The organism is Anabaena sp. CCY 0017, assembly GCF_963920885.1.
In the GTDB taxonomy this organism is placed as follows: domain Bacteria; phylum Cyanobacteriota; class Cyanobacteriia; order Cyanobacteriales; family Nostocaceae; genus Nodularia.
In genome coordinates this window covers 1-54,965 of the sequence record NZ_CAWUDG010000027.1, presented here as the reverse complement: position 1 = coordinate 54,965, position 54,965 = coordinate 1, and the positions used below count along the sequence as shown (strand labels likewise).

40 protein-coding genes and 1 pseudogene are annotated in these 54,965 nt (G+C 40.5%); 20 read left to right on the top strand and 21 right to left on the bottom strand.

Annotated features, from left to right (window positions below):
* Positions 1-490: 490 nt before the first annotated feature.
* Positions 491-844, bottom strand: a complete 354-nt coding sequence (patD, locus tag ACM0OW_RS22085; protein WP_414552391.1) for a heterocyst frequency control protein PatD — start codon at positions 842-844, stop codon at positions 491-493.
* A gap of 289 nt (positions 845-1,133) precedes the next feature.
* On the opposite strand from patD, the gene ACM0OW_RS22080 reads away from it, so the two are divergent.
* Positions 1,134-3,404: a RelA/SpoT family protein gene (locus tag ACM0OW_RS22080; protein WP_414552389.1), complete on the top strand. Its 2,271-nt coding sequence runs from the start codon at positions 1,134-1,136 to the stop codon at positions 3,402-3,404.
* A gap of 96 nt (positions 3,405-3,500) precedes the next feature.
* Here the strand turns inward: ACM0OW_RS22080 and ACM0OW_RS22075 are convergent, their stop codons facing one another.
* Entirely contained in the window at positions 3,501-4,547 is a 1,047-nt protein-coding gene (locus ACM0OW_RS22075; RefSeq protein ID WP_414552386.1) for a hemolysin family protein, read from the bottom strand.
* Positions 4,548-4,851: 304 nt separating this feature from the next.
* On the opposite strand from ACM0OW_RS22075, the gene ACM0OW_RS22070 reads away from it, so the two are divergent.
* Entirely contained in the window at positions 4,852-5,568 is a 717-nt protein-coding gene (locus ACM0OW_RS22070) for a class I SAM-dependent methyltransferase (RefSeq protein ID WP_414552385.1), read from the top strand.
* A 68-nt stretch (positions 5,569-5,636) separates the two neighbouring features.
* Here the strand turns inward: ACM0OW_RS22070 and ACM0OW_RS22065 are convergent, their stop codons facing one another.
* Positions 5,637-6,563, bottom strand: coding sequence for a cobalamin-binding protein (locus ACM0OW_RS22065; RefSeq protein WP_414552383.1), 927 nt, complete (start codon positions 6,561-6,563; stop codon positions 5,637-5,639).
* Between the two features lie 609 nt (positions 6,564-7,172).
* Between ACM0OW_RS22065 and ACM0OW_RS22060 the strand changes: the two are divergent.
* Positions 7,173-8,369: pseudogene (locus ACM0OW_RS22060) on the top strand (sensor histidine kinase); the annotation flags it as partial.
* Positions 8,370-8,396: 27 nt separating this feature from the next.
* On the opposite strand, the gene ACM0OW_RS22055 reads toward ACM0OW_RS22060, so the two are convergent.
* Both ACM0OW_RS22055 and ACM0OW_RS22050 read right to left on the bottom strand, forming a co-directional pair.
* Entirely contained in the window at positions 8,397-8,639 is a 243-nt protein-coding gene (locus tag ACM0OW_RS22055) for a DUF6737 family protein (RefSeq protein WP_414552381.1), read from the bottom strand.
* Between the two features lie 53 nt (positions 8,640-8,692).
* Positions 8,693-9,145 carry a hypothetical protein gene (locus ACM0OW_RS22050; RefSeq protein WP_414552379.1) on the bottom strand — a complete coding sequence of 151 codons (453 nt, stop codon included), beginning with the start codon at positions 9,143-9,145 and terminating at the stop codon, positions 8,693-8,695.
* Positions 9,146-9,558: 413 nt separating this feature from the next.
* Between ACM0OW_RS22050 and ACM0OW_RS22045 the strand changes: the two genes are divergently transcribed.
* Positions 9,559-10,440: a D-Ala-D-Ala carboxypeptidase family metallohydrolase gene (locus ACM0OW_RS22045; protein ID WP_414552377.1), complete on the top strand. Its 882-nt coding sequence runs from the start codon at positions 9,559-9,561 to the stop codon at positions 10,438-10,440.
* On the opposite strand, the gene murG is transcribed toward ACM0OW_RS22045, so the two are convergent.
* Entirely contained in the window at positions 10,434-11,513 is a 1,080-nt protein-coding gene (murG, locus tag ACM0OW_RS22040; RefSeq protein WP_414552375.1) for an undecaprenyldiphospho-muramoylpentapeptide beta-N-acetylglucosaminyltransferase, read from the bottom strand. The genes ACM0OW_RS22045 and murG overlap by 7 nt on opposite strands.
* A gap of 85 nt (positions 11,514-11,598) precedes the next feature.
* On the opposite strand from murG, the gene ACM0OW_RS22035 reads away from it, so the two are divergent.
* On the top strand, positions 11,599-12,531 hold the full coding sequence (locus ACM0OW_RS22035; RefSeq protein WP_414552373.1) for a nuclear transport factor 2 family protein: 933 nt from the start codon (positions 11,599-11,601) through the stop codon (positions 12,529-12,531).
* A gap of 147 nt (positions 12,532-12,678) precedes the next feature.
* The gene (locus ACM0OW_RS22030; RefSeq protein WP_414552371.1) at positions 12,679-13,452 is read left to right on the top strand and encodes an SDR family oxidoreductase; all 774 of its coding nucleotides are present in this window, start codon (positions 12,679-12,681) and stop codon (positions 13,450-13,452) included.
* 253 nt (positions 13,453-13,705) lie between these two features.
* Here ACM0OW_RS22030 and ACM0OW_RS22025 read toward each other — a convergent pair whose 3' ends face one another.
* Entirely contained in the window at positions 13,706-15,328 is a 1,623-nt protein-coding gene (locus ACM0OW_RS22025; protein ID WP_414552369.1) for a mechanosensitive ion channel family protein, read from the bottom strand.
* Between the two features lie 754 nt (positions 15,329-16,082).
* Between ACM0OW_RS22025 and ACM0OW_RS22020 the strand changes: the two genes are divergently transcribed.
* Positions 16,083-17,105: an AI-2E family transporter gene (locus ACM0OW_RS22020; protein ID WP_414552367.1), complete on the top strand. Its 1,023-nt coding sequence runs from the start codon at positions 16,083-16,085 to the stop codon at positions 17,103-17,105.
* 303 nt (positions 17,106-17,408) lie between these two features.
* On the opposite strand, the gene ACM0OW_RS22015 is transcribed toward ACM0OW_RS22020, so the two are convergent.
* Positions 17,409-18,062 (bottom strand): general stress protein, encoded by a 654-nt coding sequence (locus ACM0OW_RS22015; protein WP_414552365.1) that lies wholly within the window; start codon positions 18,060-18,062, stop codon positions 17,409-17,411.
* Between the two features lie 294 nt (positions 18,063-18,356).
* Between ACM0OW_RS22015 and ACM0OW_RS22010 the strand changes: the two genes are divergently transcribed.
* The 4 genes from ACM0OW_RS22010 (at position 18,357) to ACM0OW_RS21995 (ending at position 25,185) form a co-directional block, all read left to right on the top strand.
* A complete protein-coding gene (locus tag ACM0OW_RS22010; protein ID WP_414552363.1) occupies positions 18,357-21,959 on the top strand; it encodes a response regulator in 3,603 nt (1,200 codons plus the stop codon).
* A 68-nt stretch (positions 21,960-22,027) separates the two neighbouring features.
* On the top strand, positions 22,028-22,858 hold the full coding sequence (locus ACM0OW_RS22005; RefSeq protein WP_414552362.1) for a CheR family methyltransferase: 831 nt from the start codon (positions 22,028-22,030) through the stop codon (positions 22,856-22,858).
* The gene (locus ACM0OW_RS22000) at positions 22,858-23,430 is read left to right on the top strand and encodes a chemotaxis protein CheB (RefSeq protein ID WP_414552360.1); all 573 of its coding nucleotides are present in this window, start codon (positions 22,858-22,860) and stop codon (positions 23,428-23,430) included. Before ACM0OW_RS22005 ends, ACM0OW_RS22000 begins: the two co-directional genes overlap by 1 nt.
* Positions 23,431-23,505: 75 nt before the next feature.
* Complete coding sequence (locus ACM0OW_RS21995) at positions 23,506-25,185, top strand: ATP-binding protein (protein ID WP_414552358.1); 1,680 nt, start codon at positions 23,506-23,508, stop codon at positions 25,183-25,185.
* On the opposite strand, the gene ACM0OW_RS21990 is transcribed toward ACM0OW_RS21995, so the two are convergent.
* On the bottom strand, positions 25,182-25,523 hold the full coding sequence (locus ACM0OW_RS21990) for an ArsR/SmtB family transcription factor (RefSeq protein WP_414552356.1): 342 nt from the start codon (positions 25,521-25,523) through the stop codon (positions 25,182-25,184). The two genes, ACM0OW_RS21995 and ACM0OW_RS21990, sit on opposite strands and share 4 nt — an antisense overlap.
* Positions 25,524-25,602: 79 nt before the next feature.
* On the opposite strand from ACM0OW_RS21990, the gene trxA reads away from it, so the two are divergent.
* The 3 genes from trxA to ACM0OW_RS21975 all read left to right on the top strand — a co-directional run bounded on the left by trxA (position 25,603) and on the right by ACM0OW_RS21975 (position 27,393).
* Positions 25,603-25,932, top strand: a complete 330-nt coding sequence (trxA, locus tag ACM0OW_RS21985) for a thioredoxin (protein WP_414552354.1) — start codon at positions 25,603-25,605, stop codon at positions 25,930-25,932.
* A 73-nt stretch (positions 25,933-26,005) separates the two neighbouring features.
* Complete coding sequence (locus ACM0OW_RS21980) at positions 26,006-26,665, top strand: nitroreductase family protein (RefSeq protein WP_414552352.1); 660 nt, start codon at positions 26,006-26,008, stop codon at positions 26,663-26,665.
* Positions 26,666-26,670: 5 nt separating this feature from the next.
* The gene (locus ACM0OW_RS21975; RefSeq protein ID WP_414552351.1) at positions 26,671-27,393 is read left to right on the top strand and encodes a glutathione binding-like protein; all 723 of its coding nucleotides are present in this window, start codon (positions 26,671-26,673) and stop codon (positions 27,391-27,393) included.
* 810 nt (positions 27,394-28,203) lie between these two features.
* On the opposite strand, the gene ACM0OW_RS21970 is transcribed toward ACM0OW_RS21975, so the two are convergent.
* Entirely contained in the window at positions 28,204-29,148 is a 945-nt protein-coding gene (locus ACM0OW_RS21970; protein ID WP_414552350.1) for an alpha/beta fold hydrolase, read from the bottom strand.
* A 78-nt stretch (positions 29,149-29,226) separates the two neighbouring features.
* Between ACM0OW_RS21970 and ACM0OW_RS21965 the strand changes: the two genes are divergently transcribed.
* Positions 29,227-30,105, top strand: a complete 879-nt coding sequence (locus tag ACM0OW_RS21965) for a shikimate dehydrogenase (protein WP_414552348.1) — start codon at positions 29,227-29,229, stop codon at positions 30,103-30,105.
* A 169-nt stretch (positions 30,106-30,274) separates the two neighbouring features.
* Here the strand turns inward: ACM0OW_RS21965 and ACM0OW_RS21960 are convergent, their stop codons facing one another.
* The 3 genes from ACM0OW_RS21960 to ACM0OW_RS21950 form a co-directional block, all read right to left on the bottom strand.
* Positions 30,275-31,876 (bottom strand): ATP-binding protein, encoded by a 1,602-nt coding sequence (locus ACM0OW_RS21960; RefSeq protein ID WP_414552346.1) that lies wholly within the window; start codon positions 31,874-31,876, stop codon positions 30,275-30,277.
* Complete coding sequence (locus ACM0OW_RS21955; RefSeq protein WP_414552344.1) at positions 31,873-36,048, bottom strand: PAS domain-containing protein; 4,176 nt, start codon at positions 36,046-36,048, stop codon at positions 31,873-31,875. The genes ACM0OW_RS21960 and ACM0OW_RS21955 overlap by 4 nt, the downstream gene beginning before the upstream one ends.
* 147 nt (positions 36,049-36,195) lie before the next feature.
* Complete coding sequence (locus ACM0OW_RS21950) at positions 36,196-36,807, bottom strand: hypothetical protein (RefSeq protein ID WP_414552342.1); 612 nt, start codon at positions 36,805-36,807, stop codon at positions 36,196-36,198.
* 284 nt (positions 36,808-37,091) lie between these two features.
* On the opposite strand from ACM0OW_RS21950, the gene ACM0OW_RS21945 reads away from it, so the two are divergent.
* Complete coding sequence (locus tag ACM0OW_RS21945; protein WP_414552393.1) at positions 37,092-37,550, top strand: biotin carboxylase; 459 nt, start codon at positions 37,092-37,094, stop codon at positions 37,548-37,550.
* 357 nt (positions 37,551-37,907) lie between these two features.
* Here ACM0OW_RS21945 and ACM0OW_RS21940 read toward each other — a convergent pair whose 3' ends face one another.
* The 3 genes from ACM0OW_RS21940 to upp form a co-directional block, all read right to left on the bottom strand.
* Complete coding sequence (locus tag ACM0OW_RS21940) at positions 37,908-38,186, bottom strand: YggT family protein (protein ID WP_414552340.1); 279 nt, start codon at positions 38,184-38,186, stop codon at positions 37,908-37,910.
* A gap of 127 nt (positions 38,187-38,313) precedes the next feature.
* Positions 38,314-38,664 carry a hypothetical protein gene (locus tag ACM0OW_RS21935; protein ID WP_414552338.1) on the bottom strand — a complete coding sequence of 117 codons (351 nt, stop codon included), beginning with the start codon at positions 38,662-38,664 and terminating at the stop codon, positions 38,314-38,316.
* 78 nt (positions 38,665-38,742) lie between these two features.
* Positions 38,743-39,393, bottom strand: coding sequence for a uracil phosphoribosyltransferase (gene upp / locus ACM0OW_RS21930; RefSeq protein ID WP_414552337.1), 651 nt, complete (start codon positions 39,391-39,393; stop codon positions 38,743-38,745).
* 550 nt (positions 39,394-39,943) lie between these two features.
* Here upp and crtH point away from each other — a divergent pair.
* Positions 39,944-41,476: a carotenoid isomerase gene (crtH, locus tag ACM0OW_RS21925; protein WP_414552335.1), complete on the top strand. Its 1,533-nt coding sequence runs from the start codon at positions 39,944-39,946 to the stop codon at positions 41,474-41,476.
* Between the two features lie 136 nt (positions 41,477-41,612).
* Here crtH and ACM0OW_RS21920 read toward each other — a convergent pair whose 3' ends face one another.
* The 5 genes from ACM0OW_RS21920 to ACM0OW_RS21900 form a co-directional block, all read right to left on the bottom strand.
* Positions 41,613-42,746 carry a DUF1176 domain-containing protein gene (locus ACM0OW_RS21920; RefSeq protein WP_414552334.1) on the bottom strand — a complete coding sequence of 378 codons (1,134 nt, stop codon included), beginning with the start codon at positions 42,744-42,746 and terminating at the stop codon, positions 41,613-41,615.
* Between the two features lie 17 nt (positions 42,747-42,763).
* Positions 42,764-42,991: a hypothetical protein gene (locus ACM0OW_RS21915; protein ID WP_414552332.1), complete on the bottom strand. Its 228-nt coding sequence runs from the start codon at positions 42,989-42,991 to the stop codon at positions 42,764-42,766.
* Positions 42,992-43,103: 112 nt separating this feature from the next.
* Complete coding sequence (locus tag ACM0OW_RS21910; protein ID WP_414552330.1) at positions 43,104-43,607, bottom strand: hypothetical protein; 504 nt, start codon at positions 43,605-43,607, stop codon at positions 43,104-43,106.
* A gap of 58 nt (positions 43,608-43,665) precedes the next feature.
* Complete coding sequence (purT, locus tag ACM0OW_RS21905) at positions 43,666-44,835, bottom strand: formate-dependent phosphoribosylglycinamide formyltransferase (protein ID WP_414552328.1); 1,170 nt, start codon at positions 44,833-44,835, stop codon at positions 43,666-43,668.
* Positions 44,836-44,891: 56 nt separating this feature from the next.
* Positions 44,892-45,443 (bottom strand): pyridoxamine 5'-phosphate oxidase family protein, encoded by a 552-nt coding sequence (locus ACM0OW_RS21900; protein WP_414552326.1) that lies wholly within the window; start codon positions 45,441-45,443, stop codon positions 44,892-44,894.
* Between the two features lie 108 nt (positions 45,444-45,551).
* Between ACM0OW_RS21900 and ACM0OW_RS21895 the strand changes: the two genes are divergently transcribed.
* The 3 genes from ACM0OW_RS21895 (at position 45,552) to ACM0OW_RS21885 (ending at position 54,474) form a co-directional block, all read left to right on the top strand.
* Positions 45,552-46,472, top strand: a complete 921-nt coding sequence (locus ACM0OW_RS21895; protein ID WP_414552324.1) for a 1-aminocyclopropane-1-carboxylate deaminase/D-cysteine desulfhydrase — start codon at positions 45,552-45,554, stop codon at positions 46,470-46,472.
* A gap of 378 nt (positions 46,473-46,850) precedes the next feature.
* The gene (locus ACM0OW_RS21890; RefSeq protein WP_414552322.1) at positions 46,851-47,519 is read left to right on the top strand and encodes a hypothetical protein; all 669 of its coding nucleotides are present in this window, start codon (positions 46,851-46,853) and stop codon (positions 47,517-47,519) included.
* A gap of 340 nt (positions 47,520-47,859) precedes the next feature.
* Entirely contained in the window at positions 47,860-54,474 is a 6,615-nt protein-coding gene (locus ACM0OW_RS21885) for a CHAT domain-containing protein (RefSeq protein WP_414552321.1), read from the top strand.
* The last annotated feature ends 491 nt before the right edge of the window (positions 54,475-54,965 follow it).

Here is a 54,965-nt window from a genome sequence, read left to right as displayed (position 1 = left end):
CTTGTCCTCCTCTTTATTTATTAAGGGTTTTACGTTAAGTTGACACCAATGAGCAATGCTAAACCCCTACCACACGGGTATATTTAGTATCAACATAATCATTGTTCAAAGCCGGAAATTGGCTATTTTGGTAAGAGCATACCATGATTAAAATGCTGTCTTGGAGGTTCTACCTCCCATACTATAGAAACCATAGAAATCTCTGTATATGCGATCGCTTCGTACCCAGAGTATAAAAACGAGAGAAATTAACAGCTTTGTCTAGATTGTGCTGTTGTGGAAGCATTTTTAACATTTCCCGAACATATCGAAAACCTCGACAATAAGCCTGAAGATCAACAATGCCAGAGCCAGGATTATCTTCACGAAACTGAGCAAGCTTAAATCCGCCCCTACTCACTCCCCATTTCCCAACTTGTTACAAACATAACTGTCAACTGCCAGACAAAAATGAGATGATGTCAGAAGTAGAGCAAAAGGTAAAGAATTGTTAATTTTCCTCCTCCGGTTCTTGTTGGAGAATAGCTTCACAGTATTGAATGAGAGTAGTCAGGCGATCGCTAATCGTCTTCAGCCTCCCTTCAGCAGTGGATGCTTGGCGCGATCCTTGGAAAAACATCACATCAATTTCCAACAAGCGCAACTGCTTACTAATTTCTGTCCGATAGGATTGTACCCGCGAACTGCCATCAGGCAAAGGCACAATCTGCTGCCGAAACATTTGCTGCAAAAAGGATACACCCTTTCGCAGTTCCGATGCAGTGACTTGGGTAGAAGTGGTATCAGAGCGTACTTGGTCTAGCAAATTTGCTAGTTCCTGATATTTCTCAAGGTTTAGAGACATTCAGTGCTAGTTAAGATAGTATTAGTGTCAAGAAAATTATCTTTTACAATAAAATTTCTCAACTTCTTATTAAAAACCATAAACCTCAAATCACGCTTTGAGGTTTTGTTTGCCATAAATCTATTTTTCAACATAAGATTTTTTAATGGCGGTATGGATAATTACCATAGTCCACTAGAAAATCATTCTCATTTCTTTACTGATGCCTTACAGATAGCATTCTCTGTCCACGATGCTATCCATGACGTTCATCTCTGACTATCTACCGATCACCTTTAAACTTTAGTGTATGAGCAGCATACTTATAAATTCCACAACCGATCTCGCCCTTCCGGAATGGCTGACCAAATGTTTACGAGAATCTTCAGCCTATAGGGGAGAACCAGAAGCAAACCGAAAATATACTGATGCAGTCTTAATTGGTCAGGCTTTTGAATTTGCTTATCAACTGCATGAAGGACAGTACCGCAAATCAGGCGAACTGTATATTAGTCATCCCGTTGCTGTGGCTGGATTGCTCCGCGAATTGGGGGGCAGTCCTGCTATGATAGCAGCTGGATTTCTTCATGATGTAGTTGAAGATACAGATGTGACGTGCGACGATATAGAAAAAAACTTTGGCCCAGAAGTGCGGCTATTGGTGGAAGGTGTCACCAAATTGTCTAAAATAAATTTCACCAGCAAAACCGAAAGCCAAGCGGAAAACTTCCGGCGGATGTTTTTGGCTATGGCGCAGGATATTCGGGTAATTGTGGTGAAACTGGCAGACCGTTTGCATAATATGCGAACCTTACAATATATGTCAGAATCCAGCCGTCGCCGTAGCGCCCAAGAAACCAGAGATATTTTTGCCCCCTTAGCAAATCGCTTGGGAATGTGGCGGATAAAATGGGAACTGGAAGATTTGTCGTTTAAGTACCTCGAACCAGAAGCTTTTCGGCAAATGCAGGAACACGTTTCCGAAAAACGGACAGCACGGGAAGAGAAACTGGCTAAAGCTACAGATATGCTGCGGGAACGTTTGCAGCAAGCTGGCATTCACTGTCAAGATATTAGTGGTCGTCCCAAGCACCTTTATAGCATTTATCAAAAAATGCAAAGGCAGCAAAAAGAATTTCATGAAATTTACGATTTGGCCGCCCTGCGGATTATCGTCCAGACTCATGAGGAATGCTATCGGGCTTTGGCAGTAGTTCATGATGCTTTTCGCCCCATACCCTCTAGGTTCAAGGATTACATCGGATTGCCCAAGCCTAACCATTACCAGTCGTTGCATACTGGAGTGATTGGACTGAGTGGCCGTCCTTTGGAGATTCAAATTCGCACTGTAGAAATGCATCATGTTGCTGAGTATGGGATTGCAGCCCATTGGAAGTACAAAGAAACAGGTGGTTCTACTAGCCAATTGACGAACGCAGATGAAAAGTTTACTTGGTTAAGGCATCTGCTGGAATGGCAAAGTGATCTTAAGGACGCTCAAGAATATCTTGATAGTGTCAAAGACAATTTATTTGAAGATGATGTTTATGTCTTCACCCCAAAGGGGGATGTTTTACCTTTAAGCCCTGGTGCAACCTGTATAGATTTTGCCTATCATATTCATACAGAAGTCGGCAACCACTGTGCGGGGGCGCGGGTCAATGGTCGCATGGTTCCCTTGTCAACACGGTTACAAAATGGCGCGATTGTCGAAATTATTACCCAAAAGAACAGCCATCCCAGTTTGGATTGGTTGAACTTTGCTCGGAGTTCGGCGGCGAAGTATCGGATTAAACAATGGTACAAGCGATCGCGCCGTGATGAAAATATAGCTCGTGGGCGAGAATTGTTAGAAAAAGAACTGGGTAAAACTGGTTTCGATAGTTTGCTGAAATCCCAAGCCATGCAGACTGTAGCTGAAAAGTGTAATTACCATAGCGTCGAAGATTTACTCGCCAATTTGGGTTACGGTGAAATTACGCTCAACGTGGTGCTAAATCGCTGGCGAGAAGTAGCTAAAGGACAACAACCTGCTAACGTTATTCCTTTATTTCCCGGTAAAGAACTACCAACGACCTCAAAAACTGTCCGCGATACGCCTCCCCACAGCACACGCCCTTGTGATTCACCTATTATTGGTGTAGAAGGATTGGTATATCACTTAGCGGGGTGTTGTACCCCCATAGCTGGTGAACCAATTATTGGTGTGGTGACAAGGGGTAGAGGAATTACCATCCATCGCCAAGGGTGTAATAATTTAGAGCCAGTCGAGTATGAGCGCTTAGTACCAGTGAGTTGGAACTCAGCCACAGAACAGATTAGCCGTCCCCACAGTTACCCAGTAAATGTGCAAATCGAAGCTCTTGACCGGGTGGGAGTATTGAAGGATATTTTATCGCGGTTGAGTGACCAGGGAATCAATGTGCGTCATGCACAGGTCAACACTTCCATTGGTCAACCAGCGTTAATTGATTTAGGAATAGATATACGCGATCGCCTGCAACTAGAGCAAGTCTTTACTCAAATTAAGAAAATGAGCGACATTTTAAATATCCGTCGCCTTGGTCAGATTGACGAATAGTAGGGAGACAAAAAAACTGGATTGCTTATTTGGTAGCGTGTGTTAGGGATATTATCCTAACGCACCTATATTTTGCTGACCAGGAAAATATCAAATTTAGTTGGGATTGCTGACATTAATCGACTGCAACATTTTTTCTCGCTTCTTCCGGGCAATTTCTTGTAAATCAACTGTTCTATCAGTTTCATCGACAATTTCACCCGTGATTACTTCCAGCACATCTTCCAAAGTCACAACACCAGCTACGCCTCCATATTCATCAACTACCACAGCCAGATGTTCCCGCGCTGCGATAAAATTCTTCATCAGTTTATCGGCTCGAATTATTTCCGGAACGAAGTTAACTTTTCGAGCTAAGTCAGCAATTTTTTCCTGGTTATTGCCTTCAACCATCGCTGTCAGTAAATTCTGTTTTAAAGTAAATCCAATTACTTGATCAATAAACTCATCAACTACAATAATCCGGGTATGTTGAGAAGCAATAATCTCTTTTTTTGCTTCCTCAAGAGTTAGATGACCTCGGATATATGTCAACATAATTCTCGGTGTCATCAAATCTGCGGCTGTGACATCATTTAATCTAAACACCCGTTGGATCATTTCTGCTTCATCACTTTGAATGATTCCCTCTTGTTGACCAATGTTTGCCAGTAGCTTAATTTCAGCCTCATTTGTAGTTGGTCGTTTTTTGGTTTTAAAAAAACGTGCCGTCAGATTTTCGATAATCCAAACTAAGGGTGTGAAAACTATAGAAAGTCCAGTCACAGGTAAAGCCGTTAGCATGGCGATTTGTTCAGAATAGCGCTCTCCAATAGTCTTGGGAATGATTTCAGCAAAGATAATAATCAAGAAGGTAAACATTCCCGAAAATATCCCTAACCAAGTATCTCCTAATACTTGACTAGCAACACTACCTGTAAGAATACTGCCAACAATATTAAAAATATTGTTCATGATCACAATGGTTGCAATCGGTCGGTTCATGTTTTCCCGAATTGCCAAAAGTGCTACTGCTGAAGGGTTATTTGATTGTGCTAATTGTCTAACTCTCAGAGGAGAAACAGAAAACAGTGCTGTTTCTGTACTAGAACAAAGCGCTGAACCTAAAATAACAACAAATACAATTATGACAAGCTGAAACATATAATTTCCCAAGTATGGGAATAAAATTTAGGGGCTAGTACCGCAAGGCGGAAGTCAAAAGTGAGCCAGCGCGGTCTTGGGGGTTTCCCCCATGAGCGACTGGCGAACCCCGAAGGGGTCAAAAGTCAAAAGTCAAAAAAATCTGTTTCAGGGCTGTTTTGCGGTATTTTATGGTGGTTTCTTGCCGCCGTGCTGCATTATTGATAACTAAATATATGATGGCTTTATTTTAACAATATCTGGAAACGACTCGCCAAAGTTATGCTTTAGGAGTGCATCTATATTAATTATCTGTTTAATTCTCATGCAACAAATATTTCCTGGAGAAGTATTCGCCAACACTGCGGATTTTGATCATGGTATTCGCCAACTCTTACCCCGATATGATGAAATGTTGGAGGTAATTACCCGGTGTCTCCCGACCACAACTCGCCGGATTTTAGAACTAGGCTGCGGTACAGGGGAACTGACTCTGAAAGTCTTTCAGCGCTTTCCCGATGCCGAAATCATTGCCTTAGATTACTCACCACGAATGTTAGAATGTGCCGGCGATAAAATCATCTCTGCTGGATATAAAAAACAATGGACTGGGATACAAGCAGATTTTGGCGAATGGGCTGAAAATCCTGCAAAATTGGATATTGGCAGCGAATTTGATGCTTGTGTGTCATCTTTGGCAATTCACCATCTCAATGATCAAATGAAGCTGAAGTTATTTCAACGAATTGCTGCAAGTCTTAGCCAAGGCGGTTATTTTGGCAATGCAGACCCGACATTACCAGAATCACCTGTCCTAGCAGAAGTTTACCAAACAGCAAGAGAGGAATGGGCAGCCCAACAAGGAATTAATTTAACAGAGGTGCGGGCTAAAGTTGGTAGTAGCAGTCAGCAAGGATACTCCAACCAAGACCAACTCGCTACCTTAGATACTCAATTGCAGATGCTGTCTACATCTGGGTTTCAGACCGTAACAATACCTTGGAAATATTACGGTTTAGCTGTTTTTAGTGCTTGGATGTAAAATTCGCACTTGTAGAGACAGAGACGCGATGAATCGCGTCTAAGATTTATCGCGTCTCATTATTTTGTTCAAATAGTATCCCAGCCTGTTCCTTTATAGCCATAATCAAAAATTTCTGGATGCAAAATTTCTGCCAAAATTTCTAGAGAATCTGCCAGTCTTGGCCCTGGACGATTGAAGAAGGCATTACCATCAGTAATATAAACTCTACCACTGTGGACAGCGTGAAGTTTTTGCCAATCAGGACGTTGAGCGAATAAATTGGCTTCTTGACGAGTCCGATTTAAATCAAAGCCACAAGGCATAAAAATGATAATATCTGGATTGCTCTGTAATAATGTTTCCCAAGAGATAGTAGTAGAGGGCTGACCTGTAAGACTAAACTTTGACTGACCTCCAGCTAAGTTCACCAGTTCAGGAATCCAATTCGCCGCCGTCATTAAAGGATCTGTCCACTCAATACAAGCAACTGTAGGTAATTCTGTTAAAGAAAGCCCTTGGAGTTTGCGCTGACAAATTGTGACACGAGCCGCTAAATTTTCTAAAACGTGAACTGAGTCTACGCCAAATATATTACCTACTCTTTCAATATCTTGCCAAACATCTTCCAGAAGATTAGGATTTAAAGAAACAATTTGCGGTGAGCTGTGGACGAGACTAGCAACAGCTTGTTCTACATCCCCAAGGCTGACTGCACAGACATCACACTGATCTTGAGTAATAATGTGAGTGGGCTGTAATTTCTCTAAGATATCTGTTTTGATTTGATAGATACTTAATGCTGATTGTATCAAATTGTTGACATGATCATGAATTTTGCGGCTGGGATCATGAGAGCTTAAACGGGCTTGGGTACAAATAGGAAGATTTTGGATTTCTGGAGGGTAATCACATTCATGCGATCGCCCCACAATTTCATTAGTCAATCCTAGGGTGGCTAAAATCTCGGTTCCACTGGGAATTAAAGAAACAATCCTCACACTGTTATTTGTCATTGAACTACCTCTAATACATCTACTTTTATTTCAATTCTTACAAACTTTAACCATTACGGTATCTTTCTCTAGGTGAATGCGCTATCGCTCTGGTAGTAAGTATTTACATGGTGAAGTAGTGATTATTTATTCTTAAATACAAATTTAATTGTTTAGTGAACCCATTTGAACGCCTGATCTGGGGGAAGAAAGGAGCAATCTGAGCAAATATACTTGTAGTAGTGATGCTAGTCTGCTTGTTTTTGTCTTCAAGACACAGCTAGGTACAGTTGCGGCTGATTAAATTTCGGTAATTACGAGAAGTTGTATGAACTTTGTAGCCTCAATCATCAAGATAGTTTTAAGATTTCATGAATAAAAAGATACTGTTCGATTGTGAAAAGCAGTATGAAGTAATTGTAGTAATAACAGACAGTTGTGATTTGACTGGGGAATGCAACATACATAGTTTCTGAGCAGGGGCAACAAATGCAAATAATGGTGGTTAAAAATATCACAGAAGATCAGCAGGTAGAAGAGACTTTGCAAATTACCGAACATGAGCGCCGCAGACAAAGCCAGGCGCTAGTGAAATTAGCTCGAAGTCAGACATTCCAAGCCGGTAACTTGAATGCAGCGCTTAGAGAAATTACGGAAACTGCGACGCAAACACTCTCAGTGCAACGGGTAGGCGTGTGGTTATATAACGAAGATTGTTCAGCAATTGAATCTATCGATTTATATGATGTCAGCCAAAAAAACCATACTTGTGGCTGGTGTTTTTTAAAAGCGAATTATCCTGCTTATTTCCAAGCTTTGGAACAAGAGCGCACCATAGCAGTCAACGAGGCCATCAGAGATCAAAGAACCCAAGAATTATTTACCTCTTATCTTGGTGTGTTTGGCATTACATCCCTGCTGGCTGCACCGATTTGGCTGGGAGGTCGTTTGCTGGGAGTAGTGTGTTACGAAAACTTGGGCGCGGTTCGCCAGTGGACTTTGGCAGAAGAAAATTTTGCCGGCTTTATAGCAGATTTTGTTTCTATGGCCATAGAAGCAAGCGATCGCGAAAAAAGTGAGGCTAGCGATCGCAAACAAGCAGAGTTAAACCAAAGTGGATCTCAAACAGCCGCAGAAGCTGGTAGTCAGGCTAAAACTGAATTTTTAGCAACCATGAGCCACGAACTGCGAACACCTCTCAATGCCATTATGGGCTTGTCCCAGTTATTACAACAAGAAATGGTTGGTTCCCTAAATGATAAACAGAAGGAGTATGTTACTTGCATATACAACAGTGGAGAACATTTGTTGTCAGTGATTAATGATATTTTGGATTTATCTAAGGTTGAAGCAGGTAAAGAAGAATTATCTCTATTACCTTTGTCGGTACCAGAACTCTGTAATTTTGTTTTATCTACAGTCCGCGATCGCACCTTAGAAAAAGGACTACAATTAATCTGTGAAATTGATTTAAAAGCAGATGTGTGCATTGCTGATGCCCAACGCGTTCAACAAATGCTACTTAATCTTTTACAAAATGCCATTAAATTTACCACCGTCGGCGAGATATCTTTGACAGTTGAGAAAGTACCTAGAGGCATCAATTTTATAGTTTCTGATACTGGTATTGGGATTGATGCCAATCAGTTTCAATTTCTATTTGAACCTTTTCAACAACTAGATAGCCGCTTAAATCGTCAGTATGAAGGGACTGGTCTAGGTTTAGCCTTAACACGCAAGTTGGCGCGTTTGCATGGCGGGGATGTAACCGTGGTATCAACATTAGGTGAAGGCAGTCAATTTACTCTTTTTCTACCAGATAAATAAAATGGTTTTTTAGGTTATGTTTCTGAATTAATCCCGGCTTTTTTCCATATATGAATCCAAAGCGCCACTGCGAATTATTAGTTGCGGCCAAATTAACAGAAAAAACACCATCCATGCTAAAACAGGGATGGAAACAATCACCGTGATCCAAATAGTTTGAAATATTAACCAACTACCGCTAATCAGTGTTACCCCTGTGAGAAGTATAGACCAAGGCTGGCACCACCAAGGTTTGTAGTGCCAAGGACTTAGAGGTTTTTGTTCAGACATTGGTTTGATATTCAAAACTATCCCAACTGTAGCTCAAAATGGCACAATTACTTTTAGCGTTTTAATTGTTCCCGCCATTCGTCCAAAGAGATATATTTGTTATCTATAACATCTAGGACTTCAATGACATCTCCTGTATTCAAGACACGAAACCAATAAATTGTGGTGTCGTGTTTCGGTTCACCGTCAAACACTCTCACTTTGTAGTAGGGGTCATTGGGCGTAGGATAATCATAAACAATTGCCGCCACTTGTATAGTCCCCTGAGAAAGGTATTGAATTTCTTTCGCTTTGCGTTGTACTAGTGGTAACTGCCAAACTAAGTCGAAGGCGGCTTTTTCATCGATTTTGCTCGTCACAGTAGGTTCGTCTAATTCCACAACTGTTTCTGAAGAATTTAACGCCATCTGCATATAGTTTCTGGGTTTTCGGCTAATAGCTAACTGGTCTACATATCCTATAATCACAGCAGAAGCCACAACAGGAAACCAGATTAATTTTGTCATAAAGACACCTCAGCATTGATTGTGTGTCGCAAATCCGTAAGATTTTGTGGTAATAAATTGTACAACAAAATCAGGCGCACATAAAGAACAGTCTCAAAAACTTGTGCCAAATTGCAGAAAAATTAGAAATTTTTCATCCGAATAAAGCTAAATTATCAATGCTAATAGGAATTATTTTTACTTAGCAATTTTAATTATGATCGGTAGTAATTATACAATGTGTTAAAATAAGCCATATCAAGCTTATTTAACGAAAAAACGAAATATATGCACTAGTAGATTTCCTATGCAGGTATAGATTCTTTCTGGTTCCCGCGTCCCGATTGCCCGGTTTAAATTCTCAGGAAAATTGTTGATTTTCCTGAAGGGTAAGGGCATCAAGGACAGGAAAGCGAATCATGGAGAGTTGATTTATGACGATTGATATTCTGCTGCTATTCGCATGGTTTTGCCGCCAATTTTCAGGAATCGTTGCGGACATAACTGAAGTTTTATTTATTCCCAACCTAATTTTAGGAGCTACATCTATGACAAATCCTGCTGCCGAAGAATTTATTAACTTAGGAAAGATTCAGGCTTCTAATATTACAGTCAAACTGACTGAAGTGGAAGCTGAGACTATCAAAGAAATCCAAACTCTGCTAAGTAAAACAGGACTTTATACAGGTAAAGTAGATGGCATCGTTGGCAATTTAACTGAAAAAGCGTTTGCAGACTTCAAAGCGAGCGTTTGGCTAGATTCTCCCGAATTTTTGGGGACAAGCACTGCGGCTGCATTGCTGGAAATTGCCGTAAATCATCAAGTTATTGAAGAACAAACCCAGGAATTAACACCCTTACCTACATCGTCTTTGGGTACGAAAACTGGTAACAGTATGAAGCTAGTAACTGGTGTTACAGTTTACGAGAATGAATTGATTGTTCCTGGGATACCTCTCACTTGGGGAGAAATGACCAAAGGTTGCGATCCTCGAAGAGCGCCGGAGTCAAAAAATGTGATTAATAATATTATTAAAACAGCTCAAGGCTTTGGCAAAATTCGCGATAAATATGGCATTCCCATTGGGATAAATTCTGGTTATCGTCCACGCGCAGTTAATCGCAGCATTGGAGGTGCAAGCCATTCCCAGCATATCCAAGGATTGGCCATTGATATTCGCCCCTCAGATGGTAATTTTACGCGACTAATGGAAATTTGTCGGGCTTCTGATTGCACTGGATTGGGAAGAGGAATGCATAGAGGCTTCATTCATTGTGATTGGCGGCCTGGTGGTCGAGTAGTTTTTAATTATTGAAAAATTTCAACTATCTCGCGCACTAAAGAAGCTAATTTTTCCGCACTATCAGGAATTGCGATCGCTTTAGCATTTTCTGCCATTTTTGCTAACTCTGTTGGTGATTGTAATAAATTTAAAACCTGAGTTTGCAATATCTTGGTTGTTAACTCAGATTGTTTAAAAGTTAACGCTGCGCCAGCTTGAGTAAATACATCTGCATTATAAGTTTGATGGTCTTCGGCAGCAAAGGGGTAGGGAATCAATATAGCTGGCGTTCCACATACCCCTAATTCTGTCAAGCTACCAGCACCAGCCCGACTAATGGCTAAATTGGCTCGTCTTAATAAGGCTGCCATATTGTCGTAAAAGGGTAATGATATATATTGTGAATGCTTGAGGCTTTCAGCTTCGGGATCGCGATCGCCTGTTAAATGTACCACATAAGCACCCGCATCAAACCAAGCCGCAGCTGACTGGCGCACTAGCTGATTCACTGCTACAGCCCCCTGACTGCCGCCAAAGACTACAATTAAAGGCACACCATCAGGAATAGGTAAATCTAGTGATATATCAAGTCCTTGATCTAGGAACTGAGAACGTACCGGAGTACCTACACAGACAGTTTTAGCACGAGGGAGATACTGACTGGCTTCGGCAAATCCTAAAGCCACCGCATTGCACCAAGGGCCAAAAAATCGCGTAACTTTACCTGGTAAGGCGTTAGATTCATGAAAAACCACAGGTAAACCCAAAGAACGCGCTGCAATCACGCTTGGCCCGGCGATATAACCTCCAGTAGTAACGACACCTTGGAATTTGCCTTGTTTGAGGATTCGCCTAACTTCTAGAATCGCCGCCATTAGCTGACCCAAGATGCGGAGTGTGGATAATCCAAATCCTTGCTGAAACCCTTCAACTGCAATAGTATTCAAGGGGTACTGTTTGGGGACAAGTTGAGTTTCCAGACGATTGGGTACACCCAGCCATTCAATTTCATAGTCTGGCAGCTTTTCGGCCAGTGCGATCGCGGGAAACAAATGTCCACCAGTTCCACTGGCAGCTATTAATAATTTTATCGGTGCGTTTACCATCAAAACTCTACCGTTTAGCGCTTAGGTTATCTAAGATAAAACAATTTCCTGACGTTCTTTACTCAAATCAGTAAACTCTTACCAAATGACTAACATTACTGCCTTATTACTGAAACACCAACAGAAATTTCCTCATGGTATTTGGTTAATTTTGTCTCTGTTTATACTTGGTTTTGCGAGTAATGGGCAACCCGTTCAAGCGAAGACACCAGGACAAACGCAACCCGTTTCTGCTGCTGTGAAAGAATCTCAGATGTCATTAAGACAAAGGCTTCGTCAATCCCGAACAGCTAACGGTGTTTCTCAAAGCATCCCCACCGGGGTAACTCTCCCCAGTAATACGCCCACTGAGTTGAGAAATCTGTTAACCCAAATGGATAGAGCAGCTAGTCAAGGCGATATCAAAGGAGTAATGCAATTATACGGCCCTAACTTCACACATGGAGATGGATTAAACGCCCAATCTCTAGAAAAGTCTTTGCTCGCCCTCTGGAAACGATATCCCCAGTTACGATATAGTACACAATTGCAATCTTGGAAAGCTGAAGGCAATGTGATTGTCGCCGAAACCGTGACTAATATAACTGGCTTACCTTCTGCCAATAGTAACAATTTGGCTCTCAATGCTACTATTACTTCACGCCAAAGGATTCAAGGTGGAAAGATAGTTAATCAAACAATTTTGTCAGAACGTAGCTTAATTACCTCTGGTAACAAGCCTCCCCAAATTAATATCAATTTACCACAGCAGGTCAGAGTCGGGCAGGAATATACTTTTGATGCCATTGTTCAGGAACCACTGGGCGATGATTTTCTCTTGGGAACTGCAATTGAAGAACCAGTCGAAGTTAGTAAATATCTCAATCCCACATCTGTAGATTTGGAATTATTGACATCTGGCGGACTGTTTAAAGTGGGACGCGCACCATCTACGCCTGGGAACCGTTGGGTTTCGGCGGTAATTCTTCGGGGTGGTGGGATGACTATGGTGACTCAGCGTCTGCAAGTTGTCAGGTAAAAAATAGGAAATGGGCGGGTTTAAGCAGTGAGTCTGTGGGGAGACCAAATTTTTAATAAACCCGCCCCTACAGGAGTAGGGAGGATTTTTTGTTTGATTGTTTTCTTGGTATTTAGAGTATTTTTGACGTTTAATTTTTAATTAATCATGATTTCTCTACAAGATAAAATTATTCTGATTACTGGGGCGAGTAGTGGTATTGGTACTGCTTGCGCCAGAATTTTTGCTAATGCGGGGGCAAAATTAATTTTAGCGGCGCGACGATGGGAACGCTTGCAAGCATTAGCGGATACAGTGAAAAAAGAGTTTGGGATAGAGACTCATTTATTACATTTGGATGTGCGCGATCGCTCGGCGGTAGAGTCTGCCATTTCCAGCTTACCTCCTGCCTGGTCTGATATTGATATTTTGATTAATAATGCTGGTTTGAGTCGCAGTTTAGACAAGTTGCATGAAGGCGACTATCAAGACTGGGATGAAATGATTGATACCAATATCAAGGGCTTGCTTTACCTCACCCGTTATGTAGTGCCGGGAATGGTGAAACGCGATCGCGGCCATATTGTGAATTTAGGCTCCATTGCTGGGCATCAAACCTATCCCGGTGGTGGCGTTTACTGTGCCACTAAAGCGGCTGTGAAGGCAATTTCGGAAGGTTTAAAACAAGACTTGCTGGGAACCCCTGTGAGGGTGACATCCGTTGACCCTGGGATGGTGGAAACGGAATTTAGCAATGTGCGTTTTCACGGTGATACTACACGCGCTGACAAAGTTTACCAAGGAGTTACCCCTCTGACAGCCGATGATGTCGCTGATGTGATATTTTTCTGCGTCACGCGATCGCCTCATGTTAATATCAACGAATTGATCCTGATGCCTGTGGATCAAGCCAGTGCCACCCTAGTTCATCGACAAATATGAAGAGTGCATAATTATTTATCGCTCAACATGATGAAAAACAAAAAATGTGTGGGCTGATACAATAATTTCTAAATAACTGTTATAGGCTTTGAACACCCTTTACTTATACCCTTATGGCGGATATTTCCGCTAAAGAAGCACCAGAGCGATAGGGAATTACTCTAACAAGTATAATCAACTTGTGAAATTATCTGAGTAATTTCCTCCGCCCTGGTGATTTACTTAATTTTACTGATTTCAAATAAATAGAGTGCTATAAATTTTTACCTTTTTTACTACTACTAGGATTTTGAGATAATTCTCGTAGGGTTGCTTCTAAATCTGGTGATACCTCTAGAGGTAAATTTCCAGAACGGATGTGTAAATCTCGCTGAGGAAAGGGAATTTGGATGTGATATTTCCGGAAAAGTTCTTCAATGCGGAAGTACAAATTACTTTTGACTAAATATTGTTCACTAGGTTTAGCAGTCCAAACCATCAGTACAAAATTTAGGGAACTATCCCCAAACCCGACAAAGAAGATAGTCGGTGTGGGAATCTTCAAAATTCCAGTTTGTTCAAAAGCCGCATCTAATAGTGCTTTCTTGACTGCACTGATATCAGAACCATAAGCAACACCAACCGGAATTCGCAACCGTGAAACTGGGTTTTTATAGCTCCAATTAATGACCTTATCTTCCAGAAAGCGGGAGTTGGGGACAATAATTGAAATTTGATCTAAAGTTCGTAATAGGGTACTACGACCACCAATACGCTCTACTGTACCTTCTATCTCACCAACTTGGACAAAATCGCCCACTTGAATTGGACGCTCAAACAATAAAATTACACCACTACCAAAATTTTTGGCGATATCCTGGAAACCAAAACCAATCCCCACCCCCAAAGCACTTGCCAGAATTGTAAGTGAACTTAAATCTAAACCCCAAACCTGTAATAATACAATTGCGCCAACGATAATAATTGTATATTTAGTGATCACCGCAACGGCTTCTTGAGCGCCTCTATCTATTCCTGTGAATTGTAAAATTCGAGTCCTCAAAAGGTTTGTGGCTGCACCGGCTAAAATCATCAGTCCTAATAACAGAACTATCAAAATTAGCAAATAAATAACTGAATATTGACTTTGACCTAAAGTTAATATAGGAGATGTTAAAGTTTGAATTAATTGATTAGCCAGACGGTAGCTCCAAATCCGGCTGAAAGGTAATAAATTGGTAATGTAGAGAATGACACTTACCCACACCCACATCCGTGCCGCCAGTAGGGTAAAATTAAATAACAAATTCAAAGCTGTGGACGAACTAGAATCTACATCTGCTTCATCAGGAGATGGGGGTAAGCGTTGTAAAACTTCCTGTCGGGAACGTTTCCATAGCCATCCTAAAAACCTGTGACAGGCAAATGCTAAGATTAAAATGCCAGCACTCAGCAGCAAGGCATTACGAATAAAGTCAATACTGCGCTCTTTTTGAGCTTGCTGTAATACTGTATCCAGTTGCATAATCCAAGCTTCTGCTTGTTCCTGCGGTGTGTTATTCTCCACAGCATCTGCCTGGGTAACAGTCAGTAGATATTGTTCATTTACTATAATTGTTGGTGATTCATTCCGTTCTTGAATGACTACCTCCACTGGTTGTTGAGATAAGACAATCTGACGCAAGCGCGAGTTAATCCAATCTGCCCGTTCTCTGGCTGTAAATTGCTCAGTTTTACCAACTTGAAACACCAAACGACCATCAATGCTAACAGGTGATTGTTCTGTTGCTAAAGCAGGCGCAACTATCAAGAACAGACTGAAAAGAGCAGGAATTAAAAATTTGGTAATCCAGGAACTAAATAGGTGGGATTGTGGTCGGATAAGTTTTCGAGTCATTGAATTTATTGGCTGATTACAAATACTTGAGGTGATAGCCCAGTTGTTCAAAAAATAACTGTGACTAACGGTATCACAGGAATTTACAATCAATTTTTAGATTGTTCGGTTCGCACCTATCAAGATTACCCTAATTTACTAAAGCTGGTTTCATTCGGCTGCAAATAAGCTTGATTTCTGTAAGTATAGAGACTTTTAAGTTAAAAATCTTCCCAAAACCTGACTTAATAGACCTTTTATACCATTTCTTAATGAAGATGTGCAGAAATATAGGACTACTATTTGATTATTGAACAAACAAGTAGGGTGTGTATAGCCCAAGGGGCATGGCTACGCTAAAGCGGTAGCGTAACGCACCAAAGCCTTAATAACGGTGCGTTACGGATTTCATCCTAACGCACCCTACAATACTTATTTTTTTCATAAATCAAACCGGATTCCTATATATGAATAACATTCTCGTAAGAGGAGGCGCGGTGCATACAGCCAATGGACAAAAATACACAATAAACTAAATTTGTTGTGATTTTTTACCAGGCAATAGTAAGAGTGCAAATTGATATATTGTGAGTATGATAAAATAAATTTATCGGTAAATTATATTTTTTTGGTCTGCTATATCTATCTAAAGAAAGAGATAATATTTAAATTTAATATCAGTCTGAAAGTGGCTGGTGTCTTAACGAAAAAGTAGTAAGCTTAAAAAATAGTTCAGCACAATTGCTTTGAATATTTAAATAAGGGAGGCAGCATTGTGCGTTTTGGGCAATGCATTAGCTTACTCGCCATCGTTATATCACTTTATATTCTTTGGCAAATTCGGCAAATTATTTTAATTGTATTTGCATCTGTAACTTTAGCAACTGTGTTAAATCAACTAGTAATATTTTTGCAGAGATTTCGGATCAAGCGTAGTATTGCCATTTTTATTTCAATTACTCTTGTAGGATTAATTTTAGGGGGATTTTCGGCTCTAATCTTACCGCGAATTACACAGCAATTACAACAATTTAGTTATTTGATGCCAATGGCATTAGAACGAATACGTTTATGGAATGATTGGTTATTACGGGTGATTCCCAACAATGTTTTAGAAAATATTCGTGATTTAAGATATCTTACCCAAAATTTAGAAGTTTGGTTAAACCAAATATTGAATAACTTTTTCTTTTTACTTACTAGGTCTCTGAATGTTATTTTAGGGTTGCTGTTTTTTGTGGCTTTGACGATCATGTTTATGGCAAATACTTCCTCTTATAGAAGAGGGTTTATCCTGCTATTTCCTGCTTTCTATCGTCAACGTGTGGATGAAATTATGAATAAGTGTGCTTATTCTCTGGTTGGTTGGATAAAAGGCACACTCATAACTATGTTATTTATTGCTGTTGCCAGTTATATTGGTTTAATAATATTCCAAGTACCATTACCACTGGTTAATGCTTTGTTAGCAGGATTTTTAGAGTTTATCCCGAATATTGGTCCCACACTGAGCGCTATTCCACCAGTTATACTTGCTCTAGGTGATGAGCCTTGGAAAGCTGTATTTATAGTATTATGGTATGTGGCTATTCAACAACTAGAAAGCTTTGTTGTTTTACCTTTGGCAATGCGTAGTCAAGTATCTTTGTTGCCAGCAGTTACGTTGTTATCAATTGTGATCTTTGGCAGTATTTTTGGATTCTTAGGTGTGTTTCTGGCTGTACCACTAGTGATTGTTTTACAAGTTTGGATACAAGAAGTTTTAGTGAAAGATGTCCTGAATAAATGGGATAATTAAGAGAAATAAGCATATTTTTACAGATAATATCTAGAATCTGGTTTGATTTATGTTGGCGTAGCCTGCGCTTGGCGCTTAAAGACACGTAGTGGCGTAGCAAGCTTAAAATGATGCAAGAAATTGCAGGTTGGGTTGACCAAAGGAAACCCCACATCATTGGCGGCGTTGGGTTGCGCTGCGCTTAACTCAACCTACGTTTAATGCACTATTTTAGGCTTGTCAGTCCACTACAATACTTCTTTTTTCATAAATCAAATAGGATTCCTATACTTGCAAAATGCTGTATGCCGGGCTGATTATAAACTACTTAATTCGATTACCTCTGTCAACAATGTTCACACCGGGATCAGTAGTCGTTCTGTCCATGTAAGTCTCCGTATTACGATGACCTGTAGGAAGTACATCGGTAGCCGGAATAGAACTATCAGAAATGTTGTGTACTCTCCATTCACGAATACCCAGACTCATCAAAAGAGCAGCCGCACGGTTAATTTTATCCTCTGGTCCGTCTAGGATCACCAAGTAGTCTCCCCGTGATACTCGCTCACTATAAGCTTTGGCTTCTTCTTCGGGAATACCCAAACCAGTCAGCGCTCCGACAATACCACCTGCGGCTGCACCCAGTCCAGCACCGGCTAAAGTTGTAGCGATCGCACCACCTGCCAGAAAAGGCCCAACTCCAGGTATAATCAAAGCCTCAAGACCTACAAGTAAGCCCCCAAGACCTCCTAAGACAGTACCAGTTGTAGCACCAATCCCAGCACCTTCTTGAGCCTCAGTTTCACCTCTATCTGTGACATCAGTTCCAGCAATTTGGTCACTCTCACCTGTGTCTTTGGCTAAAATAGAAACACTATCCATAGAGAAACCTGAGTCTCTAAGTTGATTTAGTGCTGTTTCAGCTTGTTGTCGATTAGGAAATGTCCCAATTGCACGCTTATATCTTTGAGATACCATTTTTCCTCCTGAAAAAATTAGAACTGTGTCCACACAAAAGTAATTTTTGTAGTCATACTTCTCCCAGGTTCTCTGATAACATCAAATTATTCATCAATCCATAGATTTAGTTTGTTATCCATCACAAGAAGGTAGCCGTATTTCAGCCGCAGTCGTGAGGAGGAGTGTGTGTTGAGTTCTGGGTAAAAAACTTTCCTCAAGGATAGGGGCTGGAAGCAGGGTTGTTCTGTGTCATAAATCCCAAATCTAAAATTGTTTAATTTGTTTAAATTAATAGTATAAAAATTATCCTAAATGTTTAATCGTTTGAAAATTGGCACTAAAATTGGCACAGGTTTTGCGGTAAGTTTGACCATTTTGCTGGGTATTGGTCTCATTTCTTACAAAGGCACTCATGAACTGATTGCTGCTTCGCGGAGAGAAAAACATACCTACCAGGTACTAAATCAATTGGAAGCACTTGGCTCTCAATTAGTATATGCAGAAACTGGACAACGGGGTTATATTATTACCGGAGAAAAACGCTATTTGGAACCTTATGATAATGCGGTGAAACTTATCAATAAAACATTTGAGCAATTAGAGACATTAGCGGCAGATAATATTTACCAACAGCGCCGATTTGATAAGTTACGATCACTTATCAATGAGAGAATGACTCTAATGAACAACTTGATTAACCTCCGAGAAAATCAAGGCTTGGAAGCGGCTCAAAAAGTTATCCTTACAGATGAGGGTAAGAATTTAATGGAGCAAATCCAAACAATTATGAAAGAGATATCTAATGAAGAGACTCTTTTTCTACAAGAGCGTTCTAATCAAGCAAGTCAAGCGGCTGAGAGAACTATAAATAGTATTACTTATAGTATTCCTCTGGTGTCTCTGCTTTTAGCTGTAATTGGATTTGGATTAACTAAGCATATATCAGCACCACTAACGAAACTTTCGCAGACGGCGGAAAATATTGCTGATGGCAATTTATCTGTCAGTTTACCACATAGCAATCGCTTGGATGAAATTGGTATTCTGACAAGAACTTTTAATCAGATGATTGCTAATTTGCAAAACATCACGAAAAAAAATGACCAGCAAAATTGGTTTAATTCTAATTTAGCTGATTTTACCCAAATGCTTCAGGGGCAGAGCAGCCTAGAAAGTGTTTCTCGGATGATTTTGTCGAATCTTGCACCATTGCTGGGCGCACAACAAGGGGTTTTTTATTTAATGGATACGGCTGATAACCAGCCTATATTAAAGCTTTTGAGTAGCTATGCTTATCAAGAACGTAAGCATTTAGCCAATCAGTTTCGCTTAGGTGAAGGATTGGTAGGACAATGTGCCTTAGAAAGAAAAAGGATTCTGTTAACTGAAGTACCTAACGACTACATCCGGATTACTTCTGGATTAGGTGCAGCTTTACCATTGAATATTATTGTGCTACCGATACTATTTGAATCTGATGTTACGGCTGTAATTGAACTGGCATCTTTTCAGCCATTTAGCAATCTGCATTTGACATTTCTAGACCAACTGAGTGAAATCATTGGTGTATTTTTGAATAATATTGCCGTCAATACCCAAACTCAATATTTACTGAATGAGTCTCAAATTTTGACAGAAGAGTTACAAGTTCAGCAAGAAGAACTTAAGCAAACTAATCAAAGTTTAGAACAGCAAACACAGGAATTAGAAAAATCACAATTCTTGCTGAAGCAGCAACAGGAGGAGTTAAAGCAGTCTAATGAAGAATTACAGCAGCTAAATGAGGAGTTAGAAGAAAAAGCCGAATTATTAGAGGTACAAAATCGAGAAGTTGCTCGCAAGAATCAGGAAGTTGAAGCAGCGAGAAAATCTTTGGAAGAAAAAGCCGAACAGTTGGCTTTATCTTCTAAATATAAGTCGGAATTTCTGGCAAATATGTCTCATGAATTGCGAACACCATTAAATAGTTTGTTAATTTTAGCTAGATTATTATCAGATAATGCTGAAGGGCATTTGACTGATAAGCAAGTAGAGTACAGCCAGACAATTTACTCTGCGGGAACGGATTTATTGGAATTAATTAATGATATTTTAGATTTAGCTAAAATTGAGTCTGGAAATCTGGCGGTAGATATTGAACAAATTAGCTTTATAGATTTGCAGACATCAATACAGAGAAATTTCTCTCAATTTGCCCAGGATAAAGGGATCAGTTTTGCAGTTGAATTAGAAGACAACTTACCAAATGTAATTTCTAACGACCCTAAACGCTTACAACAAATACTAAAAAATCTCCTAGCTAATGCCTTTAAGTTTACGGAATCAGGAGGCATAAAATTAAAAATTGGCATGGCTGATAATGTTGACAACAGCGACATTCCCATGATTACTTTTGCAGTTAGTGATACAGGTATTGGCATTCCATTAGATAAACAGAAAATTATTTTTGAAGCATTTCAGCAAGCAGACGGTACAACCAGCCGGAAGTATGGGGGAACAGGTTTAGGTTTATCAATTAGTCGTGAACTAGCTCAACTTTTGGGGGGAAGAATTGAATTATATAGCCAACCACAACAGGGTAGTACTTTTACTCTCTACTTACCTCAAACTTATTCAGGTAGTGAGCGAACTCCAAAGGATGAAGTTTTATCTCCATTAAGTTTAGTGACTAATCTATCAGATAATCTGCCGACTAATCAGCCTCCTGAAATTATAGATGATCGTGAACAAATTCGCCCAGGCGATCGCGTGTTGCTAATTATCGAAGATGATGATAAATTTGCCCGCATCTTCCTAGAAATCGCACGTCAACAAGGCTTTAAGGTGATTATAGCTTTAGAAAGTAAAATAGGTCTGGCTTTAGCGCAGCAGTTCAAACCCGATGCTATTACTTTAGATATCCAAATGCCAGATACAGACGGTTGGTCAATATTAGACCGTTTGAAGCGTGATTCCGAAACTAGACACATTCCTGTCCATATTCTTTCTGTAGATGATAGAAAACAACGGGGGTTACAACTAGGAGCAATTACTTATTTACAAAAACCCATATCTCCAGAAGATTTAAATCAAGCATTAACTGAAATTAAGGGTTTTATTGAGCGGAAAGTGCGGAATCTTTTAATTATCGAAGATGACCCCGTACAAGCGCAAAGTATTATAGAATTAATTGGTAATGGCGATGTCCAAAGTACAGCAGTGCATACAGGAAATGAAGCTTTGAATATTTTGGCATCACAGCGATTTGATTGTATGGTGTTGGATTTAGGTTTGCCGGATATGACTGGGTTAGAATTGATTGAAAAAATTAAGCAGCAATCTAGTCTTTTGAAGTTGCCAATTATAGTTTATACAGGGAAAGAATTAACTCGACAAGAAGACATTCAACTGCGACGACTGGCAGAAACAATCATTATTAAAAATGTGCGATCGCCTGAGCGTTTATTAGATGAAACTGCCTTATTTTTACATAGAGTTCAGGCAGATTTACCCCAAACAAAACGGCAAATGTTAGAGCAATTACGTCAAACAGATCCAATTTTAGCTAATCGCAAAATTCTGATTCTGGATGATGATTTGCGAAATATATTTGCTATTACCAGTTTTTTGGAAAGCTATCAGATGGAAGTATTATTTGCCGAAAATGGCAGAGATGGCATAGAAGTATTACAAGCTAATCCTGATATTCATGCTATCTTAATGGATATCATGATGCCAGAAATGGATGGTTATGAGACAACCCTAGCCATTCGCCAGCAACAGCAATTTCGTTCATTACCAATTATCGCTTTAACTGCCAAAGCTATGCCAGGCGATCGCCAAAAGTGCATTGAATCGGGAGCATCTGATTATATCACAAAACCTGTAGATACAGAACAACTACTTTCTTTACTGCGAGTTTGGCTATATCAGTAATTCTGCATAGAAAGATCCCCGACTTCTTGAAGAAGTCTGGGATCTGAGGCCATATAAATAAATTAACTATGAATTTACCTAAACCTTCCTTAGAGGACATTGAGATTAAATTACTATTAGAAGGAATATATCAATACTACGGTTATGACTACCGTAATTATGCTTTATCTTCACTGAAACGGCGGATTAAAAACTTTATGCAGTTGGAGGGTTTAAGTAATATTTCCGCATTACAAGAGCGATTACTACATGAGCCTAACTGTATAGCTAGATTTTTGCTGAGTGTGACAGTAAATGTCACCTCAATGTTTCGTGATCCTGGCTTTTATCTGGCTTTTAGAAATCAAGTTATTCCATTGTTACGCACCTATCCTTTTATTCGCATCTGGCACGCTGGATGTTCAACTGGGGAAGAAGTTTATTCAATGGCGATTTTACTACAAGAAGAGGAACTTTACCACCGTTGCCGCATATATGCCACCGATGCAAATGAACAAGTTCTACTCAGTGCCAAAAATGGAATTTTTCCTTTAAAAAGAATGCAGGAATATACGCAGCTTTACCTGAAAACAGGTGGTAAGCGGTCTTTTTCAGAATACTACACAGCAGCTTATGACAATGCTGTATTTCGAGCATCCCTGAGAGATAATGTAATTTTTGCCCAGCATAATCTGGCTACTGATAGTTCTTTTAATGAATTTAACGTCATTTTTTGCCGCAACGTTTTAATATATTTTAATCAGATTCTGCAAAAACAAGTACACGAATTATTTTATAATAGTCTTTGCACCTTTGGTATCTTAGGTTTAGGTCGCCAAGAATCCCTCAAATTTACTTCTTATGAGCAGTATTATGATGAAATAGCTCAGGGCGAAAAGCTTTATCGGAGGCTAAATTAGTGTCTTTTGAATTGGTGGTTATTGGTACTTCGTTAGGAGGATTATCTGCACTACAAACAATTCTGGGAAATTTACCTGCGGATTTTTTCGTACCAATTGCTATTGTGCAGCATCGGCATAAAAATTCTGGTGGCACATTGCGGGAATTACTACAAGAACACTCATTGTTGCCGATCAAAGAGGTTGAAGATAAAGACGAAGTTTTACCAGGAAAGGTCTATTTGGCTCCAGCAGACTATCATATACTGATTGAAGCAGGCTATTTTGCTCTTTCTACAGATGAGCCGGTTTCTTATGCTAGACCATCTATTGATGTGCTGTTTGAGTCGGCATCTGATATATACGCTGAACAAGTGATTGGTGTTATATTGACAGGGGCAAATGAAGATGGCGCACAAGGGCTGAAAAAAATCAAAGCACGGGGAGGAATGGCTATTGTACAGGAACCAACCACGGCAGAATGCTCAGTTATGCCAGCAGCAGCAATCTCGGCGGTGAAAGTCGATGGAATTTTACAGCTTTCGGAAATTGCTCAACTATTGGTTACACTTTGTCAAAAAAATAAGTGCTGAGGCGCGATGATCGCGTCTAAACAAAGAAGTAGTAAGTAAGAAAACAGTTCATAGACTATTTAACTAGATCAACTCATGCAACCGGATTCCAAAGTAAATATCCTTTTGGTGGATGATAAGCCGGAAAATTTACTGGCACTAGAGGCAATACTGGAAAGACTAGGACAAAACTTAGTCAAAGCCACTTCTGGAGAGGAAGCTTTCAGGTGTCTGTTGCATCAGGATTTTGCCGTCATTTTACTGGATGTGCAAATGCCGGGGATTGATGGCTTTGAAACTGCTACCCTAATTCGTAGTCGCGGGCGATCGCATCACACTCCAATTATCTTTCTGACAGCCTTTAGTACCAGCGATCAAATGCTGTTTAAAGGTTATGCCCTGGGCGCTGTGGATTATCTGCTTAAACCCCTAGATAGAGATATATTGCTCTCTAAAGTTACAGTATTTGTCGAACTTTTTCAGAAAACACAAGCAGTCCAGCAACAAGCAAGGGAACTCACAGCGATTAATGCGGAATTAAGACAAAGTGAAGAACGTTTCCGTTCACTGAGTACCTGTTCCCCCATTGGAGTTTTTGAAGTTGATACAGCAGGAAACTGTAAATATACTAATCCCTGTTATCAAGAAATTTGTGGCTGTAGTTTAGCAGAAAGTTTAGCAAGGCAATGGATCGAATGTGTGCATCCCCAAGACCAAGCACAAGCGATCGCTAGTTGGTCTGCTTATATTCGCGAAGGTCAGGAATATTCGGCAGAATACCGCTTTCAAAAGCCTGATGGTAGTCAGCCTTGGGTTAAGGTTCGCTCTTCACCTATGTTTTCTAGTCAAGGTGAATTACTCGGTTATGTGGGGACTGTGGAAGACATTACTGAACGTAAGCAAGCTGAAGAAGTTCGCGCCCAAATGATTCGAGAACAGACGGCTAGACAAGAAGCAGAAGCCACAAACCGGATGAAAGATGAGTTTTTGGCTGTGCTTTCCCATGAACTCCGCACACCTTTGACTTCAATGTTAGGTTGGTCAAAAATCCTCCGTGCGAAGAAACTGGACGAAAAAGCCACTGCACGGGCTTTGGATGCCATTGAACGCAATGCAATTTCTCAAATGAAATTGATTGAGGATATCTTAGATGTATCACGAATTATTCGTGGTGAGTTACGGTTGCATTTAACTGTTGTGAATTTAATTTCTGTAATTGAGGCGGCTTTAGAATCGGTGCAACCTCTAGCAGAAACAAAGAATATTCAATTAAATCCTATTCTCGATAGTTCTCTTGATTCGGTTTGTGGAGATCCAACTCGTTTGCAGCAAATTGTCTGGAATTTACTGACTAATGCCATTAAGTTTACTCCTGAAGGCGGAAAAGTAGAAGTTTTGGCTCATACTATAGAATCACGGGTGCAAGATAATTTATTTCCCCATGAAGAAATCAAACTCTCCTCTAATTCTGCCCCCTTAAGGTTCTCTAAAACTGCCTATGCTCAAATCCAAGTGATTGATACAGGTATTGGCATTAACCCAGAATTCTTACCTCAAGTTTTTGATCGTTTCCGACAGGCAGATAGTACCACAACGCGATCGCATGGTGGCTTGGGTTTAGGATTGGCTATTGTGCGTCATTTAGTAGAACTCCACGGTGGGATAATTTCCGCAGACAGTTTGGGTCAAGGACAGGGTTCGACTTTTACAGTGAAAATACCCCTGATGCAAGAAAACATCAATCTTAAAACCGTTGAAGAAAATATGTTGAGTTAACGACTGTTCACTGATGATTGTTGATACACCATAAACGGTTGTGCCGACCTTAATACCGCATCCAATAACCCTGGAAACAATGCCTCTAAATCCTCACGCCGTAACCTATTAATGTGTTGTGTGCCTTCTTTATGAGTTAGCACAACTCCCGACTCTCGGAGGATTTTAAAGTGATTGGACATAGTGGATTTGGCGATCGCAAAATCAAACCCTGCACAACACTGTTCTCCCTGAGTGGACAACAATCGCACAATCTCTAGGCGCACGGGATCGCCCAAAGCATACAGTACTCCTGGCAAGGAAATATCTTTTCGGTCTGGATGATATAAAAATTTCATGGTTGCATTATCGCTTTAAATGCCCTATATTTTGTTTATTCGATAAAATCGAACAATTGAATTAAAGCAGGAGGCAATTATGTCATCCGTTATAAATGTCACAGAAGCCACATTTAAACAAGAAGTCTTGGAAAGCGAAATTCCCGTTTTAGTAGACTTTTGGGCCCCTTGGTGTGGTCCTTGTCGGATGGTGACTCCAGTTGTAGATGAGGTTGCTGGCGAATATGCAGGACAGGTAAAGGTGGTAAAATTGAACACAGATCAAAACCCCACTGTTGCTAGCCATTACGGTATTCGGAGCATTCCCACGCTATTGATATTTAAGGGGGGAAGACAGGTTGATATCGTCGTGGGTGCAGTACTAAAAACTACCTTAGCTCAAACTTTAGGGCAGCACATTCAACAATGATAGCGTAGAGTCAGTAGCTGTGCTGAATGTTGAGTGCTGTAAAATCTAATATCGTAATTATCAGGAGAATCGCGTGAATCCTACCACCCAAATTAGACCTTTAGATGTACCTAACGCTATTAACCAGCGTCGTTCTATAAAAACTTTTAAAACAGACCCCATTGCCCCAGAATTGCTTCAGCAACTGGTAGAGTTAACAGTAGCTGCGCCCAGCAGTTTCAATATGCAGGGCTGGCAAATTGTACTTGTCCAAGATGAGGCACAAAAGGCAGAGTTAGCTGCTGCTGCGTGGAATCAACAACAAATTATTCAAGCCCCTGTTACCTTTGTCTTTGCGGCTGACCCCAACGCCGGGGAGGGAGATTTGACCCCAGTTTATGAACAGGCGATCGCCACCGGAGCTTGGAACGAAGGCACGGTAAACTATTTTAAAAGCGCTATTCCCCAATTTCAAGCCGGTTTGGCAGACAAACGCCGGGAATATGCCATTAAAGATGCCATGATTGCTGCTACCCATTTAGTATTAGCCGCAGAAAGTTTAGGGTTGTCCACCTGCTTTATGAATGGCTGGATTGAGGAGCAAGTTAAGTCCATAATTGGCGCAGATGATGATTTAGCAATCGCTGTTTTAGTACCTGTAGGTTATGCAGCAGAAGCACGCTTAAACCCAGGTCGTTTGCCATTATCTCATAATGTGTCTGTAGGTAAAATAGGAAATTCATATCTAGGATAAAACTAATGATTGAACTTTACTATTGGACAACCCCCAATGGACATAAAATTACAATGTTCCTGGAAGAAGTTGGACTACCATACACAATTATTCCGGTAAATATTGGGGTTGGAGAACAATTTCAGCCGGAATTTCTCCAGATTTCTCCTAATAATCGCATTCCAGCAATTGTTGACCATCAACCTGTCACTCAGGATGGATCTATTTCTGTGTTTGAATCTGGGGCAATTTTGCTGTATTTAGCCGAAAAAACCGGAAAATTGATTTCTGAAAATCTGCGCGATGGGCAAAGCCCCGCCTCCGGCGATCGCGTTGAAGTCCTCCAGTGGTTATTCTGGCAAATGGGGGGACTCGGACCAATGGCGGGACAGAACCATCACTTTAACAAATACGCACCCGAAAAGATTGATTACGCCATTAATCGCTATGTTAAAGAAACAGGACGCTTATATGCGGTGCTAAATAAGCGCCTAGCGGATAGAGAATTTGTGGCTGGCGATTATTCCATAGCAGATATTGCTGCTTATCCTTGGATTGTCCACCATGACAGCCAAAGCCAGAAACTAGAGGATTTTCCTCACTTGAAGCGGTGGTTTGAAACAATTCAAGCTCGTCCGGCGACTATTCGCGCTTACGCCAAAGCAGAAGCATTCAAAAATCAGGAACTTGATCTGGAAAAATCACGAGATTTGTTATTTAACCAGTCGGCGAATACAGTAGAGAACTAAGTCTCAACTGTTATTTATTAACGACTGAAACAAAACATTAACTTTAGTAAATTCAGGGTTGCATATTACCAAGTTAGTGATAACTTAATCAATAGGACACAAAAGAAAAACAACTAACCCCCAGGGTAAATGACTGTGTGTCCCCTGTCATCAACCCAAACAAGTATCAGCAAATCAATAGAAGTGGCAAAAACCTAAATTTATGGTCAAAGCCAAATCCTGAAACGGAAACAGTGAAATTGCTGATGTTGTGAGATGCTCTGTAAACCTTAGTTTTGAACTTTCAAATAATTAACAAGTTTAACAATTGCAAAACCGTGAACCTATAAAAACCTGGTCAACCCGTACCAGGTTTTTTGGTTTTGTAGTAATTTCTCAAATCAAAACTTAGCACTCAGCACTCATGTAAGGGCGGGTTTATTAAGGATTTCGACGAACCAAAAACTAACTGCTTAAACCCGCCCCTACCCTGACTTTTCACGGCATCTGGAAAACCCCGCTTCCATTCCTGTCCCCTGCAAGGAGCTACCGTGTACACACAAGTCGGGAAATTCTCTTTTGGGTCATGAAACCCCACCCCTAACCCCTCCCCGCAAGCGAGGAGGGGAACTAGATTTACGCTTAAATCTTATTTTTAGGACTGGAAACTCTCTTTGGTTCAGGATGTGTGTACACCGTAGCCTGCAAGGAGAGAGGCTTTAAATTTTCCCCCTTCCCTAACAGGGAAGGGGGTTAGGGGGTTAGGTTTCGCGTGAGCTTTTCCACATAACGTGAAAAGTCAGGCCCCTACCCACTCAACACTTTCTTCACTCAGCACTTTGCCATAATTGATAAGACCCAATCGCGGAAAAGTGGGTTCACCTGTTCTGGGACTTCATCATGAGGACAATGACCTGCACGCAGAAAATATTCTGTGAGTTCAGGATAATATTGACGAAACTTTTGGGAACGGTCTCTAGCATTCATCCAAGGATCAGCTTCTCCCCATAGTAATAATATAGAACAAGTTAATTGTTTTAATAACACATCAACTTTTTCTCCTTGGGGAGTGCTAAAAACTGAAACAAATACATCCAAAGCCCCAGGGTCATCAGCCGGACGGGCAATTTCTGTGATTAATTGGTCTGTAATGGCACTTTTATCCAGATAAACTTTTTCTAGGGTTTGGCGTATTACCCAACGTTGTTTGACGTATTGAAATAACAGAAATTGGCTGAAAGGTTGTTGAAAAATCCACTTCACAGAATCACCCAGAAGTTTTTGTAAAGCGGAGGGTTGTTTAGGGGGCTGAATTTGTGCTTGTAATGCTTCAGGTTCAGAAGTTGATTGGTTTTGGCTAAAGGGGCCAGCACTATTGAGTAAGACTAAACCAGCCGCAGCATCGGGACATTGTGCAGCTACACACAAACAAGCATAGCCACCGAGAGAGTTACCTGCTAAGACGGTTTTTTGACCAATAACTTCACTGATAAAATCAGAAAGTTGGTCACGCCACAAATCACCACCATATTGCAATTTTGGTTTTGCTGAACGGCCAAATCCTAACAGGTCGATGGCAAATACTTCAAAATCTTGGCATAGTCCTGTGATATTCTTACGCCAATGGTCTGTGGATGCGCCAAAACCATGCACTAACAGCAGGGGTGGACGTTGGGGTTGTTTTTCTCCCGCCTTGACATAGTAGATATTATGACCCCGCCACTGCCAATATTGACCAGGAATTGGAGTGGTGGAGGAAGCTGTGGTTACTTGCATGATATAAAGAAATATTAAGTGGCTTTTAATAATTGTAATTGTATCTGTTGTACTCCAATGACTAATGACTATTAACTCATGACTAAACCATTGATTACAGGTAAAACTCAACTTTTGGGCGTAATTGGGCATCCAGTGGAACATTCTTTATCGCCAGTGATGCATAATGCCGCAATTGCTCAATTAGGATTAGATTATATTTATCTACCTTTGCCGATTAAACCAGAAAATTTGGAGGTAGCGATCGCAGGTTTGGCCGCGATAAATGTTGTGGGTTTTAGTGTGACAATTCCTCACAAACAGGCAATTATGCCGTTATTATCCGAAATTACTCCCGTTGCTCAAGCTATAGGCGCAGTCAATACCGTTAGCCGCCAAAATAATCAATGGGTAGGCACAAACACAGATATAGAAGGATTTATTGCTCCTTTGCAGACAACATATCAGCAAGACTGGAGTCAAAAGGTAGCGGTAATTTTAGGACATGGTGGCGCAGCTAGGGCAGTTGTAGCAGGTTGTCAGCAGCTAGGATTTGCCCAAATTCATGTTGTGGGACGCAATATGCAAAAGTTAGCAGCATTTGGTAATAGTTGGGGAAATTCACCCCTCGCTGAGAATTTACAAGTTCATATATGGGATGATTTAGCACAACTGATTCCCCAGGCCAATTTGCTGGTAAATACTACCCCAGTGGGGATGTATCCCCACGTCAACGAGTCGCCTGTGAGTATAGCAGATATGCAGAAATTATCCCCAGGTGCGATCGCTTATGATTTAATCTATATTCCTCACCCGACACAATTTCTACAACAAGCCCAAAAACAAGGTGCAATTACCATTGATGGCTTAGAAATGCTCGTTCAACAAGGAGTAGCCGCTTTAAAAATTTGGTTACAACGGGAAACTGTACCTGTAGATGTCATGCGCCAAGCATTGCGACAGCATCTTTGCTTATAGGTCAACAACCATCTATATATTCCAATACAGTTCAGTTAAGCCTAAAAGTCAACGTCTACGTAGGTTGGGTTAAGCGCAGCGCAACCCAACAAAGTCATGGAAATGTTGGGTTTCACTTCGTTCTACCCAACCTACAATTTTCTTAACTGAGCCGTATTGCTATATATTCTCATTCAAGTGGATGTTGCGTAGATATTAACGGTAATTTGACGATAAAGCTGGTTAAACCGTGAGTGCTGGTGACAGTAATTGTACCTTTGAGATACTGGACTAACTTTTGCACCAATGCTAAACCCAATCCAGTGCCGCCATGTTGCCAGCGATCGCTTTGAGGAATACGGTAAAATGCATCAAAGATCCGAGATTGTTCTTGGATGGGAATTTTGACCCCAGAATTGGTAACTGTGATTTCAAACAAGGGAATCTCAGCATCTGTGTTGTTCACGAGTTGGGCATTGACTGTAATATCTTCTTCAACAGGAGTATATTTGCAAGCATTGTTAATTAACTCTGAGACAATTCTGGTTAAGAGCGACATATCTAAAAGGACAGGCGGCAAATCTGCGGCCACGGTAACTTGTAAAGTTTGTTGTTTTTCTTGAGTGTGTTGTTGAAAAGCTTCAGCCAGGTGAGGTAGCCAGTCTTGGAGTTTAATAGTAGTTAATTCCAAGGGATAAAAATCTGCATCAATTATCCGCATATATAGCAAATCATCAACTAAATCTAGCTCTTGTTCACACTGCTCACGGAGGATATTTAAATAACGGTTTACCGACCAAGATGCCGAAGTTGGTACTGTTTGTAAAACTCCTTGTTTATCTAAAATATGTTCTAACATACAGATAGCCATTTTGATGTTTGATAATGGCGTTCGCATTTCATGAGATGTAGTTGCCAAAAAATCCTCTTTCAACTGATTTAATCTTTGCAGTTCTATTAATCGAATTTCTAGTTGTTTGGCTCGTTCATCAGCAAGATTGCGTTGGGCGGTTAGCCTGCGTTGAGTGTCATCTCGAAATACTAAAACCGCACCTGTAATTACACCATTTTTATCTCTTAAAGGTGTAGCGCTATCAGCTATAGGAATAGTTCTGCCATCTCTAGAAATCAGTACGGCAAGACTATCTACATAGATAGTGGTTTCTTGTTGGAGGGCAGCAATGATGGGATTTTCTATAGGTAGTTGAGTTTCTTCGTCAACTAGTTGCACAACTTCGGTCAATAACTGGGCTTTAGCTTGATCCCAAGTCCATCCTGTTAGGGCTTCAGCGACTTGATTAATATATGTAATGTGCATTTGAGGATCAACTACAATCACCCCATCTCCCATACCCCGGAGAACAGAACTCAAAAACTGCTCGCGTTCATAGCGGTTGATTGCTGTTTGAATGGCAACATAAAGTTCTTGTTCTTTGATGGGTTTGAGAATATAGCCAAATGGAGATGTTAAAGTTGCCCGTTCTACGGTGCTTCTATCAGAATGCCCGGTAACATAAATCACGGGAATTTGTAGCGTGTTCCAGATTTGCTCTGCTGCGTGGATACCATCCTGTTCTCCACGCAAGCGGATATCCATCAGAATTAAGTTTGGGCGCAGTTCATTGGCTTTAGTAATTGCGGCGGCTGCGGAATCTACAATATCTACAACAGTGTATTTCAGAGACTCTAAACTTTCTTGTAAATTGATGGCAAGAATATATTCATCTTCCACAATCAGAATTTTTACTGCTGTTACTGTCTGGTTATCAGATGGGATGCTGATCATGTTCATATCTGGTTAGTTATAAAAGAAATTTTAAATTCTGTTCCTTGCTCAGAGTTAATCTCTAGAGTTCCCCTGATCTGTTTAACTAATCCCTGAACTAGCGTCAGTCCTAATGTTGTCAACTTTTGGGTATCAAAGTCTTGAGGTAATCCTACACCATTATCTCGCAAAATCAGTGTTAAATTTTGTCTATATTCCTGATAAAACTTGACATTAATTTCTCCTGAACGATGATCAGGAAAGGCATATTTTAAAGCATTAGAAACTAGTTCGTTAATAATTAAACCACAAGGAATTGCGGTTTCGATATCCAAGCTAGCATGAGTAACTTGAATATTCAGGTGAATGCGGTTAGAACTGACATTATAGGAATCGAATAAATGAGTAATTAAATCGGGAATATATTGAGCAAAATCAATATCGCCAAGTTGTTCAGAACCGTAAAGTTTTTCATGCACCAGGGCGATAGAAGCGATGCGGTTTTGGCTATCTCTTAAAATTGTCTGTGCTTGAGAATCTTCTGTGCGTCTGCACTGCATTTGCAGCAAACCACTGACAATTCCTAAATTATTTTTAACGCGATGGTGGACTTCTTGAAGTAATACTTCTTTTTCTCTCAAAGATGCTCGGATTTTTTCATCGGCTTGCTTTTTCTCGGTGATGTCTTGGTGAACAGCCACAAAAACTTGGTCATACTCAGGATGCTTAAAAATCGACGCGGTTCCATGACACCAAAATGGAGTACCATCTTTCTTGACATTGTGGACTTCATAAGTGGATTCAGTATATTTGAAAATCTTGCCTACAATCTCTTGATAAACTGCTTCAGATGTAGTGTGTTGATCTTCATAGTTAACAATGCGAATATTCTCACCGATTAATTCACCAGACTCATAACCATACATCTGCTCAAATTTAGGGTTGGTATAGACAATAGTGCCATCGCTGGGTTTTATTAAACAAATGCCTTCAGCCATGTTCCGGGTTATGACTGCTTGCAGTTCTAACATTTGTTCAGCAAGTTTGCGATCGCTGATATCTATGACAATACCTAGCATTCGGATGGCATTACCTGCTTGGTTATAAATTCCACGCGCTCTGGCACTTAACCAGTGAATTGTGCTATCAGGATGAATTACCCGATATTCCTCGTCATAGTTGGTATGTTCTGCCAAAGCATGAAATACAGCCTGTTCAACTCGTTCCACATCTTCTGGATGAATAGCTTCTCTCCATAGATGATAAGCAGGCACTGTTGTTTTTGGCTCTAATCCTAATAAGTGATAATGGTTTTTGTTCCAAATCACTTCACCAATGAGAATATTCCAATCCCAAGTACCGATGTAGGTAAATTCTAAGGTGAGTCGGAGTTGTTCTTCACTTTTAGCTAAGGCTGCTTCTGCTAATTGGCGATCGCGCTGTGCAATCTCTTGTGCGGTAATGTCTTGCAGGGTTCCATAAAGACGAACTACCTGCCCTTTTAGGTTACATCCGGCTTCTCCAATACCCTGAAAATACCAATATGAGCCATCCGGTTGAGGCACACGGAGAATTAATTTATAAGATTCACCAGTAGCGAGGGCTTGCTCTACAGCTTGGTGAAGTTTAGCAGCATCTTCTGGGTGATAAAGTTGCAAATTTTCGAGATAAGTTGGTTCTGCTTGTGCTGGATCTCGCCCAAAAAGGCGAAAAAGCTGCTTTGACCATTTAATCTGACCTGTAGCTACATCATAATTCCAATTACCAAGACGAGCGATTTTTTGTGATTCTTCTAGCCGAATTTCATGATTTTTCAAGTCTGTGACATCAACCACCAATCCATCCCAAGCTACCCTACCATCATGTAAATGACGTGGACTGGAACGAAAATGCAACCATTTCATCTGACCACTGGGCGTGTGTATTCGCAGTTGGATATCAAAAGTAGAAAGATGACTGTAAGACTGAGCAATGGCTGCTTGTAGGTGCTGAAAGTCCTGTTCTATAAACTGGCTATATAGCAAACTGGGGTTTTGGAGTACATCTTCGGCTGTGACTTCCATGAGTCTTTCTACCCCAGCACTCAAATAAGAGAAGCGATCGCTTCCATCCAGTTCGCGAATTATTTGATACACTACGCCATTGTGCAGGTTATCCCCAATTCCCCGCAACATCGCTTCTCGTTCTTGTAATGCTAGTTCTGCTTGTTTACGTTCACTAATATCTGTAACTCTGACTAAATGTAGAATCTGACTAGCAACGTTGATTTTTTTAACTGCTAAGTTTCCCCAAAAGAAATTACCCTGCTTGGTAAAGTATTCAATTTCTCGACTCCAAAATCCTTTGGTGTTAATTTGTTCAACGATGGCTGCTACAACTTCAGAGGTAAATGGTTCTTTTTGCAGGCTTTGTCCATCAATCCCAATTAGCTCATCCTTGCTTGTGGCTTCAAATAGTTCTACGGCTCGATCATTGCAGTCTATGGTAAAGTATTTTTCTGTATCCACGAGAAACAAAGCATCAGTAGATTTGTTAAAGACAGCTTCTCTGAGGTCTCTGCTGTGTATGAGTTCTAATTCAGCTTGTTTGCGCTTGGTAATGTCCCCCAGTGAACCAACTAATCGCACGGGATTGCCTTGCTCATCCCAAACTGCTTTGGCTCGTGATTGAAACCACCGATAACTGCCATCCTCACACCGGAGCCGATACTCGACTTGATAATCTGGGACTTGTCGGCATAAATAAGCCTGTTGAACTGTGATTACGCGTTCATAGTCATCAGGATGAATGCGACTGTTCCATTCATCGCTACTATTTCCCACTTCATAACGTTGATATCCCAACATTTCATACCAACGATCAGAACGGAAGGAGATATTTGTGCGGATGTCCCTATCCCAAATAGCCTCATTTGTACCTGTAATCGCTAATTGCCAACGTTCTTCACTGTACCGGAGGGCATTTTCAGCTTTTTGGCGATCGCGTAGTGCGGCTTGCTGTTCGGTAATATCTCGCCCTTCGGCAATCAATCGCACGACCTTACCTGTATCGTCTTTGATAGGTTTGAGGGAAAAGTCAATGGTGGCGATGTTCTCTCCCATCCCCAAGACATCGACCTGATAACGGACAAATTCACCCGCCGCAGCTTGAGCGATCGCAATTTTTAACTGTTCCTGAGTATCTGAAGAAATTGTCCACCATCGAGCTTCCCAAAATGGTCGATTAACCACATCCGAGTGTTGTAATCCCGCAAAATTGAGCGCAGTCTGATTGGCCTCCAGAATTACACCTTCGGGTGTCAGTAGCCCCACAAATTGAAAGGTGAGATCAAAAATGACACGATAGCGTTCTTCACTGTGTCGCAGTGCTTCTTCTGTACGCTTGCGTTCGCGTAGCGCAGCTTGCTGTTCGCTCACATCCTGCACTACACCATGCCAAACTAAATCTCCATTATTCCGCAGCTCTGGCATAGAATTGCCTTGCAACCATTTAAGTTTTCCCGATGGGGTGATGATGCGCCATTCATGGGTAAATGGTTCTAAGTTCTGGGAACTTTGCCTAACTGCAATTTCATAGCCGGGAATATCATCGGGATGCATTTGTTCCGCACAGAGCATGGCATTTTCTAGCAATTGCTCAGGTGTAACTTCATGAATTTTCTCAATGCCGGAACTGACATACTCGAAGTAAACACAGCCATCTGGAGACTGGACAAGAGTGTAAATACTTCCCGGTAAGTTAGCTGCTAAGTGTTGAAATCTGGCTTCACTTTCTCGGAGTGCTTCTTCTATCTGTTTGCGTTCGCTGATGTCGAAATTAGTCCCCGTGACAATCCAGTATTGTCCATCTTCAACATAGCGGGAGTTATAGGTAGCTGATATCCATCGCAGAGAACCATCTTTATGATGAAATCGATATTCTACGCTGGCGGTGCGCCCAGCAAAAATATCTTCATACAGAGGCATAATCACCGTTTCTCGATCTTCGGGATGCACTCCCAACATCCACAAAGTGGGATTAGCGATAATTTCCTGAGCAGTATAGCCAAAAAGGGCTTCAGATCCGGGCGACTGGTAATCACACACCCAATCACAGTTGGCAAAGACGCGAAAACTCACAATAGCAGTAGCGATCGCGCTATTGAGAATTTCCTGAAAATTAATTTGTGATTCTGGAATCCCTGCGTCCCATTCTGACATTTGCTGCTATTACGGAGTTATTTGTAGTTATACCTCCTTAATTGTCGATCATTAGTGACATCACTCCAACCTGTTTGTCTAAAACTTTGCAGTCAGTCCTTCTCCCCTGCACCTGCACCCTGCCCCCCGGCCTCTTCCCCCCTGCCCTTATTTTTGCGGCCAGCGCCAATTAAAACGATTCCATGCGTAGATACCTTGAATTTGGTACTCAGCACCGTTGTAGAGGCGAACAACACAATTAGGCGGTGAATTATCGCCATCATCAATCTCATCAATTTGAAGTACAATACAGGGAAACCATTCCCGCTTACAAGGGCCATTGTCTTGTACCCATTCCCATAGTCCATTGCAAATTTCAATGCGATCGCCTACTCTCAGCTTGAGTGCATCCTCAACGTCAGAATACTTATCAAAATGAAATGACTCTACACGATTCAGCCACGGTAAACCGTAGCGTTGACGAATAAATTGGACATTTCCCGAATCGTTTTCATGTAGCCAATCATTAAGTAATTGCACCTTCCACGTGCGGTTTTGTTGTTCCTTAATTTTGACAAACTGTAAAAACGCTGCTAATTCCTCTGTGGAAAGTTCATCTAAGGGGTTGGCAATATCTGATATCTTCGAGTTAGAGCCTCCCGGAATTTGCTCGATCACTCGCAGTAATATTTGCTTCTGCATATCAGTGAGAGGACAACTAGCTGCGTTACAACTATTAAAGGCTGCTTGCAAGGCTGTTTCAATCTCATCTGGAGTCATAAGTTGATCGCAACTGAGGGGTTTCTTCTTCTAATTATTACAATAGTTTTATGAAAGTCTCCAACCTCTTAGTCATTAAATTGAAGTAAGGTGAGGTTAAAAACAGTGCTAAAGGAACCAGTACCAATTAGTGTTTCTCCGTTGTGACAAATAGTGTTACTAAACTTTGAGATACTGACAGTTGTTTCCTCTGTACAGAGTTGAGTTAAGTTCTGTAATCACCGTGTTTAGATATGGAAAATAATCACAAAATAGCATTTTTATTAAATTCGCCAACTTTAGTTATGCAAAAATATTCCAGCATCATCACTCAGTATGCCAAAGTAATTACTGTCGTCTTTGTTTCCTGCTTGCTCACAGTTATGTCGTGGGTGTATACTCCAGAAGTAATAGCACTGACACAGATAAAACTATTTGATCTTTCCTATCAAGATTGTCCGCCAGAACTGGCAGAAGGATCTGTAATTAGCAGTGGTAGTGCCGCCGCTAATTGTTTTATGGTGAAAGGTAAGGCCGAAAATGCCACATACAAAACAGTCTATGACGCAGATATCTTTGGACGCATCTATGATGCCAACAATAACCCAGTCATGCAAAACCGGACTCGTCTGGGTTCTATTCCCGAAATTCCCCCTGGCGTGAGTGATTTTGACTTAAGAATTAGTGTAGCTGCAAACCAACCGGAACCTTTGCAGCTAAAACAGTTTAAAGCCTCTGGCTTTAGCGGTAAAGTCCGTAGATAATTCGTAATGCCTCTTTTCCTGCGGAACGCTACGCGAACAGAGGAGCTACGCTAACGTAATTCGTAATTCGTAATTGAGTCTCCGGCACACTAAGCGTAAAGCCTACTGGACTCAATACGGTTCAATTAAGAAAATTGTAGGTTGGGTAGAACGAAGTGAAACCCAACATTTCCATGACTTTGTTGGGTTGCGCTGCGCTTAACCCAACCTACGTAGACGTTGACTTTTAGGCTTAACTGAACTGTATTGCTACTGGATTGACAAGCCTAAAATAGTGCGTAAGCAAAATATTGTGGGGTGGGCTTCTAGCCCGCCCCTACCCACTCAGCACTTCCTACTCAGCACTCAGCACTTTTCCTAAAAACCTTGGGCAAAGGAAAGGGCGGTTAGGGTTCTCAGTAAGCCACCGACTAAGTTAAGTGCTACAAAAGCTAAAATGGGGGAGAAATCCATGCCACCCAATGGGGGGATAATTGAACGGAAAAGATTGAGGTAAGGATCGGTTATCTGCCCCAAAGCCGCAAATGGCTGATTATACCAGTTGATTGTGGGGAACCAAGTTAGTAAAACTCGGAAAATCAGCAAATAGCTGTAGAACTGAACAAAAGTGGCTAAAGTGGTAAACAGTAAAATCATGGATAAGTTAGTTTCCTGCTAAGTGTCAAAAATGGTCTTATTATTGATTTTAATTGAGTCCATGTCATGAAGTGTGCGGTTTGCCGCATTAACCACTATTAGCACCCTAGCTCAATATAAACCACTCTCAAGAGTCATGGGTAATAGATCGGTCATTAACTGACTGGGTGGAACTGCCGTTGACGTTTCCCAGTTGCTGTCTCACTTCATCAATTGTGGCATTAAGTTGGGCAATTTTATCTTCGAGCGATCGCCTGGCCGTTTCAATTTCCATCGCTTCATTTTCTGAGGCGTACATCTGCCGGCGTTTGGGAGATACTTTTTTCATCCCCGTTTGACCATTGGTCAGTTCGGCTTCTTCTGCTGTTAATTCCTCATTCTGTCGCGAAACAATCACAGCCCCGACAATACCACCGACAATACTACCAAAAATTGTCCCGGCTAAAAAGCCACTAGCAAAACCATCACGTTGAGTCATACATTACCGCCTTGAAGAAATCTTGCAACTTATAATATATATAGTTCGGCTATTTTCCTTCCCTAGCTGCATACTAGCTTAAGTCCCAAAGATGCGATCGCCTGCATCTCCTAAGCCTGGTACAATATATCCTTGATCATTGACTATTTCATCAATAGTGGCTGTGTAAACATTTAAACCAGGATATGCAGCATTCAGTTTTTGTAAAGCTGGCGGTGCAGCTACTACAGAAACGATTCGAGTCAAAGCCGGGTCAACGCCCCGTTGTGTTAATTCAGACATAGCAAACATAATTGACCCGCCCGTTGCTAACATCGGATCGGTGATTAAAACTCTGGTTTGAGGGTCAAATTTTTCTGGCAGTTTATTCAAATAGCAGCTAGGTTCTAAAGTTTCTTCGTTACGAACTAAGCCCAAATGGTAAATTGAAGCCAACGGCAGCAAAGATTGTGCTCCTTCTAGGAGTCCTAAACCTGCCCGGAGAATCGGTACAACCGCCACAGGTACTTCTGGATTAATCAAAGTAGCTGGACAAGAATCTAAGGGACTCTGCACCATTGTTTCTAGAGTCGGCAACCACTCTCTAGCAGCTTCATAAGTCAGCCATCGTCCCAACTCAGTTATGGCACTACGAAATAATACTGAAGGTGTAGCAGCATCACGGGCAACTGCCAGCCAGTGCTTGATTAAAGGATGGGGTGGAACATAAACACGCAATTGTGGTGTCATAGCCGGAATTAGGCAACTTTATTCGATCAGAACTGAAATTTCATAATACTCTTTCTGTGCGTCCTGCTGACAGCTAAAATCTACAATGCCAAAATTATTGAAAATTTTTAGCGTTACTAGTTGACATATATTCTCAATCAACGCTATATTAATATTTAGTGTTCTCCTCTCTTTAAGGATCGGCAGACGGGATTAGTCAGCAGTAGCGGGCTTGTCCCTCTTTTTATTTAAGAGTGCTGAGTGCTGAGTGCTGTAAAGCCCTGCGGGCATGGGCTACGCTTAGAGCGGTAGCGGGGCTGAGGTATGAGTAGGTAGGGAAGGGGGAAAATTCAAAGCCTCTACCCTTGTAGGGGAGAGGTTTGGAGAGAGGTTTTCCAGATCCCGTGAAAAGTCAGCCTGGACACCGAGTGTTGAGTTAAGAGTGTTAAATATAAACCTGGATAGCACAAACATTTCTAGAAATCTTAAAGAATAAATCACGTATATTTTTTGGCATCAAAGTTATATAAAATACTAACTGATTGGTTAATTTTATTTAGCATCTACTTCTATGTCTCCATCCCTGAATTCTTCATTTGATGTAATTGTTATTGGCTCTGGAATTGGCGGTTTGGTGACAGCAACACAGTTAGCAGCAAAAGGCGCTCAGGTGCTAGTGCTGGAAAGTTATTTAATTCCTGGCGGTAGTTCTGGCTATTTTGAACGCCAGGGTTATCGATTTGACGTGGGAGCGTCAATGATTTTTGGATTTGGGGAAAAAGGGACAACCAACTTACTCACCCGCGCCTTGGAAGCTGTGAACGTCAACCAAGAAACAATTGCTGATTCTGTACAGATTCACTATCACTTGCCCAAGCACTTAGACTTAAAAGTTGAGCGAGTTTATGAGAAATTTTTGCAAAATCTTATTGCTCATTTTCCCCATGAAGAAACAGGGATTCGTCGCTTTTATGACGAGTGCTGGCAGGTGTTTAATTGCCTCAACAGTATGGAGTTGTTGTCACTAGAAGAACCCCGGTATTTATTGCGGACATTTTTGCAGCATCCTTTAGCCTGTCTTGGTTTAGTTAAATATCTCCCCCAAAATGTCGGGGATGTAGCAAGACGCTATATCAAAGACCCGGAATTATTGAAATTTATCGATATAGAATGTTATTGCTGGTCAGTGGTCAGCGCTGACATGACACCCATGATTAATGCTGGAATGGTCTTTTCTGATAGGCACTATGGCGGAGTTAACTATCCCAAAGGTGGAGTAGGACAAATTGCCCAAAAATTGGTAGAAGGCTTGGAAAAAGCTGGAGGTAAGATTGAGTACCAAGCCAGAGTTACAAAAATCATCATAGAACAGGGTAAAGCTGTCGGTGTGCAGTTAGCTAATGGTAAAGTTTATCGTGGTCAAAGGATCGTTTCTAATGCCACACGTTGGGATACGTTTGAAAAATTACTACCTGTAGAGAAAATACCAGCTAATGAAATTAAATGGCAACAAAATTATGAAAAGTCACCCAGTTTTCTGAGTTTGCATATCGGAGTAGAAGCAGCAGTATTGCCTCATGGGACAGAGTGCCATCATATAATTTTGGAAGATTGGCAGCAAATGACATCACCAGGAGGTACGCTTTTCGTTTCCATTCCCACATTGCTTGACCCAGATTTAGCACCAGAGGGATATCATATCATTCATGCTTTTACACCGAACTGGATTGATGATTGGCAAGGACTGTCTGCAAGTGAGTATGAGGCGAAGAAAGAAGCAGCAGCTTGGCAAATTATCGACCGACTAGAAAAGATTTTTCCTGGTTTAGATGCTGGCTTAGATTATTTGGAAGTAGGGACACCCCGCACCCATCAACGCTTTTTAGGGCGTGAAGACGGGACTTATGGACCAATTCCTCGGCGCAAGTTAAGGGGATTATTAAGTATGCCATTTAATCGCACAGCTATTCCTGGACTTTATTGTGTTGGGGACAGTACTTTTCCTGGTCAGGGATTAAACGCAGTAGCATTTTCTGGTTTTGCTTGCGCCCATCGCATAGCTGTGGATTTAGGCTTGAAAAAGTCTAAACGTAGGTTGGGTTAAGTGCCACGCAACCCAACGCTACCAATGATGTTGGGTTTCCTTACGTCAACCCAACCTACAATTTTTTGCATCATTTTCAGCTTGCCACGCCACGACGATACTTATTTTTTTCAGAAATCAAATATGATTCCTATATCTATCTTCTAATGGTAATTGAACCAATAGCTGCATGATCATGGTACTTTTGGGTTTCGTTGAATTCTTGGGTATCAGGATAGATTCCAGCAAATGGTGTAAGTGTCCACTGATTCGATCTGATTAATACTCCTGTATCTGCACCCAGTCCCTGTGCAAATTTAATATACTCTCTTGATTCATTATTCACGTTATAGGCTAAAGTCGCTTGTCCGTAGGCTGCAATTGCTTCTTTGAGTGGAGTTCCTGCACCTACCCCCGCAGCTGTTCTGTAGTTGGGGTTCTCAACCGTGATCATGGTAATTTGAGAGTTATTGGTAATGGGCGTTTCTTGGTCTGCGAAACCTAATAGGTACTGCACGTTTCCATCCTGACTGACTTTAATTCCTTCCCCTAAATCAACCCCCAGAGGAGTTGGTTCAAACGTTGCACCCTCACCTATATTTTGCTTCAGTTGTCCTAACGTCATACCAAGTTTAGCAGTTCCGACACTCTTATTAGTGATTAGCTGATTCTCTGAAGGCGATCGCGCACCTAATTCTTCACAACCATTAGGGACTTGATCTATAATCTGAGAACTAATTAATCTGAGTCCATTACCATCCCAATAGTGTTGCGTTTCCTGGATGCAAGTGCCTGCGCCGATGAATTTATAAGCGTTGGACAGTATCTTTGTTTTGGGGTCAAAATCAGGAAATCCCGCAATTTCTAATTCTAAAGGTGTAATTTTCATTTCCGGTTGGGTAGTATCCACTTCCAGGAAATTGAATGCACCTTGATAAGCAGCCATATAACAAAGCAGCTGTACTAGGTGTTGACCATTGTCGTTAGTATAGACTTGTGAATATTCCAGTGCTGCCTCTGCATCAAAATTGAAAGTGCAAACTTGCAAATTTTTCTGGCGGCTAATAATTTCATTCAGAAGGGCTTTTGATTTGGGGTTACTCTTGTCAGAAACCAGAGAAGGGTTATTTGGTGTTAATGGTAGCTGAGATTCTTGTGCAGAAGTTTCACTATTAGTCGTGTCGGTTTTTTGCAAAGACTGAGATGATTTCGACTCGGTGACGGATGCACAGGACATCAGGCTGGAGGCAATAATGGCAGTTAATGGAATGATTAATCTAGCTATATACATGGGATAAATTCTTTTGTTTATGGATGGCTATAAAGTTTGTTTATGACGCTGAAAAAATAAAATGTTTCTAGCTTGGCTTGTTCTCGCCAGAGTTGCGGAGCAATGGAACTAAATTCAACATTAAGAATACCTAATTTTTCAGCACATTGAGGAAATTTATCAGAGCTTGAGAAAAAAGACCCGCCAATTCGGGTGAAAACTTCCACAACTAAGTAGGTAGGTGGGAAAATTTCAAGGTATGTCATTGCGAACGTAGCGTAGCAAAGTGAAGTAATCGCAAGGGTTTTGAGGTTTTTACATTTTGTTACATAGTTAGGTTTATTTGTGCCTACCTACTTAGATACTATTATTGTTACTTCAACTGGGAAAGTATATTTTCCACAAAATGAATAGGCTGAGTAAATCTAAAAGCAACGCCACAATCACCTTTATGCGTCTATTGGGGCTAATGGGTTGACGAGAAACAAATAGACTAAACAACAGGCATAGAGAGTAAATTTGAATGGGTAGAAAAACAAAGATTAAGCTGATCACAGCTACTATAAAAGCTCTGTCTGCGGTTTGGTCTGCCCATGAAGGCATTTCAATATCATCATTATCTTCAATATCCTGTTCCAGGTCGAAATCAGAAACAGATTGATAGTCTAATTCAGACACCAAAATAGACTTAGCCAAATCTACATTGACTTCGGGAACTTGTAATTGAATCCAGCCCACAGCCACACTCAAATGCCAAGCCACATTCACAGTAGACTCATTAAGTAATAAACACTTTACTCCTTCAGCCTCCAGACGCTGCTTCGCCAAATTAGCCTCCGGAGAATTTGTAAAAGTAGCCACCGTCACAAAACTATTCACCATACCACTCCCTCCTCCGCGCCCCTGGGCGATTACCTCCGCGTTCCTTTGCGTTAAAAATTTAAATCATTTTCACCTGACTAGCAGCCCTTTTAGCCTTATCCCTCGCCTCCAGAACATTTTCACCCTGAGCCAAAGCCACACCCATACGGCGATAGGGATGGGCGCTAGGTTTGCCAAATAGTTTAATATCTACATTGGCGATTGACAAAGCCTCAGCCACACCTGTAAAAGCCACAGTATCAGACTTTTTATCAGCTAAAATTACTGCACTAGCTGAAGCTCTTAACTGTTCTATATGAGGAATTGGTAATCCTAAAATAGCACGTAAATGTAATTCAAATTCATTCAGATTTTGCGAGATTAATGTTACCATTCCCGTGTCATGGGGTCGGGGCGACAGTTCGGAAAAAATTACTTCGTCTTTAGTAATAAAAAACTCTACCCCAAATATACCTGCTCCTCCTAAAGCATCGGTAACTTTTGTCGCTATTGCTTGAGCTTGTAGTATTTTGGCTTCTGTAATACCTGCTGGTTGCCAAGACTCTTGATAATCGCCTCTTTCTTGACGATGACCAATGGGAGAACAGAAAATTGTCGGTGCATTCCACTGTTTAATGGTTAGCAAAGTTATCTCTATTTCAAAGTTAATAAATTCTTCAACAATTACCCTTTGACTATCGCCTCTAGAGTTGGCGATCGCATAATTCCAAGCCTCCTCAACTTTACCCTGAACTGGGACAACAGATTGACCTTTACCAGAAGACGACATCACAGGTTTAACGACATTGGGAAAACCAATTTGCTCAGATATAGTAATTAATTCCTCTAGGGTAGAAGCATAACCATATTTAGCAGTTCTAATTCCTAATTGTTGATGTGCTAATTCCCTGATTCTATCGCGATTCATTGTATAGTTAGTCGCTGCCGCCGTGGGGATAACTGTAATCCCGCGTTGTTCAAATTCTAGTAACTTCTCCGTTCTAATCGCTTCAATTTCTGGTATGATAAAATTAGGCTTATGCTTATTCACAATCGATTCTAATTCATCAGCATTCAGCATAGAAATTACTTCCGAACAGTCAGCCACCTGCATGGCTGGAGCATTGGGATATCGGTCAACGGCAATGACATAATTCCCCAGACGTTGAGCAGCAATCACAAATTCTTTGCCGAGTTCGCCTGAACCCAACAACATTAATTTTTGTGGTAGTTGAATTGAACTTTTCATCAATTTATCTCAATTAAATTTAGATGTTTATTGTAGTCAAAAATTTGGACATTTTCTCAAGTTTTATGCAGTGGAGTTGGTAAACCATCAATACTGATGATATTTTTTTGCTGTTGATATTCTTGGATGCCTTGTTCATCTTTTTTACTTGCCCAATTAACTAAAGATTGCCTTTGACCTTGATATTCATAGAGTGGTACACCCATCCCACAGGAAGTTTGCACCCTCTCAATATCAGCTACAATAATTTGACGAGTGCCTGGTATCTGCGGCAATAAAGCAGACAAAGCTTTCCAGTTTGGCGAATCTGGCAAAACTGTGTACCCCTGACCGTAAAGGCGCAGAATACGCGGAGGTTCCTCAAAAGCACAAAACATGAAGGTGATTCGCCCATTTTCTTGCAAGTGGGCTGAAGTTTCGTTACCACTACCTGTAAGATCCAGATAAGCTACTTGATGAGGCGAGAGGATGCGAAAACATTCCAACCCCTTGGGAGACAGGTTAACATGACCCGTCGCACTCAGAGGAGCAGAACCAACAAAAAAAATGTGTTGACTAGCAATAAAGTCTTGCAGTTCCTCAGTAATACAGTCAAAAACTTTAGCCATAGATTGTCTAAATAATTGGGCAAATATGTTATCTTCTCAGCCTATTTCTTAACTGACCATCAAGCAAGAAATCTCTCTCCTCTGCACCTCTGCGTGAAATTTTCCCCTATGTCCTCACCCTTCCTTACTCCCTTTACCCAACACATAGAAAACGAGATTACCCGCCACGCTGGTGTGGAATTATCTGTGCTGCGCCTCGATACTATGCACCCATTCGTTAACGGGAACAAATGGTTTAAATTGAAATACAACCTCTTAGAAGCCAAGCAGCAAAATTTTACAACTCTGCTAACCTTTGGGGGTGCTTATTCTAACCATATTTTTGCTACCGCCGCAGCTGGTAATCTTTTCGGTTTCCGCACTATTGGAGTGATTCGTGGAGAGGAAAAATTACCACTCAACCCGACGCTGAGTTTTGCTACACAGCAAGGTATGCAACTTGTCTACCTGAGTCGGGAAACTTACCGACAAAAGCACACAAGAGAGTTACAGGAAGATTTAAAACAATGTTTCGGTGATATTTTCATTATTCCTGAAGGTGGGAGCAACTTGAACGGCGTGCGTGGTTGTACAGAAATAATTGAAGATGATGGGGCTTTTGATACTATCTGCTTGGCTTGTGGTACAGGTACGACACTAGCTGGTATTGCACTTTCGCTCAATCCAAGACAACGAGTGATTGGTTTTCCCGTGCTGAAAAAGGGAGAATTTCTCACCCAGGAAATCGAGAATCTGCTGAGTAATTATCTAGACTCTGGGCTAACTGCACCAAATAACTCCCCAGCCTCTTGGGAATTGATGTGTGATTATCACTTTGGTGGTTATGCAAAGGTTAATGATGATTTACTCATGTTTATTCAGCAATTTCAACTAGAATGCGGGATACAACTTGATTACCTATATACAGCAAAAATGTTCTATGGTGTAATGGATTTAATACGGAGAGAAATTTTCTCTAAAGGCGATCGCCTGTTATTAGTACACACAGGAGGCTTACAAGGTAATCTCGGTATGAAACAACGTCTGTAAAGCATTTTCAAGAATTTTCAGTATATGTAACTACTTAAAATAATATACTATTACAGTAATATTTCTGATTTAGACTAAGTAGCAAAATTCATCAAAAATACACTAAAAATTTACTAAATTTATATGAGCAATATAGATCATTAGCTACCGAAAAAGCTAATATTGAAATTGTAAACAAATATTACAAAAATTTGACCGAACTATATACAGCACTTTGTGTAACGGTTTAGTACAAAACAAAATTCTATAACCCTTGTCCCATAAACCTTTTAGATATTTAGGTGTGGTACTTTGAAAAGAAAAGTGCTGTAACAACATATAAATTGTCTAAAATTTAACTATCTCTATAAACCTTTAATTATTTATGCTCTCCTATTTATGCGGATTTTGACTGAATCTGAGTACCAAATAGAAGCTGAACCACAATTGCGTCAAATATTCGCCCATGATAATCCTTTTGCTAAACCGTTTGTGCCGGATGTTCCAGAAAAACTGATTCTTTCTCCCTATAAATATATAATTGAGCCTCCATTAACAAACGCTTTAGTTGCTGCTGCTTTGGAGTTAGGAGAAACAGGCTGTTATTTTTCAATTTTATGGCGGTGGAGATATCCGCAAGCCAAAGAAGCAGAAGAACCATCCCATTGGTATATTCCACTTACAGAGTTTCATCAGGCTTACGTTGGGAGCGAAAATTATCCGCCTCTAATAGCTAGTGAGTTTCCTTTCTTTCAAATGCGGGAGGGTGCTATTTACTCATCTCGTGGAACATGGGGAATTATAGTAACTCATGAATGGTTTGGGTTACTTGGGGGTACATCAAAATTTTTTGAAATTATTCGCTCCCAAATGCCTCATATAGATGAGCAGGTTTTTGAATTTTTAAAACATATCAAATCTGGTCAAGAAAATTCTAGTCGTGGGACAACATTGGAATGGGTTAGACCACTTTTAACACACATTTATGGTCAGAAAACTGTTAATCAGTTATTGCTAAAGTCAGGTTTAGCACGTTCCAAAAAGAAGGGCATAAAGTTTTTGATATAACTGTTATTTTGTATTTTTATTGTTAAATACATCAAATATGTCTAATTATTTTTTTGGCAATGTTATGAGGATGTATTTGATAATGTCGCCAAATTAATTTACATTTATTATTAATTAATTTCTCTGACTTTGTTCCCCAATATTTACACCATTATGGGCTATTTTATCAACTACTCTTTCTTAAAATTTAAGACTTCTGAATATAACACCCTCAGATTTTATCAGTAAAGAAAACTCACATTTCCCTTATTTTTATTGAGTTTTATTTTCTCCGGTTACTAAATATACACTAAAATTAACCATTCTGGTATAAGTGTAAAATACTGTTACTGAGTGAGTAATGAAATACCAGGTGTCCGCTACCATTCGACATAACTTAAATAAAGTAATCCCAGCTGCTAGACAAATTACGCCACTACTAGCAGCCTTACCTTTAGCTTGGACTATAAGTATTGCACAAGTGCGATCGCAGTCAATTATTCCAGCCAATGACAGCACAGGTACTATTGTTACCACTGAAGGTAATCGAATTGACATCACTGGCGGCAGTCTGTCTCAGGATGGGTCAAATTTGTTTCATAGCTTCACCCAGTTGGGGCTAGATGCTAATCAAATTGCTAACTTTATATCAAACCCCAATATTCGCCATATTCTAGGGCGAATTAATGGTGGTGATCCTTCCATTATTAATGGATTAATTCAAGTTACTGGGGGCAATTCTAACTTATTCTTAATGAACCCAGCCGGGATAATCTTCGGTGCTAACTCTAGTTTAAACGTACCTGCTGACTTCACAGCCACTACAGCTAACGGCATTGGTTTGGGAAATAACTGGTTTAACGCTCTTGGTTCCAACGATTATCAGAATTTAATCGGTACTCCTTCTCAGTTTGCCTTTGACTTATCTCAACCTGGAAGTATTATCAATGCAGGTAATCTCAGTGTTTTAGATGGTCATAGTTTAACCTTAATAGGGGGCAATGTAATTAATACAGGTCAACTAACTGCCCCAGGTGGAAATATAACTATTGCAGCAGTACCAGATTCAAACTTGGTCAAAATCTCTCAACCAGGAAACATACTCAGTTTAGAAATTGAGCCACCCAGAAATACTGATGGGCAAATTTTACCAGTCAATCCTTTAGATATACCTAGTTTGCTCACTGGAGGAGCTAAAGATGTAAACATAGGATTATCTAGCAACCCAGATGGTACAGTTCAGATTACAAACACTGGTACAACAGTAAGCACTAACCCCGGAACCACAACTATATCAGGAGATTTAAATGCCTCTGACACATCAAGTCTCAAGCAAAACAGTCAGGGCGGAAATATAAACGTTTTGGGCGATACAGTTAATTTAATAGACAATGCCCAAATTAATGCTGCTGGTAACAATGGCGGTGGCACAATCAAAATAGGTGGTGATTACAAAGGACAAGGAACTGTTCCCAATGCATCCCAAACTTTTGTGAGTAGTAACTCAGTCATTAATGCTGACGCAATTACTAATGGTGATGGTGGAATAGTAATTATTTGGGCAGATAAAAAAACAGACTTTTTTGGTCAACTGAGTGCGCGGGGTGGTCAAACTTCAGGTAATGGAGGTTTTGCAGAAGTATCAGGAAAAGAATATCTAATTTTTAGAGGTAACGCTCATTTAAGTGCTGTTAATGGTCGAGTTGGAACTTTATTGTTAGACCCTATTGACATTTTGATTAGCAATGATGACTCTGCAACCATTCCACAGGCATCGTTGGAAGCAAATTCAGATGATCATAACATCATTCTAAAAGCAAGTAATAATATCGTTATTGGCACGCTGACTGATAACAGATTAAGCTTTCAAAGAAGTGGTGTCAACATTTCTTTTATAGCCGATTCTGATAAAAACGGGGTTGGTTCCTTTTCCATGAATTTAACAGACACTATTGCTGCCCCAAGTCCTCTCAATACTTCCGTCGGCAGAACTGTAACTATTGAAGGAGCAAGTATCACAGTTGGTAATATCAATACTAGAGGGGGAGCACCAGCACCAGGTGGTTCTGTTGTACTTCGGGCTACAGGAGATATTACCACTGCAAATATAGATGTTTACGCAGATAGTCCTGAAAATCCCTTCAATTCTGGCGATATTACTATTATTAGTACAAATGGAAAAATTGATACAACATCAGGTGGTTTAGCTGCTAACGCATCCACTGGTAATCCTGGTAATATCTATCTGGAAGCTCTAGGGGATGTTCTTGCTTCTCGACTAGAGTCTTTTATAGTTGCGGATGGTGGAGGTAATGCGGGCAATATTACAATCATTAGTAAAGAAGGTAATGTTGATCTAAGAGGAATCTCCACAATTCCTGATAGTCTAGGTTTTCCTAATAGATTTGGAATTCTTTCCAATAGTGGTAGTGGAAATCCAAGTGAACCTCCTGGAAATATTAACATTCAAGCTAAGGGTGATGTATTTACAGGAAGAATTATTGCATTTGGTAATAATTTCAGTCAATCGATTAATATTACCAGTCAATCAGGCAGTATTGATACTACAGCCGGAATCATTACCACTCATGAAAATCCAGGTAACGAACCAGATCCAGTAATTCCGCCCCAAATAGCTGGGGAAGTTAATTTAAATGCTCCTAACGGTGATATTCGTGTTGGTAGTATTAGTTCAATTGGGAGATCAGAGAGTGGCTCTATTCAATTTAAAACAGATGGGACTATTGAGGTAGGACAACTAAATACTAGTTCTATTGATGGTAATAGTGGGAGCATAGGATTTTTACCAATTAATAATGATGCCGTCACCAATATTATCCTCAATAACTCTATAAATTCTGGGTCTAATACAAGTGGGAACTCAATTAGATTTGCGGGTCCAGTAACTCTCAATAACGATATATCTATCAATACTGGTTCTGCTGTTGGTGACATTAGTTTTGATAGCACCATAAATGGTAATCATAACTTGGCACTAGATGCAGGTGGTAATATCCAATTAAAAGGAGCGCTAGGAGGAATTACACCTTTAAGTGGATTGCAAATTAATAATGCTAAAAATCTTGAAATTGCCAGCAATATAAAAACGAACAATGGTAATATTACCTTTAACCCACAAATCAACCTAATTGGTTCATCCATATTTGATGCCGGAACTGGTATCATTAGCATCAATAATGGATTATCAGCAGGTAGCAACTCATTAACCCTCAGAGGAGATGACGTTAACTTAAATGGGCAGATAACAGGTAGTAATACCCTGAAACTGGAACCAACTACCACTAGCAGAAACATTGCTATTGGTGCTGATAATTCAGGTAGTTTTAGTTTAAATTCTACAGAGATTGATTTCTTAGAAGGGTTTAGCTCAATCACTATTGGTAGTGATCAAAGAACTGGGAATATTTCAGTATTAAACCCTGTGACATTTAATTCCCCAGTCACAATTAACAATGGCTTGGGCTTAGTTGAATTATTCGCAGATATTTCCACCACAGGACAAAATCTGATTTTCGGTAATACTTTACTTGGTGCAAATGTCAACCTCAGCACAGGTGCAGGTGCAGGTGATATTACTTTTACTGGTACACTTAACGGCAATGAAGATATTACCATTAATACTGGTACTGGCGATGTAGAATTTATTGGTGCAGTTGGTGACTCTAATCCAGTTCAAAATATAGATATTAATGCTGAAAATGTCATCTTCAATTCTACAGTACAAACTACTAATGATGGTAATCTGACAATTACTAATACAGGTGATTTAACCGTTGCTAATGGTTTGAATCTAGATGGTGCATTGACTCAAAACGGTACGGGAGCAGTTTCGCTCACAGGCGATATCAGTACTACCAATGATGATATTAGCTTTACTGGTGCAGTTACCCTCAACGGTGAAGTGACTTTCAATCTGGGAAATGCTGGCATTTCTTTTGCTGGGTTAACAATTGGTAATAACCCATTAACTTTAACAGCAGATGAAATTAATTTTACTGGGGGAGCCAACTCGGTTACAGGTACAAACCAACTGATATTACAACCATTTACCCAGAGCCAGAATATTATTTTAGGAGGAAGTGAAGAAACTGCTGCTCTAGATTTAACAGGTATAGATATTGCCGCTTTAGGTAATGGGTTTTCTGCTATTACAATTGGTCGGACAGATAGCACTGGTACAATCACATCTACTAATAGTGTCACATTCCAGGACCCTCTAATTATTCAATCTCCTGTAGTCACAGTTAATGGCGCAATTATAGGTACAGATGATAGTTCTATTACCCTCAATAGCTCCCTCATTAATTTAAATGCAGGTATCACTACAGCCAATCAAGATATTACTTTCAATGGTAATACTTTACTTGGAACTGAGGCTATTATTAACACAGGTGCAGGCGCAGGTGATATTACTTTTAACGAGACCATAGATGGTAATCAACAACTGCAATTAATTACAGGTACTGGCAATATCAACTTTAATAATTTTGTTGGTAATTCTACACCTTTAAACAGACTAGATATTGTTTCGGCTCAAAATCTATTCCTGACAAATGGCATTGCTAGTAATACAGACTTAATTTTTAATGTCCCAACTACACTTACAGGTAATACTGCCTTGAATGTAGCTACAGGTAACATTATTTTTAATGATTTACTTAACAGTACAACAGGAGAATTTTATACTCTTGATTTAAATGCCGGTGGCGGTAATGTTGCGTTTAATAGTCCAGTTGGTACAGGTATCAATCAACAATTAGGTGCTATCACTCTTAGCAATGTACAGGATGTAGAAATTAACTCAAATCTGCGAAGTGCCAGCTTACAGCAATCTTCTGGTACAGGTAATATCTCTTTAAGGGGAGATATCACCACTACTGATGCTACTGGTGTGAATCTCTCTACAGATGGCAGTATCAATGCAAGTAATATTACTACCAATGGTGGCGATATCAACCTCAATAGTAATAATAGCAATATAGTTGCAGATAACCTAAATAGTTCTTCTGTAAATGGGAATGGTGGAGCCGTTACTGTAAACAGTCCTACAGGTAATGTCACTACTGGTAATGTCGATAGTTCTTCTGTAAATGGAAGTGGTGGAGAAATTACCTTAAATAGTCCTACAGGTACTGTTAACAGTGGTAATCTCAATTCTTCGGGATTAACAGCAGGTGGTGCAATCGAAGTTATAGCATTGGAAAGTATCACATCTAGGGAAATTAACTCTAGTTCTGTTTTAGGTAATGGTGGTAACGTCTTCTTAGATCCCCTAAATGATATTCAAGTGACTTTCATTAATGCTCAAGGTGGTACATCTGGGGTTGGTGGTGATGTGGATGCTACGACTGAGCAATTCTTTCGGACTACAGGAACTTTTGTTGATCAAAATGGGATTTTAAGTAGTATTTCTACTGTTGGTGGTGCGGGTAGCGGTTCAGTGACAATTCGTCATGCAGGGGGTGATTTATTTACTACTTTTGATGTTGGTAATGGTAGTCTTAGTGGTACGGCTGGAGCTATCAATACAGGCAATTTTACTATTGCTCCACTGAGAGTTTTCCCTGGTCCTTATACTTTGGGTAATATTCAAATTATTACTTCTAACCGATTTTCTAAAGCATTAGCAGATTCGGCTCGTGCAGATGAATTACCAGTTACAACGGAACTACCAGACAAAGCATTTCAGGCGGATGAGCATAGGGTGTTGTTTTTAGAAGGCTATTTCACTCGTACTGCTGAAAGATATTTGACGGGTAACCAAAATGCTGCTGAGACTAAAATTAAGAGTCTGGCTCAGATTCAAGATGAGTTACGACAAGTTGAACAGGATACAGTTGGTGTTAAACCCGCAGTCATTTATGTCAAATTTATGCCGGATACCCTCCCAGGCTCTAGTAACCCACCAAATATAGAATTGCCCGATGATCGCTTAGAGTTGCTCGTGGTGACTGCTCAGGGTAAAGTAATTCGTAAGGTGGTAGAAGATGCCAAGCGATCGCAAGTTCTCCCCATAGTTAAACTATTTAGAAGCCGAGTCACAGACACAGGATTACGTAAAGACTATCGAGATGCGGCCCAACAACTTCATCAATGGCTAATTCAACCCATTAAGACAGAACTGAAAGATCAAGAAATCAACAATTTAGCCTTTGTCATGGATTCGGGATTGCGATCGCTACCTGTGGCGGCGCTTCATGATGGGGAAAAATATCTAGTAGAAAGTTACAGCATTGGTTTAGTACCCAGTATCAGTATCACTGATACCCAATATGTCAACATTAGAAATGCTGAAGTTTTAGGTATGGGTGCATCCCAATTCACAGACCAAGAGCCTTTACCTGCTGTACCTGTAGAATTAGAGACAATTACCTCACGTTTGTGGTCAGGTCAGTTCTTCTTAAACGAAGATTTTACTTTGAAGAATCTGCAAGCCCAACGTCAACAAAAACCCTTTGGGATTATCCACTTAGCTACCCACGGTGAATTTAAACCAGGTTCCCCCAGTAATTCTTATATTCAATTGTGGGATACCAAGTTACAAATGGATCAACTACGTCAATTAGGCTGGAATAACCCCCCAGTCAGACTAGTGGTGCTGAGTGCTTGTCGTACAGCTGTAGGAGATACAGAAGCAGAGTTAGGCTTTGCTAGTTTTGCACTTCAAGCTGGTGTCCAGTCTGCATTGGCAAGTTTGTGGTATGTGTCTGATGAAGGTACTCTAGGATTGATTACCGAGTTTTACAAACAACTCAAACAAGCCCCCATTAAAGCCGAAGCACTCCGACAGGCTCAAGTAGCTATGCTCAAAGGGCGGGTACGCTTGGAAGATGGTCAACTCAAAATTTCTAATCTTGATGTCGATTTACCCTTAGATATCGTAGAACTGGGTGATAAAAACCTCAATCATCCATATTTTTGGTCAGCTTTTACTGTGATTGGTAGTCCTTGGTAATAAGGTAATAAGTGGGAAAACCCGGTTAGTTCATTTTTTGAAAGTCTGCCGACTGGCTTTGATTGGCTACATTTGTAGAGCATACTTGTAACCCAATGTATATCTACATAATAATGTTGCTCAGAATATAGATTCAAGTCAAGAACCCAAAGTCGCTTTAGAACAAGCATTACAACAAGCACATCAGAAAATTGCCTCTATTCCAAAACCAGGGGCAGATGTACCAAAATCTGAACCTTTACCTCAACCGCAAGTTGAGCAAGTTGAAAAACCTGCGACAGAAACACCTCCGGTTACACAGACTCTTCAAGTTCAAGATGTTGCTGCTGATGTTCCAGTAGCAGACAAACCCGAAGAAGTTGCACTTGTTGAAGTTACTCCTGAACCTGTGGTAGAAACTTCAGAACCAGCAGAACCGCAAGAAGCAGAAGTAAAATGGGAGCAACGCGATTTTGTGAGTTTGGACAAAAAACAAGCGATCGCTAATAATC

Excerpts from the sequence above, each read along its gene's own strand:
- patD (WP_414552391.1), bottom strand. The coding sequence starts at position 844 with ATGTCTCTAAACCTTGAGAAATATCAGGAACTAGCAAATTTGCTAGAC.
- ACM0OW_RS22080 (WP_414552389.1), top strand. The coding sequence starts at position 1,134 with ATGAGCAGCATACTTATAAATTCCACAACCGATCTCGCCCTTCCGGAA.
- ACM0OW_RS22075 (WP_414552386.1), bottom strand. The coding sequence starts at position 4,547 with ATGTTTCAGCTTGTCATAATTGTATTTGTTGTTATTTTAGGTTCAGCG.
- ACM0OW_RS22070 (WP_414552385.1), top strand. The coding sequence starts at position 4,852 with ATGCAACAAATATTTCCTGGAGAAGTATTCGCCAACACTGCGGATTTT.
- ACM0OW_RS22065 (WP_414552383.1), bottom strand. The coding sequence starts at position 6,563 with ATGACAAATAACAGTGTGAGGATTGTTTCTTTAATTCCCAGTGGAACC.
- ACM0OW_RS22055 (WP_414552381.1), bottom strand. The coding sequence starts at position 8,639 with ATGTCTGAACAAAAACCTCTAAGTCCTTGGCACTACAAACCTTGGTGG.
- ACM0OW_RS22050 (WP_414552379.1), bottom strand. The coding sequence starts at position 9,145 with ATGACAAAATTAATCTGGTTTCCTGTTGTGGCTTCTGCTGTGATTATA.
- ACM0OW_RS22045 (WP_414552377.1), top strand. The coding sequence starts at position 9,559 with ATGACGATTGATATTCTGCTGCTATTCGCATGGTTTTGCCGCCAATTT.
- murG (WP_414552375.1), bottom strand. The coding sequence starts at position 11,513 with ATGGTAAACGCACCGATAAAATTATTAATAGCTGCCAGTGGAACTGGT.
- ACM0OW_RS22035 (WP_414552373.1), top strand. The coding sequence starts at position 11,599 with ATGACTAACATTACTGCCTTATTACTGAAACACCAACAGAAATTTCCT.
- ACM0OW_RS22030 (WP_414552371.1), top strand. The coding sequence starts at position 12,679 with ATGATTTCTCTACAAGATAAAATTATTCTGATTACTGGGGCGAGTAGT.
- ACM0OW_RS22025 (WP_414552369.1), bottom strand. The coding sequence starts at position 15,328 with ATGACTCGAAAACTTATCCGACCACAATCCCACCTATTTAGTTCCTGG.
- ACM0OW_RS22015 (WP_414552365.1), bottom strand. The coding sequence starts at position 18,062 with ATGGTATCTCAAAGATATAAGCGTGCAATTGGGACATTTCCTAATCGA.
- ACM0OW_RS22010 (WP_414552363.1), top strand. The coding sequence starts at position 18,357 with ATGTTTAATCGTTTGAAAATTGGCACTAAAATTGGCACAGGTTTTGCG.
- ACM0OW_RS22005 (WP_414552362.1), top strand. The coding sequence starts at position 22,028 with ATGAATTTACCTAAACCTTCCTTAGAGGACATTGAGATTAAATTACTA.
- ACM0OW_RS21995 (WP_414552358.1), top strand. The coding sequence starts at position 23,506 with ATGCAACCGGATTCCAAAGTAAATATCCTTTTGGTGGATGATAAGCCG.
- ACM0OW_RS21990 (WP_414552356.1), bottom strand. The coding sequence starts at position 25,523 with ATGAAATTTTTATATCATCCAGACCGAAAAGATATTTCCTTGCCAGGA.
- trxA (WP_414552354.1), top strand. The coding sequence starts at position 25,603 with ATGTCATCCGTTATAAATGTCACAGAAGCCACATTTAAACAAGAAGTC.
- ACM0OW_RS21975 (WP_414552351.1), top strand. The coding sequence starts at position 26,671 with ATGATTGAACTTTACTATTGGACAACCCCCAATGGACATAAAATTACA.
- ACM0OW_RS21970 (WP_414552350.1), bottom strand. The coding sequence starts at position 29,148 with ATGCAAGTAACCACAGCTTCCTCCACCACTCCAATTCCTGGTCAATAT.
- ACM0OW_RS21965 (WP_414552348.1), top strand. The coding sequence starts at position 29,227 with ATGACTAAACCATTGATTACAGGTAAAACTCAACTTTTGGGCGTAATT.
- ACM0OW_RS21960 (WP_414552346.1), bottom strand. The coding sequence starts at position 31,876 with ATGAACATGATCAGCATCCCATCTGATAACCAGACAGTAACAGCAGTA.
- ACM0OW_RS21955 (WP_414552344.1), bottom strand. The coding sequence starts at position 36,048 with ATGTCAGAATGGGACGCAGGGATTCCAGAATCACAAATTAATTTTCAG.
- ACM0OW_RS21950 (WP_414552342.1), bottom strand. The coding sequence starts at position 36,807 with ATGACTCCAGATGAGATTGAAACAGCCTTGCAAGCAGCCTTTAATAGT.
- ACM0OW_RS21945 (WP_414552393.1), top strand. The coding sequence starts at position 37,092 with ATGCAAAAATATTCCAGCATCATCACTCAGTATGCCAAAGTAATTACT.
- ACM0OW_RS21940 (WP_414552340.1), bottom strand. The coding sequence starts at position 38,186 with ATGATTTTACTGTTTACCACTTTAGCCACTTTTGTTCAGTTCTACAGC.
- ACM0OW_RS21935 (WP_414552338.1), bottom strand. The coding sequence starts at position 38,664 with ATGACTCAACGTGATGGTTTTGCTAGTGGCTTTTTAGCCGGGACAATT.
- upp (WP_414552337.1), bottom strand. The coding sequence starts at position 39,393 with ATGACACCACAATTGCGTGTTTATGTTCCACCCCATCCTTTAATCAAG.
- crtH (WP_414552335.1), top strand. The coding sequence starts at position 39,944 with ATGTCTCCATCCCTGAATTCTTCATTTGATGTAATTGTTATTGGCTCT.
- ACM0OW_RS21920 (WP_414552334.1), bottom strand. The coding sequence starts at position 42,746 with ATGTATATAGCTAGATTAATCATTCCATTAACTGCCATTATTGCCTCC.
- ACM0OW_RS21915 (WP_414552332.1), bottom strand. The coding sequence starts at position 42,991 with ATGACATACCTTGAAATTTTCCCACCTACCTACTTAGTTGTGGAAGTT.
- ACM0OW_RS21910 (WP_414552330.1), bottom strand. The coding sequence starts at position 43,607 with ATGGTGAATAGTTTTGTGACGGTGGCTACTTTTACAAATTCTCCGGAG.
- purT (WP_414552328.1), bottom strand. The coding sequence starts at position 44,835 with ATGAAAAGTTCAATTCAACTACCACAAAAATTAATGTTGTTGGGTTCA.
- ACM0OW_RS21900 (WP_414552326.1), bottom strand. The coding sequence starts at position 45,443 with ATGGCTAAAGTTTTTGACTGTATTACTGAGGAACTGCAAGACTTTATT.
- ACM0OW_RS21895 (WP_414552324.1), top strand. The coding sequence starts at position 45,552 with ATGTCCTCACCCTTCCTTACTCCCTTTACCCAACACATAGAAAACGAG.
- ACM0OW_RS21890 (WP_414552322.1), top strand. The coding sequence starts at position 46,851 with ATGCGGATTTTGACTGAATCTGAGTACCAAATAGAAGCTGAACCACAA.
- ACM0OW_RS21885 (WP_414552321.1), top strand. The coding sequence starts at position 47,860 with ATGAAATACCAGGTGTCCGCTACCATTCGACATAACTTAAATAAAGTA.